At 38.3% G+C, this 43897-nt stretch carries 38 protein-coding genes and 1 pseudogene; 32 read left to right on the top strand and 7 right to left on the bottom strand.

Going from position 1 to position 43897, the window contains the following annotated elements; translation table 11 throughout:
* Positions 1-309 precede the first annotated feature (309 nt).
* From WYK_RS19430 to WYK_RS19445, 4 genes are all read left to right on the top strand, one after another.
* Positions 310-774, top strand: coding sequence for a GNAT family N-acetyltransferase (locus WYK_RS19430; RefSeq protein WP_040376110.1), 465 nt, complete (start codon positions 310-312; stop codon positions 772-774).
* Positions 775-1412: 638 nt separating this feature from the next.
* Entirely contained in the window at positions 1413-1832 is a 420-nt protein-coding gene (locus WYK_RS19435) for a hypothetical protein (protein ID WP_040376111.1), read from the top strand.
* 327 nt (positions 1833-2159) lie between these two features.
* Complete coding sequence (gene trhA / locus WYK_RS19440; protein ID WP_040376112.1) at positions 2160-2807, top strand: PAQR family membrane homeostasis protein TrhA; 648 nt, start codon at positions 2160-2162, stop codon at positions 2805-2807.
* Between the two features lie 112 nt (positions 2808-2919).
* Positions 2920-3432: a YusW family protein gene (locus WYK_RS19445; RefSeq protein WP_040376113.1), complete on the top strand. Its 513-nt coding sequence runs from the start codon at positions 2920-2922 to the stop codon at positions 3430-3432.
* 20 nt (positions 3433-3452) lie between these two features.
* Here WYK_RS19445 and WYK_RS19450 read toward each other — a convergent pair whose 3' ends face one another.
* Positions 3453-3998 (bottom strand): biotin transporter BioY, encoded by a 546-nt coding sequence (locus WYK_RS19450; RefSeq protein WP_040376141.1) that lies wholly within the window; start codon positions 3996-3998, stop codon positions 3453-3455.
* 239 nt (positions 3999-4237) lie between these two features.
* Here WYK_RS19450 and WYK_RS19455 point away from each other — a divergent pair, with 239 nt between their 5' ends.
* The 7 genes from WYK_RS19455 (at position 4238) to WYK_RS19485 (ending at position 10464) form a co-directional block, all read left to right on the top strand.
* Positions 4238-5089, top strand: a complete 852-nt coding sequence (locus tag WYK_RS19455) for a GRP family sugar transporter (RefSeq protein WP_040376114.1) — start codon at positions 4238-4240, stop codon at positions 5087-5089.
* A 21-nt stretch (positions 5090-5110) separates the two neighbouring features.
* Positions 5111-5896, top strand: coding sequence for a glucose-1-dehydrogenase (locus tag WYK_RS19460; protein ID WP_040376115.1), 786 nt, complete (start codon positions 5111-5113; stop codon positions 5894-5896).
* A 544-nt stretch (positions 5897-6440) separates the two neighbouring features.
* Positions 6441-6974: an NfeD family protein gene (locus WYK_RS19465; protein WP_040376116.1), complete on the top strand. Its 534-nt coding sequence runs from the start codon at positions 6441-6443 to the stop codon at positions 6972-6974.
* An 11-nt stretch (positions 6975-6985) separates the two neighbouring features.
* Entirely contained in the window at positions 6986-8515 is a 1530-nt protein-coding gene (locus WYK_RS19470; RefSeq protein ID WP_040376117.1) for a flotillin family protein, read from the top strand.
* A 173-nt stretch (positions 8516-8688) separates the two neighbouring features.
* Positions 8689-8916: a hypothetical protein gene (locus WYK_RS19475; RefSeq protein WP_051387738.1), complete on the top strand. Its 228-nt coding sequence runs from the start codon at positions 8689-8691 to the stop codon at positions 8914-8916.
* A gap of 217 nt (positions 8917-9133) precedes the next feature.
* Positions 9134-9406, top strand: coding sequence for a hypothetical protein (locus WYK_RS19480; protein ID WP_235782567.1), 273 nt, complete (start codon positions 9134-9136; stop codon positions 9404-9406).
* 128 nt (positions 9407-9534) lie between these two features.
* The gene (locus WYK_RS19485) at positions 9535-10464 is read left to right on the top strand and encodes an alpha/beta hydrolase (protein ID WP_152526515.1); all 930 of its coding nucleotides are present in this window, start codon (positions 9535-9537) and stop codon (positions 10462-10464) included.
* A gap of 379 nt (positions 10465-10843) precedes the next feature.
* On the opposite strand, the gene WYK_RS19490 is transcribed toward WYK_RS19485, so the two are convergent.
* The 3 genes from WYK_RS19490 to WYK_RS19500 all read right to left on the bottom strand — a co-directional run bounded on the left by WYK_RS19490 (position 10844) and on the right by WYK_RS19500 (position 14210).
* On the bottom strand, positions 10844-11104 hold the full coding sequence (locus WYK_RS19490) for a hypothetical protein (protein WP_040376119.1): 261 nt from the start codon (positions 11102-11104) through the stop codon (positions 10844-10846).
* Between the two features lie 105 nt (positions 11105-11209).
* A complete protein-coding gene (locus WYK_RS19495) occupies positions 11210-12829 on the bottom strand; it encodes an ABC-F family ATP-binding cassette domain-containing protein (RefSeq protein ID WP_040376120.1) in 1620 nt (539 codons plus the stop codon).
* Positions 12830-12917: 88 nt separating this feature from the next.
* Positions 12918-14210 carry an HD domain-containing phosphohydrolase gene (locus WYK_RS19500; RefSeq protein ID WP_161629160.1) on the bottom strand — a complete coding sequence of 431 codons (1293 nt, stop codon included), beginning with the start codon at positions 14208-14210 and terminating at the stop codon, positions 12918-12920.
* A gap of 393 nt (positions 14211-14603) precedes the next feature.
* Here WYK_RS19500 and WYK_RS19505 point away from each other — a divergent pair, with 393 nt between their 5' ends.
* Entirely contained in the window at positions 14604-15125 is a 522-nt protein-coding gene (locus WYK_RS19505; RefSeq protein WP_040376122.1) for a hypothetical protein, read from the top strand.
* Positions 15126-15265: 140 nt separating this feature from the next.
* Positions 15266-17515, top strand: coding sequence for a HelD family protein (locus WYK_RS19510; RefSeq protein ID WP_040376123.1), 2250 nt, complete (start codon positions 15266-15268; stop codon positions 17513-17515).
* A 40-nt stretch (positions 17516-17555) separates the two neighbouring features.
* Here the strand turns inward: WYK_RS19510 and WYK_RS19515 are convergent, their stop codons facing one another.
* Entirely contained in the window at positions 17556-18086 is a 531-nt protein-coding gene (locus WYK_RS19515) for a GNAT family N-acetyltransferase (RefSeq protein WP_040376124.1), read from the bottom strand.
* Positions 18087-18313: 227 nt separating this feature from the next.
* On the opposite strand from WYK_RS19515, the gene WYK_RS19520 reads away from it, so the two are divergent.
* Positions 18314-18511, top strand: a complete 198-nt coding sequence (locus tag WYK_RS19520; RefSeq protein ID WP_040376125.1) for a hypothetical protein — start codon at positions 18314-18316, stop codon at positions 18509-18511.
* A gap of 132 nt (positions 18512-18643) precedes the next feature.
* Positions 18644-18931 carry a DUF5658 family protein gene (locus WYK_RS19525; protein WP_040376144.1) on the top strand — a complete coding sequence of 96 codons (288 nt, stop codon included), beginning with the start codon at positions 18644-18646 and terminating at the stop codon, positions 18929-18931.
* A gap of 36 nt (positions 18932-18967) precedes the next feature.
* Here the strand turns inward: WYK_RS19525 and WYK_RS19530 are convergent, their stop codons facing one another.
* On the bottom strand, positions 18968-20134 hold the full coding sequence (locus tag WYK_RS19530; RefSeq protein WP_040376126.1) for an alanyl-tRNA editing protein: 1167 nt from the start codon (positions 20132-20134) through the stop codon (positions 18968-18970).
* Positions 20135-20397: 263 nt separating this feature from the next.
* Between WYK_RS19530 and WYK_RS19535 the strand changes: the two genes are divergently transcribed.
* The 8 genes from WYK_RS19535 (at position 20398) to WYK_RS19570 (ending at position 31703) form a co-directional block, all read left to right on the top strand.
* The gene (locus WYK_RS19535) at positions 20398-22017 is read left to right on the top strand and encodes a GGDEF domain-containing response regulator (protein WP_235782568.1); all 1620 of its coding nucleotides are present in this window, start codon (positions 20398-20400) and stop codon (positions 22015-22017) included.
* 115 nt (positions 22018-22132) lie between these two features.
* Positions 22133-22501: a response regulator transcription factor gene (locus tag WYK_RS19540; RefSeq protein WP_040376127.1), complete on the top strand. Its 369-nt coding sequence runs from the start codon at positions 22133-22135 to the stop codon at positions 22499-22501.
* Complete coding sequence (locus tag WYK_RS19545) at positions 22491-25352, top strand: ATP-binding protein (RefSeq protein WP_040376128.1); 2862 nt, start codon at positions 22491-22493, stop codon at positions 25350-25352. The genes WYK_RS19540 and WYK_RS19545 overlap by 11 nt, the downstream gene beginning before the upstream one ends.
* Positions 25353-25576: 224 nt before the next feature.
* Positions 25577-26452 (top strand): CvfB family protein, encoded by an 876-nt coding sequence (locus tag WYK_RS19550; protein ID WP_040376129.1) that lies wholly within the window; start codon positions 25577-25579, stop codon positions 26450-26452.
* Positions 26453-26747: 295 nt separating this feature from the next.
* Entirely contained in the window at positions 26748-27563 is an 816-nt protein-coding gene (locus tag WYK_RS19555) for a 3D domain-containing protein (RefSeq protein WP_040376130.1), read from the top strand.
* A gap of 785 nt (positions 27564-28348) precedes the next feature.
* Complete coding sequence (recQ, locus tag WYK_RS19560; RefSeq protein WP_040376131.1) at positions 28349-30472, top strand: DNA helicase RecQ; 2124 nt, start codon at positions 28349-28351, stop codon at positions 30470-30472.
* Between the two features lie 52 nt (positions 30473-30524).
* A complete protein-coding gene (locus WYK_RS19565; RefSeq protein ID WP_040376132.1) occupies positions 30525-30731 on the top strand; it encodes a cold-inducible protein YdjO-related protein in 207 nt (68 codons plus the stop codon).
* Positions 30732-31508: 777 nt separating this feature from the next.
* Positions 31509-31703, top strand: coding sequence for a cold-shock protein (locus WYK_RS19570; protein WP_040376133.1), 195 nt, complete (start codon positions 31509-31511; stop codon positions 31701-31703).
* A gap of 108 nt (positions 31704-31811) precedes the next feature.
* Here the strand turns inward: WYK_RS19570 and WYK_RS19575 are convergent, their stop codons facing one another.
* Complete coding sequence (locus WYK_RS19575) at positions 31812-32720, bottom strand: YitT family protein (RefSeq protein WP_040376134.1); 909 nt, start codon at positions 32718-32720, stop codon at positions 31812-31814.
* Between the two features lie 175 nt (positions 32721-32895).
* Here WYK_RS19575 and WYK_RS19580 point away from each other — a divergent pair, with 175 nt between their 5' ends.
* The 9 genes and pseudogenes from WYK_RS19580 (at position 32896) to WYK_RS19620 (ending at position 43478) form a co-directional block, all read left to right on the top strand.
* A complete protein-coding gene (locus WYK_RS19580) occupies positions 32896-35163 on the top strand; it encodes an ATP-dependent DNA helicase (protein ID WP_040376135.1) in 2268 nt (755 codons plus the stop codon).
* A 131-nt stretch (positions 35164-35294) separates the two neighbouring features.
* Entirely contained in the window at positions 35295-37106 is a 1812-nt protein-coding gene (locus WYK_RS19585) for an ATP-binding protein (protein WP_081704974.1), read from the top strand.
* Positions 37099-38274 carry an MFS transporter gene (locus tag WYK_RS19590; RefSeq protein ID WP_040376136.1) on the top strand — a complete coding sequence of 392 codons (1176 nt, stop codon included), beginning with the start codon at positions 37099-37101 and terminating at the stop codon, positions 38272-38274. The genes WYK_RS19585 and WYK_RS19590 overlap by 8 nt, the downstream gene beginning before the upstream one ends.
* 133 nt (positions 38275-38407) lie before the next feature.
* The gene (locus tag WYK_RS19595) at positions 38408-39376 is read left to right on the top strand and encodes a bile acid:sodium symporter family protein (RefSeq protein ID WP_040376137.1); all 969 of its coding nucleotides are present in this window, start codon (positions 38408-38410) and stop codon (positions 39374-39376) included.
* A gap of 294 nt (positions 39377-39670) precedes the next feature.
* The gene (locus WYK_RS19600) at positions 39671-40468 is read left to right on the top strand and encodes an SGNH/GDSL hydrolase family protein (protein ID WP_235782569.1); all 798 of its coding nucleotides are present in this window, start codon (positions 39671-39673) and stop codon (positions 40466-40468) included.
* Positions 40465-41381: pseudogene (locus WYK_RS19605) on the top strand (ABC transporter ATP-binding protein). The gene WYK_RS19600 and the pseudogene WYK_RS19605 overlap by 4 nt, the downstream one beginning before the upstream one ends.
* Positions 41374-42354, top strand: a complete 981-nt coding sequence (locus WYK_RS19610; RefSeq protein ID WP_040376138.1) for an ABC transporter permease — start codon at positions 41374-41376, stop codon at positions 42352-42354. The pseudogene WYK_RS19605 and the gene WYK_RS19610 overlap by 8 nt, the downstream one beginning before the upstream one ends.
* Before the next feature lie 96 nt (positions 42355-42450).
* Entirely contained in the window at positions 42451-43302 is an 852-nt protein-coding gene (locus tag WYK_RS19615; RefSeq protein WP_040376139.1) for an MBL fold metallo-hydrolase, read from the top strand.
* Positions 43299-43478: a DUF4025 domain-containing protein gene (locus WYK_RS19620; RefSeq protein ID WP_040376140.1), complete on the top strand. Its 180-nt coding sequence runs from the start codon at positions 43299-43301 to the stop codon at positions 43476-43478. Before WYK_RS19615 ends, WYK_RS19620 begins: the two co-directional genes overlap by 4 nt.
* Positions 43479-43897 lie beyond the last annotated feature (419 nt).

Raw genomic sequence — 43897 nt, forward strand, 5'->3', positions numbered from 1 at the left:
CTATTCTTAAGGAACTATCATGAAGATGAGTTTCTTTAAGAATGGAAAAACAAAAATACTAAGAAGACTCTACTCAATTGTAAAAAAAGAGGAAAGCATTTATTAATAAGTCTATTGATTGACTAGATTTCATTCTCTATGGTGTAGCACTGGTTTTGTTTTGCATGTACGATTCTTAGTATAATCATACATGCAATTTCAAATAAAAAAATCCCCTTGTTTAGCTATCAAAGCAGAATAGTTGCAGAAGGAATACATAATTTTGTAGAGAAATTATGCTTATAAACTTAAATTAAGGGGGGAGAATTATTGAAATTCATACCAATTGATATAAGTAAGCATAAAGAATATATAATTCCTTTTCGTAGGGATTCTTTCTTTGTAAGTTTTGGTACAGATAAAGATTTTGGATATGAAAAAAAATATCTCGATTGGTTACAACAGCAGTCAGCCAAAAACCCTAAAGGCTTTATTTTAGTAGTTGAAAACGAGGAACCAATCGGTCAACTTGAATTAACTTTTAAGGAATATGAGGGAAGAGAAATTGGTTATATCAATCTTTATTATCTTATTCCGGAAAAACGAGGAATGGGGTTAGGTTCACTTTTACACGATTATGCAATTAATTTCTTTAAAGACAATTACGTTAGTGAATACCATCTTCGTGTTTCCCCATCCAATGAACACGCAATAGTATTTTATAGGAAAAATGGAATGAAACAGATTAAATCTGAAATGGATGGGAAAGTGCTTAGAATGTCTGGAATCATTTAAAGACTGAATTGTTAGCTCCATAAGAAAGCCGCCACAAGGTCAGCTTCCTCAATCAGATCTTAGTTAACTTAACGAAAGAAATCCGAACCGCATCAATTAGTTGATCCCTACACCATTTATTTAACGTTTGTTCGGATTCAGGGATTTCTGCCTCTATTAATAATCCAAAGCTTGTTCTTTAATTTAATTATAAATTTCTTGTTCTTCTTTGGTTAAATACTCAACCTTTTTTGACCTTTTATTAAAGGAATTAAAAAGTTGACAAGGAGGACCTCTAGTTATCCAATTCTTATCTTGAAATATTCAATAAATAAACACATAATAAAGCCAAATAAAAAGATCTATTAGTATTTATTGGTTTGTATGTTGTGAAGATGTTACTGCCAGCTTTATCATCTGTAAGATAATCTACTTTGTTAGAGTTTCTAGAGGACAGAGTCCCATAGCGGGGAGCGTCTCTTTTTACTATTTACTAGACTTCTTATGATTTCTGCAAAGACTTTATCTTGGAGATGGTTTTATAGATTTACTGGATGTATTGACCCCTTATTGTGAGGCGTTATCTAAGGTGATCGAAACTGAAAACTGGCATTTATAACTGATGGCTGCTGTTACGTTACCCGATATTTGTACGTCATTTGAAGGAAAAAATTGTACAAGGTGAACCAGGAAAACATTATAATGAATGGTTTAATACTTACGTTACAGACTATCAGAAGACGGTACATCGTCGTAAGGGAGTGGGCGAGACTCATACCGTTCAAGAATATCTAGAGTTAATTAATAGGCCCTATACTGTTGAAGACATAGAAGAACATCATCTGGTGTTTTTTAAGGGTGTTCTTTCGTATGCTTTACGTTGTGTGATTGTACATAATGGTGATGGAGAAGTGGCCAAACAATGGGTTACGAAGAAGCCATTTCACCTAGATTCTATATTGGAAATTCAGAAGATTATGTTTGATACAGAAACTCCAGATTTAATTTTTCAGCAACTTGGCAATATAGGTATTTTGAATCCTAAGGTTTATTGTGAAAAATATTTTAAATGGCGTTAAAAAATGGATTAATGTTAATCAGAAAAATCCAGTGGTGTTAACACGTGCGGCCGATATGTTAGTGTATGAATGGTGGCTTCTGATGTTAAATATCCAATCAATTTTTCCGATACTCTCATGTCCCCCGACGTATCCATCATGTATCCTAGAGGGTTACGGTATGGATACGAATATTACGTGGCTTAATTGGGGCATTTTTAGGGTCATCTTTCTAATCTAGTTTAACAGAGGACCTCTTTAATACTGTGGTGAAAAAGAGTATACTTTAAGTTCAATAATAACTAATCCGGAACGTGCTTCGTTCAGTGGGAACAGGGGTTGAGATATGTGGCAAATACACATGTTTATTCAAATAAAGAAGAATTAGTCAATGCAATTACACATGGGATTGGTGTGCTGTTAAGTCTAGTTGCGTTAGTATTCCTAGTTCTGCACTCCTCAGAATTTGGGACAGCCGGGGATATAGCAGCAGCTGTGATTTATGGGATATCCATGTTGGGTTTATATACATGCTCTACTCTCGTTCATAGTTTTCCTCAAGGGAAGGCAAAGGATATTTTAGAGATATTTGATCATTCAGCGATTTATTTCTTTATTGCAGGTACATATACACCTATCATGTACAGTTTAAACGGTAAGCTTGGCTGGACACTGCTAGGGATTGTTTGGATTGTCGCATTAGCAGGTACATTGTTCAAAACATTTTTTGTTAAACGATTTCTCTATCTTTCAACGGTTCTATATATTGCGATGGGATGGATGATCGTGATTGCTTGGAAGCCATTAACAGAAGTTATACCAGCAGCAGGGATGCAGCTTCTTATTGCAGGAGGACTATTATATACGGTTGGAGCCATTTTTTATGTATGGAGAGGGTTTCCCTTTCATCATGCGATCTGGCATGTATTCGTTCTCTCAGGATCGATTTTACATTTCTTTACAATTTTCTTTTATATCATCCCTTTCAACCTATAAAACACACCGGCAGACAAATTCTGTCGGTTTTTTGAGCTATTTTTGATAAATTGGTTTATTCGGCAGAGTTTGGGAAAGAATAATAGTATAAAAAAAATTGGAGGCATCATAGATGAAAAAATCATTAAAAGTTTTAGCCGTACCAGCAGCTGCTATGTTTCTGTTAACTGGTTGTAACGATAAGGACGAAGTGAAAGAGCCTAATGTGACCGACAATACGGATCAAACTAAAAATAACACAAACCAAACCGAAAACAATACAGGAAATAAGGAATCAGCAGAAACCTCTACCATTTCCTATCAAGATTTTGATCTTGATGTAGAATATCTTGTCGATGAGAAAAATAAAAAATATAAAGAATATAATGCGGAGTATGAAACAGATAATAATAAAACAGAAGCTTCTATTACAGATGAACTCAAGGATACCCACTTGCATGGCGATGAAGCAATGGATGAATTAATGCCAAAACTAGAAAAACTTACATTCAATAAAGATACTTCTGAAGAAGAGGTGTTTAGTGAAGTCACGAAGGTATTTAACCTAGATGAGGACTATGATAAGCTTGAAATTGATGTGAAATTTACGGATGGAACAGAAAGAGAATATATGAAGAAAAAATAAGGAAAAACCGGCCTCTACGTTTAGTAGGAGCCGGATTTTTTTGTGTTCACAGGGAGAAGCCTAGCAGACTTAAGACGTTGATAAACGGTAATACCAAGATATCCCGCTAAAAAGGCTTTTATCAGACCTACCAGGATAAACGGAGCTGAACCTGAGTAAAATGCAGCAGTCCATGTGAGTGAAAGAGTTACTTTTAACCAGAGGGTACCCAATACTAGTGTAAGGATCATCCCTAAAATGTTTGCTAGTATGGCATTGAATATAGTGAATTTGGTTTTTTCTAAAAGAAAACCGGTTAAGAAGGCGACGGGCAGATAACTTAGCAGGTATCCGCCTGTTGGACCAACAATTATCCCAACGCCTCCGCTCATTCCAGCAAATACGGGCAGACCGACAGCACCTAAGATTAAATATAACCCAACGGCTAAGGTCCCTTTTCTTGAACCTAAGATGGTTGCAGCTAGACCAATGGCTAAGGTTTGACCTGTAATAGGAACAATAGGCAGAGGGATGGTAACTTGAGCTAAGATACAAATAATAGCAGTAAAAATAGAAATAATCATCATCGTCTTTAATTTCTCATGAGTAGATTGTTGTTTCACTTTCTCATCTCCATTCTATATGTAAACTTAAAATAAAAATAGGTTTACATATAGATTAAGACGTAATTCTATTTTTGTCAATTAGGTAGTTGAATTTTTATTATTTTAGAAAACCTATATTGCGTTTTCTTTTTCTCATAACGGGGAATATAAGAAAGACGTTATAAATGAAAAAAGAAATCAGTGAGAGAAGGTATATAGGAATGGATGGAATTTTTTATGCACTGCTGCCAGCAATAACGTGGGGGAGCCTTGTATTAGTCAGTGAAAAGTTAGGCGGAAATGCTCACGCTCAGACTCTGGGAATTACAGTCGGTGCATTCTTATTTTCAGTTGTTATGTTTTTTGTAAAACAGCCGGAAATGGATGGATTAATCTGGGTTATTGGAATTATATCAGGGATGGGTTGGGCATTAGGCCAACTAAATCAATTTAATAGTGTGAAACATTTAGGGGTATCTAAGACAGTCCCCATTTCGACGGGATTACAGCTCTTAGGAACAACCTTCTTTGGAGTAGTTATTTTTAAGGAATGGAGTACGCAAACAACGATTATTTTAGGAATCGTTGCCCTCCTTTTAATTATTTCAGGTGTCGTCTTAACCGGTATGGGCGGTAAAAGTGAGGAGAAGAAAGGGAATATGAAAAAGGGTATTACCTTTCTTGCAATATCGACCGCAGGTTATGTTTTGTACGTAGTGATAATCAGATGGTTTGATATAAATGGCTGGGCAGCGATCTTGCCGCAGGCAATTGGTATGGTGGCAGCATCACTCATTCTTTCTATGAAACACAAACCATTTAATAAATACACAGTCCGTAATATCCTTGCCGGAATTATGTGGGCAGTCGGAAATATCGGATTATTGCTGGCTAACCCTAAGGTTGGGGTAGCCGTCGGTTTTTCATTATCACAGATGGGTATAGTCATTTCAACACTTGGAGGTATTTTTCTCTTAGGCGAAAAAAAATCTAAGAAGCAACTGGTCTTTGTTATCAGCGGATGTGTGCTGATTATCGCCGGGGGAGTCGTTCTTGGGATTACAAAAAAATAATGAGTATAGGAGAGATGAAGGATGTATGAAGATTTAAAAGGAAAAGTGGTTGTTATTACAGGTGCTGGTACTGGTTTAGGAAAAGCAATGGCAGAAAGGTTCGGAAAAGAAAAAGCAAAAGTAGTCCTCAATTATCATTCAGAGAAAAATGATTATAAAGAAACAATTCAAACGATTGAAGCAGCTGGCGGTAAAGCTGCCGCGCTAAAAGGAGATGTCACAAAAGAAGAAGATATTAAGAAGCTGCTGGATTTTGCCGTAGAAAAATTCGGAAGTATTGATATTATGATTAATAACGCTGGAATGGAAAACGAAGTTCCATCTGAAAAGCTGACGCTTGAAGATTGGAATAAAGTTATAGATGTAAATTTAACAGGCGTTTTCCTTGGCAGCCGAGATGCCATTGATTATATGCTTGAGCATGATATTAAAGGAAGTATTATTAATATGTCTTCGGTGCATGACAGAATTCCATGGCCTCATTTCGCCCACTATGCAGCAAGTAAGGGCGGTGTGAAGATGCTGACTGAAACGCTAGCACTCGAATATGCACCAAAAGGAATCCGTGTAAATAATATCTCACCTGGTGCAATTGATACACCAATCAATGCAGAGAAATTTAATGATCCTAAAGCTAAGCAAGAAGTCATCGACCTCATTCCAATGGGTTATATCGGAAGACCAGAGGAAATTGCGGCATGTGCGGTATGGTTAGCTTCAACAGAGTCAAGTTATGTAACGGGAATGACTTTATATGCAGATGGCGGGATGACCAAATATCCTGGTTTCCAAGCTGGTAAAGGTTGATCATGCAAAGTGGCTGTCGAGAAACTCTCGGCGGCTTTTTTTTTATCATAACTATATTACGCTTACATCCACAATCTAAAGCACCCCTCACATTTTCAATCCACTCATAACAAACTGAACCATCTTGAAAAGACAGCGACCCATTTTCAAAAAAGTCAAAATTATACCCGCTAGGGTATTTCTGGCTCCGAAATAGAACCCAGACGGGAATAAGCATCTCGAGACGGGAATACCTAGTATTCAGACGGGAATAAGCTTCGTCTAGACGGTAATACAGCGTTGCCAGACGGGATTAACAACAAACGAAGCAAGAAAATAGAGGAAATACCCCCCATGAGTGAGAGTGTCGTTAAAAAAACCAAAAGAAAGTTGATGTGTTAGATTATTTTGAAAATTAATTGGCAAACTTTGAAACCTATTGATTTTTCATACGTAAATACTAGTATCCAGAAATGAAAGGGGAGGCTGTAATGAGAAAGAAGAAAGGGATGTGCTGTCATCAGCTGTTTATTCAACAAATTAGCAGTGTAAAGGGTGATCATCTATGGAATTGTTTGGCTTACCACTAGAAACAGTTTATTTGTATACCTTATTAATCTCTGGGGGTTTAACTCTATTTCTTATTTTATTTAATGATGTTTTTGCTGGAATAGATGGTCCTGATTTTTTAAATCCTGTACTGATCGTAGCTTTTTTGGCTGTTTTTAGTGCTTCGGGATTTATATTTGAAAAAGTATCTAGTCTGAACGAGCTTTTGGCAGCGGGATTATCAGCACTTATTGGTTTATTAATAGTTAGTTTTTTGAATATTTTTGTATTGATTCCGTTAGCTTCAGCAGAAGAATCGCTTTCCTTTCATGAGTCGGCACTGAAAGGAAGGGTTGGCAGGGTACTTACTTCTGTTCCTGAAAATGGATTTGGTGAAGTTCTTATTGAGGGAAACAGCGGTTCCATTGCTAAACCTGCCGCTAGTTTCGAAAATGAGGGGATCCCTGCTTTAACAAGGGTACTCATTGTGGATGTTAAAAATGGCATCTTATATGTCACACCTTATTTGCAAATAGAAGATATTAACTAGGGGGTTTTTATATGTTTGATTTAATCTATGTGGTCGTTGGAGTCGTTGTCATTTTACTTGCTTTAATCGGAGTGTTTGTGACGAAGTATCGTACGGCAGGTCCTGATGAAGCCTTAATTATTTCTGGAAGTTATCTTGGCAGTAAAAGTGTTCATGTTGATGAGTCAGGGAACAAAGTTAAAATAGTTCGTGGCGGCGGGGCGTTCGTGTTGCCTGTATTCCAACAGGCGGCACCACTTAGTTTATTATCTAGTAAACTCGAAGTCTCCACACCAGAAGTTTACACGGAGCAAGGTGTTCCGGTTATGGCAGATGGTGTAGCAATTATTAAAGTTGGCAGTACGATCAGTGAAATCGCTACTGCAGCCGAGCAGTTCCTTGGAAAGCTGAAGGAAGAACGGGAATTGGAAGCACGTGAAGTACTTGAAGGACATTTACGGTCTATTCTTGGTTCAATGACAGTAGAAGAAATATATAAAAATCGCGAGAAATTTTCACAGGAAGTACAGCGTGTAGCCTCACAAGATCTCGCGAAAATGGGACTTATTATTGTATCATTTACGATTAAAGATCTTCGTGATAAGAATGGCTATCTCGATTCACTTGGTAAACCTAGAATTGCTCAAGTAAAACGAGATGCTGATATTGCCACTGCTGAAGCAGATAAAGAAACGAGAATTAAACGTGCAGAAGCATCCAAGGATGCACAACGTGCCGAGCTTGAACGCGGTACTGAAATTGCAGAAGCTGAGAAAATTAATAAATTGAAAATTGCAGAATATCGTCGTGAACAGGACATCGCTAAGGCTCGTGCTGACCAAGCATACGACCTTGAAACAGCCCGCTCAAAACAAGAAGTAACAGAGCAGGAAATGCAAATTAAAATTATTGAGCGGCAAAAGCAAATTGAGCTTGAAGAAAAAGAAATTCTCCGTCGGGAAAAGCAATATGATTCAGAGGTAAAGAAAAAAGCAGATGCCGATCGCTATGCAGTTGAGCAGGCGGCTTCAGCTGAAAAGATGAAACAAATAACAGAGGCGGATGCTAATAAATATCGGATTGAGGCATTGGCAAAAGCTGAATCAGAGAGAGTCCGTTTGGATGGTCAAGCTAAAGCAGATGCAGAAAAAGCCCAAGGTACGACTGAGGCGGAAATTATTCAATTGAAGGGTATCGCAGAAGCTGAAGCGAAACAGAAAATCGCAGAAGCGTTTGAGCAATTCGGTCAAGCAGCTGTTATGGATATGATACTGAAGATGCTTCCTGAATACGCCAAACAGGTGGCCGCTCCACTTGGGAATATCGATAAGATTTCGATTGTTGATACAGGGAATGGAAGCGGAGCGAATAAGCTGACTGGTTATGCAACAAACTTAATGTCAACACTGCAAGAGTCGTTAAAAGAGTCTTCAGGGATTGATGTGAAAGAAATGCTTGAAAGCTTTGCAGGGAAACGAACCATGTACACGCAGCTTTCAAAAGAAGAACAACAACAGATTATTGAAAAAGTGCCGACAGCATCAGCACTTGAGAAAGAATAAGCAGTCATCACAAAACGGGGAAAAGTCTGAGTCGAGACTTTTTCCCGTTTTGAGCTTTTATAGGTTATTTACTCAAGAAAATTTGAAAATTTGGTAGTAATGCCTATGCATTTCAGCCCATAAAAACATAGGTTGTAAGGAGGTATAGAGAGAACCTTTTGAGGAGGCGTATTATGTATCAAGGATATAGACAAATATGTGTGAATCCAAGCGATATGCGGAGACCATGGGGGTACGGGAGACCGTACGGTTATGGTCGACCACCCTATGGGTATGGGGGATATGGCGGAGGATTTGGATTCGGCCCAGGATTTGGTCCGGGGTTAGTCGGTGGACTTGCCGCAGGAACATTGCTTGCTCCAGCATTGTATGGCGGATTTGGCTATCCATTTTTCTTTTAACTAAAAAACAGCCTGCATCTCAAATAACGGGTTTATTTTAGAGGTGCAAGCAGGTAAAACACATTAGAATTCACAGATGAATTCTAATGTGTTTTTTGTTATTATATCAATGTTTGTGTGCATCTTTTTCTAAATTTCACACCCTAATTCGCATAAAAAATCTTGTGATTTATACTGTGAATGGAAGTGTGAATAGAAAACGGAGGTTAAAATCCCTATGGGAATGAAGTTTATTGAGCTTAAAAACAAGCGAGCCGAAAAGGTTGGATGCAAAATCTCTGAACGCAATCGTTCGATCGTGAAATATTATACGGAATACACAGAGTTTACGGAAGAGGAAGTTGTTGATGAGTTTCTGCTCAATCTCTTGGATAATAAGAAGTTTCTAAAATGCGTGGAAGGCAAACGTTATAATAAGCGTATTTTAGCTCAACTCTTCGATACGGAGGATGATGCTAATTTAGCATTATTGACAAACAATTTACCTTGAATGATATATCGTATTTCAAGAAAACCCGATGATTTGGGTTTTCTTTTTTTTGGCAAATCCCTAATATTTAGGTCATATTTTGAATTACGATGGTATGATTTAAAAAAAGAATGAGGAGCGTGAATATCGTGTCGGAAACAAAGTTTGTTGAACTTCAAAAAGAACTTTTTGGCTTAAATGAACTAGGTAAATACGATGAAGTTCATTCACTGATTGAAAAAGCACAGGATGAATTTCCCGAAAGACTAGATAAAACAATTTTTTGGAGGGCTTGTGTTTATTCTGTTCAAGGAAACCAAGAAAACGCCATCGCAGCTCTTAAAGAGGGTTTGCAAAAAGGAATATGGTGGAATCCTTTGACATTAACTCGTGACCAAGATTTAAATAACCTCCAAAACATCGAAGAATTTAAAATAATAGTAAATGAGTGCCAGGAAATTTTGGGAAATCACAAACATATATCTAAACCCCAACTGTTTACTTACGGAAATGATAAATCAAATACAGGATTATTTTCTTTGCATTGGCGGGGTTCTAATGTGAAAAATTTCGCTCCTTATTGGTTTGACAACGGTTTGTTAGACGATTTTCTTTTTGCATTTCCGCAATCATCTCAGGTCTTCGGATACAACGCTTATTGCTGGGACAATCAAAATATTGCAGTTGAAGAAATTACGGTATCATTCAGGGATTTCAAAAAAAAATTTAATACAAAACAGGATATTATTGCTGGTGCATCGCAAGGTGGGAAATTAGCGATTGAACTAAGTTTAAATGGAAATATTCTTGGAACAAAAGGATTTATTGCAGTTATTCCTGCAATTCAGGATGTGACTTCTTTAAAAAGTTTATTAGTGGGAAATGGAAATAAAATTAAGGGTTGCATTATCACGGGAGATAAAGACCCTTTTTACAATAAAACCGTTGAATTAGTAAAACTTTTAGAAGAAAACGAATTTCAATGCAAATTGATGGTCAAAGAGGGATTGGGTCACTTTTTCCCTACTGATTTTACTGATTTATTAAAAGAAGCCGTTGAATTCATTCATAAGACTTAAAAGTAAATATTGGATAACTAAAAAGAGCTTGAAATAACTCAAGCTCTTTTCTTGTGAATTTGAATGTGAATTACTCTGTGAAAATTTAGCGATTATTGTTGCTTTTTGAACTATGAATTGATGTTTTGCACCCAAAGGTAAACTCGTTAATCTCAAAGCAGGCTGTTTATCAATCAAAAAACCTTACTAATCCCCGCAAAATTAATTTGAAGGGAAGCAATAGAATTTCGAACAAAACGTCAACAAAAAATTCACCTATCGTTTCAAAAAGGGTATTCTTATCAAGTTGTTTACGTTTTTTTCTTATTTTCACACCGATTTCTCCCACCCATTAGCATAATTAATTATGTCAAATGGTGGTTAATAAGTAAATGAAAAGTTAATGCCAATAAAAATCAGGATCATGTTTTAAGTTGTTTTTATGGTACAAATTTTCGAATATCCGAAAATGGAAAGCAAATTCATCGAATATTAATGACTGTTCAGGTTCGAATCCATAGCATTCTAAGAACTTTTCTAATAGTGCTGGATTATCAATTTGTTCGAATAGTCCTGATACATAGACTTGATAGTGAAAATTACGGTACAGAAAGTCATAACCAGCTGCTTCAAATACATATTCAACTTCTCTAGATTCCACTTTATCACCCCTTACTCTTTCATTATTCCAGATATAAGGAGATTTAAAACGTGCATTATTGCAAACAGAAGAGGAGCCTCAAAAATGAGACTCCTCTGTCTGTTTTTATTTATACATTTCTGCTACTTGTTTTTGTACTTCTGCATCTTCTAGGTATTCGTCATAAGACACTTGCTTATCTACGATACCTTTTGGCGTAATTTCAATAATTCGATTTGCAATGGTTTGCATGAACTGGTGATCGTGAGAAGTGAAGAGCATAGAGCCCTTAAAGGCGATCAAGCCATTATTCAATGCTGTAATGGATTCTAAATCTAAATGGTTGGTAGGTTCGTCAAGCATAAGAACATTAGCGCCGCCCAGCATAGCCTTAGACAGCATACAACGAACTTTTTCTCCACCCGACAGGACGCTAGCTTTCTTTTGGACCTCTTCACCAGAGAATAACATCCGGCCAAGGAATCCACGTAAGAAGTTTTCACTTTCGTCGTTAGGCGAGTATTGACGCAGCCAATCAACCAGTGTTAAATCGCAGCCTTCAAAAAACTCTGCGTTATCTTTTGGTAAATACGCTTGAGTCGTAGTAATTCCCCATTTAAACGTTCCGCTGTCAGGTTCCATTTCACCAGCTAAAATTTTAAATAGAGTAGTTTGTGCATTCTCGTCTTGACCAATAAGGGCAATTTTGTCCCCTTTATTCATAATGAAAGTGATATTATCAAGCACTTTTTCACCATTAATGGTTTTTGTAAGTCCACTTACCTGCAGCAAATCATTTCCAACTTCACGGTCAGGAGTAAAGTTAACAAAAGGATAGCGGCGGGAAGAAGCTTGGATATCATCTAATGATATTTTGTCTAATAATTTTTTTCTTGATGTTGCTTGTTTGGACTTCGAAGCATTCGCACTGAAACGTGCAACAAATGCCTGTAGTTCTTTAATTTTTTCTTCTTTTTTCTTATTAGAATCTTGAGATAAGCGTTGAGCAAGCTGGCTTGATTCATACCAGAAATCATAGTTACCCACATAGACTTTAATTTTTGAAAAATCAAGGTCAGCAATATGTGTACATACTTTATTGAGGAAGTGACGGTCATGGGAAACAACAATAACAGTGTTTTCAAAACCGATTAAGAATTCCTCAAGCCATTGGATTGCTTGTAAATCAAGATGGTTGGTAGGCTCATCGAGTAAAAGAACATCCGGTTTACCAAAAAGTGCTTGTGCAAGTAAGACTTTAACTTTGTCTCCGCCTGCTAGTTCAGACATTTTTTTATCATGAAGTTCATCCGTAATACCAAGACCTTTTAAAAGAATCGCTGCTTCAGGCTCAGCTTCCCAGCCATTAAGTTCAGCAAATTCGCCTTCTAATTCAGCTGCCTTCATACCATCTTCATCAGTAAAATCAGTTTTCATATAGATGGCATCTTTCTCTTGCATGACTTGATACAAACGTTCATGCCCCATCATAACCACTTTCATAACTTCATGTTCTTCATATTCAAAGTGATTTTGTTTTAAAACGGCAAGTCGTTCGCCTGGACCCATATGAACGTCGCCGCTCTGAGCTTCAATTTCACCTGATAATATTTTTAAGAAAGTTGATTTACCTGCTCCATTGGCACCAATTAAACCATAGCAATTGCCAGGTGTGAACTTTATATTTACATCTTCAAATAGCTTGCGATCACCATATCGCAGGCCAACATTATTTACTGTAATCATTTATATACATTCCTCCAAACGACAATATCTATAAAAGTATAACATGGAAGGGGCATAGATAAAAATATTTTCCGGATTTGAGTGAGCATTACCAGGCAATTTGGCTGTTTTGGTTAAGACGTTCAAGTTCCTTTTCTTGTAAGTCAATAAACAACTGAGCAAATTCAGGGTCCCATTGTGTGCCTTTTCCATCTCTTAAAATGGAAATTGCTTCTTGAGGACTCATGCTATTCCGGTAAGTACGATCAGAAGTCATGGCATCATATGCATCAGCCACTGCGATAATCCGTCCGAACAATGGGATGTTTTCTCCAGCAAGGCCTTCCGGGTATCCTTTGCCATCAAAGCGTTCATGGTGATACTTAATGCCAGGTACGAGTGAAAGAAGTTCATTTGTCATATTATACTGTTCAAAGATTCCAGCACCAATAACAGGGTGTTGCTTTATTTGGTTAAACTCATGGTCAGTCAGCTTACCTGTTTTTAAGAGAATGGCATCTTTAATGCCAATTTTTCCGATATCGTGAACAAGTGCGGATTTTCGCAATTGATCGAGCTGTGCAGGAGCAAGTCCCGCTTTTGCTCCGATTAGGCCTGCGTATTTTGCCACTCTGATTGAATGTCCTGCAGTATAAGGGTCACGGGCATCTAAGGTTGCAGCAAGCATGGTGAATATATTATTAAGCAGGTCCTCATTTTTTTGATCATGTTCCTTAATGGCATCAACCATATGATTAAATCCTGAAAAAAGATGGGAAAACTCATCTGAATAAGGATTTTCAATGGTTGCTAGTTTACCATTCTTTACTGCAAGCATCCCGGTCTTTAATTCTTCAATCGGTTCTTGAAGGTTGCTAGTTAACAGCAGGGCACCGCCAAGTGCGATAAGAAGTAAAATAATAACAAAGAAAACGGCGGTCCAGATGAAATCCTTTAGAAAGGAAAAATTAGTTTCATAAGATTTAGCTAATAAAACGATTCCAGAGAGCATGACAGGAAAAATGGTTAAGAATATAAAACTAATAAGAATTTTGGTGCGCATTCTTAAAAAAATTCCAGTTTTTAGCGTATTTGTATGTGAATTTAATCGATTTGATGTAACTGTTATATGGTTAATGACTGGTTTTATGGCGTTTAATGAAAGAAAATATTCTATTAATGCATGCATGGATGTGATGAGAAGAGCTCCAAGTAAGGCTAAAAGTAAATAAGAATAGGGTATCGTAAGTAAGTTCAGGTAGATAAATAGGGCAGTAAGACTAATTCCAGGTACAGATATTCCCAGAAAATGAGCACTTAACAAACGATAGACGGCTTTGATTGGATAGACTTGAGCCGTTGAATAAGCTCTGTTTACCAATTCAATCGAAGGAATATCCATGCTGAAGTACTCCCTAATCGGAGCCACTTGAATTTGATAAAGATAAAATTCACAGATAACCATAATGACGGACGAGACACACATAATCCCAATTAGAATAAGGACTTCTCTAGAGACAAGGTCTATGGTTTTAAATATAAGCAGGCTTCCTAAAATAAATACAGCGCAAAAGGAGCCGATAAAATAGTTTCTCAAAATTTGTTTTTGGAAAGAATGATACAGATCCAGATGAATCGCCTCCTAATCCCCCATATTATAGCAAAAAAACATAGTAAAAAGTACCCATAAAAAAGTAATTATCTATAAATGGGAAAAAATAGTTAAAAAGTGAAACTTTCTTATTGTTGAAACGTTTATAGAGTATAAGAAAAAAAGGAATGGAGGGAGAGATTGTTGGGTAAAAAATTTAGCTTTAGCTGTTTCATTTTTTCTGTACTTTTCCTTTGCTCTTGCAGTATAACAACGAGTACTGAAAATGAGAGACAAGATGAAGAAGTGAAAATACTAGATGAGAATCTGGATTTAAAAGCAAAAGTTACAGATTTAGAGGAAGAAATTGAACGTCTTAAACGGAATTATAAAATAACGGAACATGCCAAAGAGGATGTGTATCTCTTCTTACAGGCAATGAGAGAAAGAAATTTGGAAGAATTGAAACGTAGAGTAGCAGGAAATGCCCAGTTAGACGCATCTGGTATTGTCTTTAATAATGGTCAATCCTTACCATTTGAGGAGGACAATCATGAGCAGGAGTTAGTTTTTGTCAGATTGAGTGAAGAAGAAGGAGACGTGGAGGCAGGGAAGCTGGTTTATGATGTGCTTCCGGAAAGTGACACCACAGAGCAACTAAAATTGGAACTTATTCGACAACATGATATATGGAAGATTTCAAACTTTACCAAACAACATTTATAGATAAAAAAACTCGAATGAGTTTTTTTTTGTAAATTGCTAGAATTCATTGTGTAACGGTCTTATTTTTGATAATATATATATCCATTTCACCGCTGCGAAGTTTTATTCTCCAGTATTTATACATATGAAAGGAGATCACGATGACGGAGCAGCATACAGCATTCAAAGAAGAAGAGCAGCGTTTAGATTTTACGAAACGGTATATGGAGGTAATTATTAAGACCTCTGAGAGCAGTAAGGATCAGTTTAGAAAAAATATGCAAGAAGCTTTTGGAGATGCCGACTGGACGGAAGGCGGGCTTTATTCAGAACTTCTAACAACGGCAAGTTTTTTTGAAATGTCACAAACAGAGCTTGAAAGCTTGAAGAAAGCTCAACGTAAACCTTATTTTGCCCGTGTAGATTTTAATCGTGACGGTGGTACGAATCTGGAATCTCTCTATTTTGGCAAAACCTCTCTTTATCAGCGTGAGAGTCAGGAACAATTAATTGTTGACTGGCGTTCACCCATTGCAAACCTTTATTATGAAGGACGCTTAGGAAACGTGGTCTATCAGGCGGAAGGGGAGAGCTTTGCAGGAGAGATTACACTTAAGAGGCAGCTGATGATTGAAAATGGCAAGCTTGAAGAGGTTCGAGATATTGATTTAACCACTACTGATGAATTGCTGCAGGAATCGCTGTCTAAAAGCTCAAGCAATCGTTTAACAGAAATTGTTTCTACCATCCAAGAAGAGCAAAATAGAATTATTCGTGCGGACCTGAATAAACCGATTATTGTCCAAGGTGCTGCAGGCAGTGGAAAAACGACCATCGCTTTACATCGAATTTCCTATTTTATTTATACCTATAAAGAAATGTTTGACGCACGAGATCTTATGATTTTGGCACCAAGTAATCTCTTTCTAGATTATATTTCGGAAGCGCTTCCCGAATTGGGTGTTGAACGGGCTAAACAATATACCTTTACTGACTATGTTCAGTATGCGATAGGAAAGAAAGTGAAGGTAAATGAGGATAATAAGCTGATCAATATTCTAGAAAAGGATGATCCGATTACCCAAGAAGCATTATGGATTTCCGGTTTGAAGGGATCGAATACGTTTTTGGTCATTTTAGATTCATTTGTGAAGGACATTTTCAGCCGATTTCACCCGACTGAAGACTTCTACTGTGATAAGTATCGGTTATTCTCTGCCAAGAAATTTATAAAATTACTCGAAAATGATTATTGGTATTTACCACTAAATGCTCGTGTAGATAAATTAAAGAATCTCCTGCAGAAACAAGTGAGTTCTAAAAAACGATACATGACAGATAGAGTGACAGATTTCTATGATCATAAAATTGAGAAGGCATTAAATAAGAGGCTTGATCCTGATACCCGGAAAGAGTATGTAACCAAGTTCCTTGATCGGAAAACAGAGCGGCAGGAAGAGGTAAAGAAAGCAATTCGTCAAGCTGTACCGAGATATTTTAAGCCATTCAAACTTAAAAATCTTTTAGAGTACTATGATGAACTTTTTCAAGATCCTGAAAAGCTGGCAGCATATAGCGGAGAAAGGCTCACGCTCGCCCAAGCTGAACGTATTTGTTTTTATCAAAGTAAACTAAAAAGCAATAAAAGCTATGAAGTAGAGGATATGGGACCGATTTTGTATCTATATTCTAAGCTTTTTGGGGTAATGAAGGAAAAACGGGCTAAAAATATTATTATTGATGAAGCCCAGGACTATAGCTTCCTGTCCTTGTATGCGTTAAAAACGGCGCTCGAAACAGATATGTTTACACTTGTCGGTGATCTAGCTCAGGGGATTCATTCGTATCGGGGGTTAGAAACCTGGGATGAAGTGAGACAAGGGATTTTTCCAAGAGCAACGTATGCCGAATTGAAAAAAAGTTATCGGACCACAGTCGAAATTATGAATGAAGCAAATAAGTTATTGAAAAAATTACCATACAAGTTTCCGCAGGTCGAGCCGGTCGTCCGACATGGGGAGAAACCCAGTTTTTATTCCACAGCGAGTATTGCTTGGCCGGAGGAGTTAATACAGCAAGTCAATCAGCAGTATCAAAAAGGCTTCCGTACCTTTGCGGTTATTACAAAGACGATGGCTGATTGTGAAAAAGCATACGCACTTCTTGGACCGCTTGATAAGCGGATTTGTCTGCTTGGTGAGCATGCCTCAATTCCAAGGGACAGCATTGTGATCCTGCCTTCTTATTTAGCAAAGGGGCTTGAATTTGATGTTGTGTATGCGTTATCCATTGATGAGATATATGAGCCGCAAAATGAATTAGACATTAAACTATTATATGTCGTTATGACACGTCCACTGCATCAATTATTTTTCTATGGTTCCAGTAAAGAAGATTTCTTACTTCACTAGTTAAGTGATGTCCGTATGATGACGAATCATACGGCTTTTTTTATAACTGTGAACGTAATTCCTTAATAGAATCCCAGCCATACCCGATTTCTATATACCTTTTTCGATCCATTTTTATGGATGTCTTTTCGATTACGCTGCCGCCAATTTGTTCGTAAAACAATCGATAAGAATTATCCTCGAGCGCCCAAATAAGTAACTGTTCTAAACCTAGATCATCCAAGTGGTCTAGAATGGCTTTAATTAATTGTTTACCAATTCCTTTTCGTTGAAAGGATTCCAGCAGGTAAATGGCATACACTTCACCTGTTCGATAATATTTGGGATGGTGTGTTTGTTCAGGGCCGCCGCTTGCAAAACCCACGATTTCCCCACTTTCATCTACAGCTACAAACACGCAAGAGTTGATTGTATGAAAAATTTTTTGCCAATTTTTCTTTCTAGTTTCTATATTTAACCCTTTTAGGTAGTCATCTGATACAACGCCTTTATAGGTTGACCGCCAACTATTTACATGAACAAAGGCAATTCCTTCAGCATCTTCATATACTGCTTGTCTAATCTGAACCATTTTGTCCTCCTTCTTTTTTTGATTTCTTCGTATAGTTTACGAAAGTTTGGTACGTTTGGCGAGAAGAATTCTAAAAGGTTACTGGTTTACGGGGAGATGGATAATTGGTCGTATATTTGCTGATTATATGAATTGGATGTTTAAAAGGGTCCACCGCAGGTTATTTAATAAAAGAGCCAAGAAAAAAATAATGAAATACTTGAAAAAATGAAGGGAATGTCGTAATCATGACGAAACACATCGTTGGTTTTTATTTTGCAGGAGGAAAAGAATTAACACATGAAGTGGAAGGGAACGAGGATACCACTCAACTGATTAGCAATATTCAAAAGCATCGCTTTTATAATATGGTGAAAGATGATACCCATTATGTTGTAGATACAGAAAAAGCAGCATATTTCTCTGTTGCAGAAGTAAACGAATAACTAATGGTTGATAAAAAACCGTACCGAGAGCTACTGGTACGGTTTTTATATTTCACGTCTGTTCTTGATTGAGAAATACTCGTGCTTTATAATGATTTAAAAGGAGTTTTAAAGGGAGTGGGGGTAGATGAAATGAATACAGCCACGATGATCTTTCTGTTATGTGCGGTTGATGCAATCTTAACTACCGCAGGACTTTCTCTCCATTTGATTGAGGAAGGAAATCCGCTTATGAATTACTTAATTGAGTGGAATGTCGGCCTCTTTTTTCTGGTAAAGCTCGGCCTGCCGATGCTCCTGCTGCTTCTCATCCCCTTAGTGAATAAAAACTGGATTTACCACTTAATGAACGTGACTGTTGTTCTATATGTATTCATTAATATCTATCATTTGGCATGGATTTTGCCTTATTTTCTATAACAAACGCTGCATGAAAAATCACGCAGCGTTTGTGAATTAATGAAGCTGTTGCTTAGCGAATTCAAAGAATTTAAGTAACTGCTCGTTTGTAAAACCAGCTTGTGCCGCTTTAGGACTCCCGCCGCCTCTACCATTAAAAAGCGGCAGCTGCTCTTTAAAAAATTTGCCGCAATCAAGAGGATTTGATCCATTATGGGTAAGAAAGACTTTATTTTCAACTGTGGTTGCAAATAAAACAAGGACTGGCTCTTCTGCTAGAATCGAATGGGCTAGTACTTGTAATTCTTTCATGCTTTTATTATCAAAAACTTTGGACAAAAGGCCATTTTCAGTTGATGAAAGCAATGTCGCTGCTTCATAATTCGCCGCTTCTCGTTTTAATTGTTCAATTTCCTTTGCTTGGTTTTTCGCGTCATTGTCTAATTTTTCAACTCGATTAACCAGCTCTGACCGATGAGTATTGAAGTGTGCAGTAAGGTGATTGAGGATTTTGCTGCTTTCTGTATAATCGGTTAACGTACGTAATCCGCAAAGAAAATAAATCCGTGTTTGAGATTTTTGTTTTTCTGTTTTTATGATTTTCAGCAGACCTATCTCTCCTGTCCGTTCAACGTGAGTTCCCCCGCATGGATTAAATTCAATACCTTCCATTTCCACAATTCGAATATTCTCCGAGACCTTTGGCGGTTTGACAACTGGCAGCTCTTGCAGTTGTTTAGTGGTTACAAAATAAGTTATTAATTTACGGTTTTCATAGATGTATTGATTTGCTTTACTTTCTATTGCTAAGACCTGGCTGTCAGTCAAATCAGTAAGCGCAATATCGATTGTGACATAGTCCTGTCCAAGATGGAAACTAAGTGTCTGTGCGTCAAATAATTCCCGGCAAACGGCAGACAGAAGATGCTGGCCGCTATGCTGCTGCATATGATCGAAACGTCGAGACCAGTTGATTGTACACGATACTACTTCGGAAGGGGGGGCTGAGCTCAGTTTATGAACTACTTCATCATTCACAAGACTCACTTCAAGAACATCCAGCCCATTTATCGTCCCATGATCAGAAGGTTGACCTCCTCCTTCAGGGTAAAAAGCCGTTTCCGCCAGTGTTATATAAAAGTGTCCTTCTGTTTCTTTTACACTCGTTATGGTAGTTTCCCATTCGTGAGTATGAGGGGTAGAATAGTATAATTTTTTAGTCATCTCGATCGTCCTTTCTGATATTTTGAATTAGGTAAGTATAGCATGACTTTACTTTTGTTAGAAAAGTAAACAGGTTGAAAGCGACATTTTGGTGAAAAGTATGGCAATCGTTTTATTATTTGGTAAAAAACTATATATCCAAACTATAATTTCCGTTAAGATATTCCTTGAACGGAAAAAATGCGTTTCTGTTCGATATAGATGATTAATTTGATTTGGTTAACTGTAACTGGCATTGAACCGGTTAGTTAGGAGCGATACACGTGAAATTGGAAAAATACCAAAGCCATTTGTTTAAGAATATCAAAGAACAACTTAGTCAATGGTTTGAAGAAGATAAAATAGATGAAATTAATAATGAAGAAGTTTATCGTTTTCTTCATTCTATAAAAGGAACGGCTGGGACATTGCAGCTAGGAGGGCTCATGCAGCTTTCAGATTATTTACTCCTCGCGAATAATGAGATGGAAATTGTCAACTGGAGGAAAAATGAACTTCGTAATTTCTTGTTTGATTTAATAGAACTTACCTATGCATATGAACATTTTAATGATGTTGAACTAAAAACCGAAGTCGACCGTGAGACCGCAGCAGGACTTATTCAAATTATTGATGATGATGTTTCGATGCTGATCTTTCTAAAAGATATTCTTGAGGAAAACGGTTGGATGGTGATTACCAACACTGATCCAGAGAAAGCTACTCAACAATATTTTGACATGCAGCCGGATTGTCTGATTTTAGACGTTCAGCTTCCCTCTAAAACTGGGTTTCAAATACTAGATGACATCCAACAGCATAACGAAAAGTACTTTATTCCGAAGATAATGATTAGCATTCAAAATGATAAAGAATCAAGATTGAAGGCCTATAAAATGGGAGCAGATGATTTTATAGGAAAACCAATTGATGTCGAAGAGTTTTTAGCCAAGATGGATCGGCATCTCCAGAGAAAAAGACTGTTCGATCAGTCTGTTTTAATAGATGAACTTACACAGGTTTACAACCGGAGGTTCTTTGAGGATAGCATTACCCGCTTCTTCCAAGACTTCAAGAGGACCAAACAGGGATTCACTATTGCTGTCCTCGATTTAGACCGATTTAAGTGTATTAATGATACTCATGGGCATCTAATGGGAGATCAGGTTCTGATGGAATTTGCCAAATTCTTAAAACAGAGTATACGCAGTTCGGATATTGTTTTCCGTTATGGGGGAGAAGAGTTTGTTGTTATCTTTCCTCGTGCAAGTAACGAGGATGTTGAACGGCTGTTAAATCAAATGATTCAAAACTTTTCAACTGTACTCTTTACTAGTAAGGATCAGACGTTTTCTGTAACGTTTTCGGCAGGGGTCTATACGGTTGAAGAAGAAGCTGTAACCCCGGAATCAGCATTTAAGAAGGCTGACGGCTCACTTTACCTAGCAAAACGTTCAGGGAGAGCAAGAGCGATGGGAGCGAAATCATCAAATATGTTGTTTAAAAAGAAAGTGCTGAATATTTCAATTGTGGACGATGATGTCATCATCCGTACGATGTTAACAAATATTCTGGAATCAATGGAGTTAGATCACCTGGATATGAAGGTAGCTGCTTATGAGAATGGAGGTCTATTTCTAGCATCAAATCAAGCGAAGGAGAATCATCCTCATTTTTTAATTCTTGATGGGATAATGCCTGATATGGATGGGTTAGAAGTTCTTAAGACCGTAAAACAAGCGAAAAATGCCGCATGTTTTACCGTTCTTATGCTGACGGGTAGAAAAAGTGAAGAGGACATTGCACGAGCCCTCCAGCTTGGTGCAGACGATTATGTCACAAAGCCCTTCAGCGTTCAAGAACTTCAGCGTCGTATTGAACGGCTGGTAAAACAAGTTAAATAAGAGATTTCTTCTTTTTTGCAAAGAATGATAGTCGTTTGCCGATATAAGATATAAGCACAGTTAAATGAGGCTTATATCTTTTTTAACATGGAAAAAAGTGAGTGAGGGAAAACAGATGAGTAGAATTCTTTTAGCAGAAGATGAAGAAGTACTTAGGATGTTAATAATGGATACGCTTGAGGACGAAGAGTATGACGTAGATGAAGCAGCTGATGGTAAAGAGGCACTCGACTATTTACAGAACCATGAATATGATCTTGTGATTTTAGACTACATGATGCCTGTATTTACTGGATTAGAGATTATTGAAAAACTTCGTGGAGGAAATCAAACATTTCAGGGGAAAATTATGATGCTTTCTGCGAAAAGCCAAACATACGAACAAGAGAAAATTATCCAAGCGGGAGCCGATTATTTTATGGCTAAACCATTCAGTCCTATGAAATTAGTAGAAAAAATTGAGGAAATATTAAATGAAGTTTAAAAATTACTTTAAAAAAAGCCTGGCGAGACAGGTTCTGTTGATCATGGGCAGCTCAATTATCATTTTTATCGTTTGTGTGGGTGCATTATTTTATATACTGCAGCAGTTAAATCAGGATTTTATTCAAACGAGGAATGAAATAAAGGAAAAACAAAATCTTATTAGTGACATATATGAAGCGTATGATACAACCTTTCTGAACATTCGCGGGTATATTGCATTTGATAACCTAGAGCTGAAGGAAAGTGCCATTGAGCAGGAAGAAATCATTCGTAAAAAAGCCAAAGAATTAAAGCAAATTACGAATACAGCAAAGGATCAGGTTATTTATCAAGATATCATTGATTTTGCTGATTTCTATTATATTAATACCTTGCCCGGCAGAATTGCTGATTTTGAAAAAGGCGGCAAGCAGGCAATTGCTGAGAAGGTAACTGCCTCAGATACACCTAGGGTGAATAGTTTTCGTGAGAATAATGTACTTGTTATGAAAGAGATGGACGATGAACTTGAAGATAATCTTTCAAAGCTGACTAAGCGTCAATCAAATGTACAAATCGCAGCTGTGGTTTTATTTTTCATCTTTTTCATTTTCATGCAATACAGCATAAGAGTATTTTTAAGAAATATTGGCAGACCGTTAGCCGATTTATCCATTGCAGCGAATGAGATTATTGCCGGCCGAGATGCGGTGATTACTCTCGATTCAAACCGGATGGACGAGCTGGGCACACTCTCAAATGCCTTTACAAAAATGGTCGCAAGTGTTCAGGAGAAGGAACAGGATTTATTAGCACACAATGAAGAATTAGTGGCCCAACAAGATGAACTGCATTCTCAGCAGGACCAGTTGCAGGAAACACTTGAAATCCTAACAGATAATGAGCAGATGCTAAAACGCCGAAATGAGTTCATTAATGGAATTTCTACCTCCCTTGACCAAGCAGAAGTATTACAGAGCATTGTCGAAAATATGTGTAACATTATCTCAGCAGAGCGTGGAATCATTTTTCTTATTAAAGAAGAGGCTTTTGCCGTTTTTGGCATTTCTGATTATGGCGTCAAACAGTTTCAAATGAATTTAAACAGCGGCCTTAACCAACGATTGAAAACAACTAAACGTCCGTTTACCTTTAAGCGTGAACAAGATAACGTTGAAAAAGGCTACCATGAAGGCACCAATTACAGCTACGATTTGTATTTACCTGTTTTAAATGCTTATCAAGAAATAGAAGCAATCATGGTATTCAGCCGGTATGGAGACCAGTTCACTGAGAAAAATATAGATGAATGTGTAACACTTGCCAAACAAATTGGTATCTCCTTGGAGAAAATAAGGCTCTATGAGCAATCTGAAGCGAACAGCCGATTAAATCAAGACATCTTGAATACAGTCCAAGAGGGCATTCAGCTCGTTGATAACAATGGTGAAATCGTCCATGTAAATCGTAAATTTGCTGAGATTCTTGGGAAAGAAAATATCAATGAACTAGTGGGAATGTCTTGGGAGAGGTGGACTGCGCTTGTAACTGAACAAGTTGTAGAAGACAATGTGGTCGATAATTTGAGAGAATCTATTCACTCGCCTGAAGAGCAGGAGGATCAATCATTTATCTATCAAAAGAAAGACAGCAAACAGGTTATTAAGGTGTATTGCAAGAAGTTAAAACTAGGGGATGAAGCCTACGGAACGGTTATTGTCCACCGGGATATTACAAAGGAATATGAAGTAGACCAAATGAAGAGTGAATTCGTCAGTACCGTGAGCCATGAACTTCGCACGCCGCTGGCAAGTGTTCTTGGTTTTACAGAATTAATGTTGAATCGTGAATTGAAGCCAGAACGTAAAACGAAATACCTGCAAACTATTTATAATGAAGCAAAACGATTAACAGCACTTATAAATGACTTCTTAGATGTCCAGCGGATGGAATCGGGCAAACAGACATATGAAAAGAAATACATTGATTTACTTCCTGTCCTGAAAAAAACCATTGAGCATCAGGAAATACATGCTGCCCATACAATAACCTTTACTGCCGATATGGAAGAGGCTGTTATCATGGGTGATCGAGTGAAAGTCGAACAAGTATTTACAAATCTCCTCAATAATTCAATAAAATACTCTCCGAATGGCGGGGAAATCCATGTGAAGGTCTCAAGTACTGAGGGACGCATAAAGGTTGCGGTTATTGATCATGGACTTGGAATTCCTAAGGACGCGCTGCCAAATCTGTTTCAAAAGTTTTATCGAGTCGATAATTCAGATCGCAGACGGATCGGAGGAACAGGTTTAGGATTATCAATTGTTGAAGAAATTGTAAAGGCTCATGGGGGAAGTATTACTGTGGAATCAGTATATGGTGAGGGAAGCACGTTTACCATTGAATTTCCCAAGGTTGTAGTTAGTCCTACTGGAAAGCCGGCTGCACGTGATGATCATACCCTTAGTTATAGCATAATGGTAATAGAAGATGATCTTAGTCTTGCGGAGCTGCTTAACCACGAACTTCAAGATAGTGGTTTTCAAGTTACCCATGTAAAAAGCGGAACAACCGCATGGGAGATGATTCAGCAAGTACCTCCAGATGCTATTGTCCTTGATATTATGCTTGAAGAAGGAGACATGGATGGTTGGGCTCTTATGCAAAAGCTGAAAGAAAATCCTCAATTGAAAGATCTTCCCATCTTTATCTCGACTGCCTTAGATGAGAAAGAAAGAGGCTTTTCTTTGGGCGCAAAGGATTATTTAGTTAAACCGTACCAGCCCAGCCAGTTATCAAAAATGATTCTCCATACGCTTTTAAGTAATGGCAAGCGGGGCCAAATCATGGTTCCACAGAGAGACTAACTATTGATAAAGGATGTACATGTTAACGGAGCAAATTTGCTCCGTTTTTTATTAGAAATCATCCAAAAAGAATGGAAATGCAGTTTTTTTTCCTGATTTGGGGCATGAGAATCACTGATGCTATATACAGTTGTTCGTAAAAATGGTAGATTCGTATAGGTTGGAAATTTAAAAATGGGTACACTAATGGTATACAATGGTTGTTTACAGGAGGTTTTTTTATTATGTCAATTATAGAGGCCGGCAGGGTCGTTGAATTAGAAGTGGATCGTGAAGTCGAGTTTGGTTTTTTCTTAATAGATGAGACAGAAGAAAGTGTCTTGCTTCATCATAATGCGATTAAAGAAGGTATGGAAGTAGCGATAGGTGATTATGTCACGGTCTTTATATATGTAGATAAGCAGGGTCGGTTTACGGCTACAACATTGATTCCAGAAATCGGTTTTGATCAGTATGCTTGGGCTGAGGTTGTCGATGTAGAAAGAAGACTTGGTGTGTTTGTTAATATTGGTCTTCCTAAAGACTTGTTGGTGTCAGTCGATGATTTACCAAACATTGATCACTTATGGCCGACTGTTGGAGACAAACTATACATATGTTTAAAAACAGATCGGGAAGGCCGGCTCTACGGAAAGCTGGCAACTGAAGATGTTATGCAGGAAGTAGTCGTAGAAGCACCGCAAAAGGGAATGTTTAATACACCTGTTTCTGGGAACGTCTACCGCCTGCTTCTGGTTGGTTCGTTTTTCGTTTCTCAAGAAGGGTATCGCTGCTTTATTCACGAAAGTGAACGAGATCAAGAGCCAAGACTTGGACAGTTTGTTGAAGGCCGAGTAATTGATATCAAAGAAGACGGCAGCCTGAACGTCTCATTACATCCATTTAAACAAGATAAAATGGAAGGGGACGCTGGCGTTATTTATGGTTATTTAATGAACCGTGGGGGAGCCATGCCTTATTGTGATAAAACCTCTCCTGATGATGTTGAATTCCATTTTGGAATCTCGAAGGGTGCGTTTAAGCGTGCACTAGGAAAACTAATGAAGGAAGGGAAAGTCTATCAAGAAGATGGCTGGACTTACTCCTCTGATCGGAAATAGGAATCAAAAAAAATGCCGGTGCTGCATGCACCGGTGTTTTTTTTAGATTAAATCCATAGTCCGAATTAAGTGATAAATTACGGATTAACTCATTTAGAAGTAGAATTGTCTTTTTCAGGGGTGAATTAATTCCTTATATGACAGTTTACGGAGAAATTGTCTGTTTGTAATACACTGACATCTTGCTGTCACCTTCGTCATCTGTTCTTTATCTGTTTGTCCTTTGAATGAAACGTGCCTATGTTATTATAAATCCTGTTAGCTTAATGAGCGTAACCAAGGAGGTACTATATTTATGAAAAAAATAATTCTATCTTTAGCCACTGCAGCAATAATATCCGGTGCTGCTGGAACCAACACCCACGCAGAGAACGTTAAAGTCCAAGACGGAGACACATTATGGGGGCTTTCAGCAAAGTATGAAGTTTCGATCAACGATATAAAATCCTGGAATAACTTAACTTCAGATATGATTCACCCTAATGATCTTTTAAAGGTTTCCCGGGATGAAACCTACACAATTAAAAACGGGGATACCTTATCACATATAGCTGCAACGTTCGGTGTGACTGTACAGGATATCAAAGAATGGAACAAATTATCATCTGATTTAATTCAACCAAACGATAAATTATCCATTTTAACTAATCAATCAGCCAATACATCCGACTCTCAACCAGCAGCCGAACCTGCGAAACAAGCAGCTGTACAAGAGGATGCTGAAAACCAGGAAGCTCAACCAGAGCAGCCTGCAAAAGAGGAAGCACCTGTACAAGCTGAACCAGTACAAGAAGAAAATGCTTCTGAGCCTGATACAGCAGCAAACGAACTATCTGTTCGATCAACTGGATATACCGCAAGTTGTGAAGGATGCAGCGGAATCACAGCAACAGGTGTAGACTTGAAGGCTAATCCTGATGCAATGGTCATTGCCGTGGATCCAACTGTCATTCCACTTGGATCTAAAGTCTATGTAGAAGGCTATGGCTATGCAACTGCTGCCGATACTGGCGGAGCCATCAAAGGAAACAAAATTGACATATTCTTCGCAAATGAAGAAGATGCAGTTAATTGGGGCGTCAAACAAGTAAACGTAAAAGTACTTAACTAACATAAGAATATACTGACCAATGACCCGTCTGATTCAGACGGGTCATTGGTTTTTTTATTTGGTATTTTACTATGAAAGTGAGCTTTTCAATTGGATGGGCAGCCAAAACTGCCTTCTAGAAACAAAAAGCGTGATCGATCCAGTTGAAAAGCTGTTTGGAGATGTGTTTTTCATCCAAATAAGAAGTCGAAAAGCGCCCATTCGGCCCTACAGCTCAAACATTCTCCCCAAACTCGATTTTATTCTTCCCGATGAGTGATATATTCTGCCCCAACTAGAGAGTATTCTTCCTTAGCACTTTACTCATCAGATGGGCTGCCAAAACAGTGTATCTGTCTCTTAAAATACTCATTTTACTAACCCCATCCACAAAAAACGTGATCAATCCAGTTAAAAAGTGTTTGGAGGTGGGGTCTTCATCCAAATATGAAGTCGAAAAGCGCTCATTCGTCCCTACAGCTCAAACATTCTCCCCAAACTCAATTTTATTCTTCCCGATGAGTGATATATTCTGCCCCAACTAGAGAGTATTCTTCCTTAGCACTTTACGCCTCAGATGGGCTGCCAAAACAGGGTATTTATCTCTTAAGAACAGAAAAGGTACTCATTTTACTAACCCCATCAACAAGAAACGTGATCAATCCATTTGAAAAGCTGTTTGGCCTAAATACGCAGCCGAAAACGAATCTAGTCCAAAAAGGAGGCATTCTCTTTTCTTCGCCTTTGATGTGTGATGGGTTTCAATGTAGAATGAAGGGAGAAGTTTGTACGGGAAGAGGGAATAAATGATGATGGAACAGGCAAGACAGTATTTGAAAAAATATTTTGGTTACGATCAATTTCGAAGCGGGCAGGATGCGATTATTGAACAGGTTCTTAATGGGAGAAATACCGCTGGTGTTATGCCTACTGGCGGTGGTAAATCCATTTGCTATCAAATTCCTGCGTTAATGCTGCCTGGTGTGACATTAGTTATTTCGCCGTTAATTTCTTTGATGAAGGATCAGGTCGATACCTTATTACAGAATGGAATTGAGGCTACGTTATTAAATAGCTCAATTAGTGCCTCGGAAGCAGATCAGCGGCTGCGTGATATCAAAGAGGGTGTTTATAAACTGGTATATGTCGCCCCGGAACGGTTGGAGAACCCGTATTTTATGAGGGAACTTCAAGAGCTTAATATCTCTTTGGTTGCGATTGATGAAGCGCACTGTATTTCTCAATGGGGCCATGATTTTCGTCCAAGCTATCTACGAATCAACCCATTAATAGAACAAATTCCTTCTCGTCCAGTTGTTTTGGCTTTAACTGCTACAGCAACGCCTATCGTGCAGAAAGATATCTGCAGGTCACTTGGAATTGATGAGGATGATGCGATATCTACTGGGTTTGCTAGAAAAAACCTAATTTTTTCTACCCTAAAAGATGAAAACCGAGATCAATATCTCAGCCGCTATCTTACTGAGAACAAAGAGGAATCGGGTATTATCTATGCGGCAACGCGGAAGGAAGTAGACAGATTATATACCCGTCTTATCAAAAGCGGGGTTAATGCTGGTCGATACCATGCCGGTATGAGCGAGCATGAACGTTCAGAGCAGCAGGAATTATTTCTACAGGATAATATATCGGTTATGGTTGCTACGAGTGCGTTTGGGATGGGTATTGATAAATCGAATGTTCGCTTCGTTATCCATTATCAAATTCCAAAAAATATGGAAAGTTACTATCAAGAAGCAGGTCGTGCCGGGCGTGATGGACTGGATAGTGAATGTGTCCTTCTTTATTCGCCTCAAGATATTCGAGTACAACGATTTCTTCTTGACCAATCTAATCCTTCAGAAGATCGTTTGAATCAGGAACTTACTAAACTGAACTTGATGAAGGATTATTGTTTTACAGAAGGGTGTCTACAAGCATTTATCCTCCGTTATTTTGGTGAAGAAAATCCGGATGATTGCGGTCGCTGTGAAAATTGTCGAGACAGCCGATCGTCTGTGGACGTTACGACAGAAGCACAAATGGTTTTGTCTTGTATCATTAGGATGGGTGAAAGATTTGGAAAGACCCTCGTTGCTCAAGTCTTATCTGGTTCGAAGAATAAAAAAATCGAAGAGTTCGGATTTAAAACACTTTCTACTTATGGAATAATGGGGAAAAAGTCGGCGAAGGACATTACGGACTTTATTGATTTCCTGACAGCACGCCAGTTTATTGCTCTTTCTGGCGGTCAGTTCCCTATTTTGAAATTAACCAACGAAGGTAAGCAAGTATTACTCGGCAAGCAGCAAGTCTTACGTAAGGAAATCGTTAAAGTCGCAGCTTTATCAGTAGATGATGAGTTGTTCCAAGAACTGCGTCAGCTGCGTAAGGAAATTGCACAAACAGAGAATGTACCGCCCTTCGTTATTTTCTCTGATGCAACGTTGAAAGATATGGCATCTAGATATCCTAAAACAGATGAACAGTTCTTGGAGGTTAAAGGTGTTGGTAAACAAAAACAAGAAAAGTATGGTGCACCGTTCCTTTCGGCAATTGCTGATTTTTTGAACGATCATCCAGAATTAGCGCCGATAGAGGGGCCGAACCATCCAACGCCAAAAGAAAAAGGGGAACCGACTCATCTTGAATCGCTGCACTATTTTCAACAAAATAAGTCTGTAAATGAAATCGCAGAAATTCGCGGTCTGTCACCCGTTTCTGTTGAAAATCATTTGATTAAATGTGCGTTAGAAGGGCTGGAACTTGATTGGGGTCGGATTCTTTCTGATGAACAACAGCAATTGATTCTTAAGGCAGCTGGAGAAGTAGGGGCAGATAAGTTAAAACCGCTCAAAGAGGCTTTGCCTGAAGACATTACCTATTTCATGATTAAAGCGGCATTAGTAAGAAAGACAATGCTTGTCTAATATAAATAATTTTACCTCCTTTTGCATATAGTATAGAAAAAGGAGGTCGCTCATGTATTTTGGTAAAAAGAATTCAGAGGAACCAGCACCAATAATAGAGGATACAGTCGTCTATGCGTGTGAATCAGAATCCTGCAACGGATGGATGAGAAAAGACTTTGCAGTAGAAAACCAACCCTGTCCAATGTGCGGTGGGAATCTTGTTGAGGAAGTTAGGGAATTGCCGCAAATACTAACAGAATATAATGCATATCGTTGAATAAAAACCAAAGCGTTAAGCCAAAAGGAAAGGCAGATGGATAAAAGACATCAGCCTTTTCTTTTTTATGGTTGACAGGTACTATTTCAAATGCTATACTAAGATTTCAGTGTCTTAATAGGCACGAAAGAGTGATTAACATAATAGCATATTTATTAAAGCCAAATGGAACATCCATTTGTTTTTTCATTAAAGCAGCCGTGACGGCTTATAGAAACAAGTTAGAAATTCAATGAATGACGAAAATACGTCAATAACACAGTCCTCACTTGATTTTTACTTCTAAATTTTTAACTTACTTCTACTAAAATGTTGCCAGTCAAAAAATACCCCAAGACGGGCATATATTCAGTCTCCTTTAATAAATTTGTATTTTAAAACTGAAACCTGATTCTCACTGGCGCGGTCTTGGAACCGTAAGATGATAAGAGAGGCAGGGCTTTCATTGTATTAGGTTAAGGTTATAATTGCTCTTAAGCTTTCCAATATTCTTTCGAAGAGCCAAGACTCTTTTGGCAGTAATAATTGGAAACCAAAACATATTCAGCATTCAGGCTGAAAAAAGCTGTCCTTATGAGAAAGGGCAGCTTTATTTATATCAGGACCAACACCCTTCCAGAGATAAAATTACATTTTAGACAGTGATTTGTGGTATAATAGAGTTGAAATCCACAAAATAGACCATATTAGGGTACTTGTCTTTCATCTTATTCCAGTTAAATAAGCTTGATTTTGGGGATCCGTAAGAAACCAATTCAAATCCAAGGAGTGGGATGTATGTATAAACGTAATAATACTGAAGAAGTAATACCTGAAGAAACAAAAGTGTGGGATTGTACATCAGAAGACTGTAAAGGTTGGATCCGTGATAACTTTACGAGCAGTGAAGTTCCTAGCTGTCCACTATGCGGAAGTGAAATGGTTCTTGGTACTAAAATGCTGCAGGCCATCAACAATCCTCGTCATAAATAATATACTTATAAAAAAAGCACACTCTATGAGTTGTGCTTTTTTTATGAAGCTTCTCAAGGAAAGAACCACCTTTGCTCCTAAGATCATTCTTTCCTTGAGGAGCTGAACTTAATGAATATCTCGTTTCTTAAAGCGTCCGCCTCTTACCTCAGCAATATCTCCAATAGCAAGAAACGCGGAAGTATCGTAATCTTTAACGATATCTTTAAGCTTTGCTTCTTCGAGCCGGTTGATGACACAAAAGATCACCTTTTTATCATCTCCAGAATAAGCACCCTCACCAGTAAGGTAGGTAACGCCTCGTCCTAAACGATGTAGAATTGCGTCTCCAATATCCTGAAATTCATCGCTGATAATCCAGACGAATTTTGATTCATCTAACCCTGCAATAACAACATCCATGGATTTGTATGCCACAAAATAAGCGAGAATCGAATACATTGCACGATCCCAAGTGAAAACAAAACCAGCGCTTCCAAGGATAAATAGGTTAAAGAACATGACAATTTCTCCTACTGAAAATGGCAGTTTTTTGCTGGCAAGGATGGCAAGTATTTCAGTTCCATCTAACGAACCACCATATCTAATAACGATTCCGACTCCAATCCCAAGAATCATTCCCCCGAAAATAGCGGCGAGAGTCATATCTGAGGTAAAAGCGGATACATGGTGCAGGAAAGACGTGGTAATGGATAGAATGGTAATCCCATACAGTGTAGATAGGGCAAATGTTTTTCCGATTTGCTTGTAGCCAATAAAAAAGAATGGAAGGTTTAAAATAAAAATGAATAACCCTAGTTTCCATCCAGTAATATACGATAGCATAATCGATATTCCTGTAATACCCCCATCAATAATCTGATTTGGGACTAGGAAGACTTCAAGTGCAACACTCATTAAAACAGCACCAATGGTGATTAGGATTCCACGCTGGACTATTTGTCGTAGTGTCAGCTTTCGATGGTGAGTTTTTTTGCGGATGAGCTCACTTGCAGTCAGTTCAACAACTTCTGACATTCTCCTGCCCCTTTCTCTATTCTTATGGTAACTATTTAATTATAAACAATAAGCAGGTAAAAGATAAGAATTTTGTCCTATTCGGTTGTGAAAAATTGATTACATCCATAATGCTCTAGATTATTTTGCCTCATTTCGGTATGTTTTAGCTAATCAAATTTAAAAAGGTGATTATATGAGCGAGCAGTTTCAGCTATCAGTCCGTTCGTTAGTAGAATATGTATACCGTCAGGGGAGTATCCAGTCAGGATTTAAGTCCAATATAAGTCTTTCAGAAGGTACTGCAGCTCATCAAAAGCTGCAAAGTCTTTATCATGAAGAAGATCGTAAGGAAGTATATTTACAAACCGACCTTACTTATCGTGATTTGAGTTTTAAAATTGATGGAAGATGTGATGGACTGCTTAAAGAGAATGAACGAATTACAATTGATGAAATTAAATCAACATTGGATTGGGAGAGTGTAACAGAAAATACCTATCCCGTTCACTGGGCACAGGCTAAATGTTACGCGTTTATGTATATAGAAGATACTGATTTAAAGGAAATTCAGGTACAGCTTACATACGTGCATCCAAAAAATGAAACAATAAAGGTATTTCAACAAACATTTCTGAAACCAGAGTTAGCTGCATTTATGATGAACTTGTTAAAGGGCATCTATCCATTCGCAAAATGGAAAAGTGTTCATAGAAATGAACGGAGAAATAGTATTGAAGAATTGAAATTCCCATTTCAGGAATATCGTCAAGGCCAGCGAAAACTCGCCGGTGCCGTATATAAAACGATTGGAGAAAGTAAAACCTTATTCGCCTATGCACCAACTGGAATTGGAAAAACTATTTCGACCATTTTTCCAGCGTTAAAGGCAATGGGTGAAAATCAGCTGACCAAAGTTATATATGTTACAGCTAAAACGATAGCGAGAGAGTGTGCTGAAGATACATATGCGGTATTAGTTAAGCAAGGTCTAAAAGCGAAGGTAGTAACGATTACAGCGAAAGACAAAATTTGTTTTCATGAGAAGGAGACTTGTAACCCTAACGAGTGTCCGTTTGCACAAGGGTACTATAATCGCTTGAATGAGGCTCTGCTGGATGTACTCGAACACGAGCAGCTTATTAATCGTCCTATTATAGAAATGTATGCAAGAAAGCATACTTTATGTCCTTTTGAATTCTCGTTAGATTTAGCTTATCAAGCTGATGCGATTGTTTGCGATTATAATTATTTTTTTAATCCAAGAGTTTCGTTAAAACGGTTCGATGAGAAGAAGCGGTCCGTTTTACTGGTAGATGAGGCCCATAATCTCGTCGATCGAGGAAGAGAGATGTTCTCTGCTGAATTGATTAAATCAACCTTTCTGTCTATAAAGCGCAGCTTTATAAGTAATAAAGCTTTGTCGAAAGCCGCAAAGCAGATCAATGCGTGGTTTATTACGATACGTAAACAGGCTGAACAACAAAGTTGGGCAGAAGATACATTACCTGATGGCTTACTGGAGTTGCTCAACCATTTTGTCGAAGAAGCTGAACGGCTGTTAATCTCGCAGATTTCGTTAGATGATTCGGAGCTTCTTGAGACATATTTTGATGTTCAATCGTTTTTACGGATTGCGAAATTATTCGATACACACTATCAAACCTTTTATAGAGTCAGTAAAAATGAAGTAGAAGTTAAATTATTTTGTTTGGATCCGTCTCACGCTTTAGACCAAATGGCCAGCAGCTTTAAGGCGAGGGTTTACTTTTCTGCCACCTTACATCCGCTTCCTTTCTTTACAGAGATGCTTGGAGGCAAGGAGGGAGATTATTCAATCACAGTGTCTTCCCCTTTTCGCAAAGAACAAAACGATGTATTTATCAAACCCTTATCCACACGTTTCTATGATCGGGAAAAGTCATATAGGCAAATTATAAGATTGATTGAAGAAATGTTAGAAGGCAAAACGGGTAATTACTTGATTTACTTTCCTTCTTATCAATATATGAATGCAGTATTCACTGATTTTAAGGCTGTTTTTTCTGATGACTGTATGATGCAAACAAGTGGTATGTCTGAAGAAGAAAGGGGAGTGTTTCTGAATGCCTTTCAAGAACGAGATAAAGGATTATTTGTAGGGTTTGCAGTTTTGGGAGGTGTGTTCGCAGAAGGGATTAACCTGATTGGAGACCGTCTCAACGGTGTTTTTATAATTGGTGTTGGAATGCCCCAGTTAGGCGAGGAGCGAGAACTAATGAATAAACACTTTCAAAAGCGTGGCAAGAATGGATTTGATTATGCCTATACCTATCCAGGGATGAATAAGGTTCTTCAAGCAGGGGGCCGGTTAATTCGTTCCGAACAGGATTATGGAATGATCATCTTAGTTGATGATCGATATTTGACAGCTAAATATCAAGGATTGATGCCGGAAATGTGGAGGAATTTTACTGTTCTGTGAGAGGATCATGTGCTGCAAAGATAATGAGTATTGCAAATTATCTAAGTTCTATCGACAAAACCAGGTAACTTGGCTTAAACTTATAGGAAAAGAAAACCAATTTAAAGACATCTATAGAGAGCTGGTGCCAAGTGGGGCAAGTATTTAATTCATCCAATCCAATCCTTTTGTTAATTGCATGTATTCTCACCTTTATTGCATCTTACACAGCACTGGATTTATTAACTATGCTGCGTACATCTAAACGTAATCAAAAATTCTTATTTCTAGGAAGCAGCTTTTCAATGGGGACGGCTGTCTGGACCATGAACTTTTTTGGAATCCTATCCCTTGATCATACAGGTTCCACTTCTTATAATATATCGTTGACGATTTTATCATTCGTACTAGGTGTAGCTTTGGCAGCTATGGGTTTTTTAGCTGTTTCGGCTGATTCGATTTCTCTGCGAAAAGTGATAGAATGCAGCATGCTGCTTACGATGTCCGTATTATCCAATTACATTATTGGTATGTATTCCTTAAATCATAATCTGACGTTTCATAGCGGGTATCTATTTATATCTGTATTATTTATCTTTTCCTTGTTTTTGTTTGCATTTATGCTTCTTTACTATTCAAAGCACCAGAAGACAGGTGTTAACTACTGGCATAAGCCATTAAGCGCTTTTATCATGACAGGGTCCATTGCAGAAGGTCATTTTTTGTTAACAAGATCACTTCCTGCAAAAGAGCCGATCGAAACGATTAATCAACTGATGAACGATACGTCATTTGTGGTGTATTTAGTGTTCTTCGTGGCAATCTGTATTGTTGCAGGGTTAATTGCCACAAGTACCATCATTAGTAAACGATTAGCAAAAAGTGATAAATACGTTTTCGATATTACTTATGCACTGGATCAATCTTCTATTGTCGCGATAACGGATGAAAAGGGGATTATTACGAAGGTGAATAAAGGGTTCTGTGATATATCGAAGTATAGCGAAGAAGAACTGATTGGAAAAAATCATCGAATTATTAATTCTCACTATCACTCAAAAGATTTTTTTGCTGATTTATGGTCAACTATTCAGAACGGAGAAGTATGGAAGGGCGAAATCCGTAACAAAGCTAAGGATGGAAGCGTTTATTGGGTCAATACTACAATTGTGCCCTTTCGTAACGGAGATGGAGAGGTTTATCAATATTTATCCATCCGAAATGACATCACCGAACAGAAAGAAGTTGAGAATAAACTACATCAACAGGATAAGCTGGCAGCTGTCGGCCAATTGGCAGCCGGAGTCGCCCATGAAATTCGGAATCCATTAACATCCATGAAAGGGTATGCTGAATTTCTACAACTCGATGAAGAAAGTGAAGACAGGCTGGAGTACCTGGATATCATTTTAGATGAAATTGAACGAGTCAATTTAATTGTTGAGGAATTTATGGTTTTATCTAAACCGCAAATCTTGAACCTTGAGAATAAAAATATCGTTCCGATTCTCGAAAGTGTTTTATCCTTGGTCAAATTTGATTCAGAAAAGCGAAACATCAAAATATTACTAAAAATAGATAATGAAGTGAGCCTAGTTGCTTGTGATGAAAACCGTTTAAAGCAGGTCATTTTAAATTTTGTGAAGAATGCAATGGAAGCCATGCCTGGTGGAGGGGTGCTAACTGTAATTCTTAGCCATGCAAATGACCAGGTACGCTTGGCGATTCAAGATACAGGAATAGGCATTCCTGAGGACAAGCTGAAGAAATTAGGAGAACCATTTTTCACGACAAAGAAAACGGGGAATGGACTGGGATTAATGGTCAGCTTTAAAATTATCGAGGGTCATAATGGCAATGTACTTGTGGATAGTGTAGTAAATAAAGGAACGACGTTTACCATTGTCCTTCCGCTTATATCATCCAGTGAATTAATCAGTGTGGGGGAGACGAAACTTGGATAAACAAATAACTAGAAATCTCCTGCAATTTAAGGGATTTTATCTTTTTTCTTTTTTTGCGGTCGGCAGTTTAACACCGCTCTTAAGTGTGTATTTAAGCGAAGTAGAAAAGATGAATGGTTATCAAATTGGGACGATCATGTCGGCAGGCCCAATCGCAATGATGATTATGCAACCAATCTGGGGAATGGTTTGTGACTGGTCTGGAAAACCAGCAAAGATTTTATCTTTGACGACATTACTTGCCGGGGTGCTTGCGCTCGGATATTTGTTTATTCATGATTATCAGTGGCTGGTCATCATTGCTATTATCCTAGCAGTCTTTCAGAGCGCTATTATTCCTGTTTCAGATGGAATATCCCTGCAGTACGCTACTCGGGTTAAAGCGAATTATGGAAATCTACGGCTCTATGGTTCACTTGGCTTTGCACTAGCCGTGTTTATAATGGGCCGGCTGGCAGAAACAACAATTGGGTTGTCGATTATTTTTTATAGTTTCTTTATTACGCTCGTGATTAGTGCCTATTTGGCTTTACGACTGCCTGAAGAACCACAGAGTATGGCAAAACCCAATCTAATCTTTGGTGTTAAAGAACTGTTATCGATTAAACGATTTCTCGTTTTCTTAGCCATTACGTTTCTGATTTTTGGTCCGAATCTTGCCAATAATGTTTACTATGGACTGTTTATAGAAGATCGCGGCGGTACATATACAGGGATTGGAATTGCCTTCTTACTCGCTGTCCTGTCAGAAATTCCTTTTATGCGAGCAGCAGGCTCGTGGGTCAAGAAAATAGGTCTGCTGCCCATTGTTCTAATCGCCGCGTTTTCTTCGCTGCTTCGGTGGGCACTCTATTATTTTGAGCCGAGCTTAAATCTTGTTTATTTTACCTCGGTTATGCAAGGACTATCTATTGGTCTATTCGTACCAGCTGGCCTACAGTACCTTCGTAAAATTGTACCGGTTCATATAATGGTAACAGCTATCACGTTTTATTCCGCGATCGGCAACGGATTAGGCAACTGGTTTAGTACCTTCACCGCAGGAATCATTATGGAAAAAGCAGACATCTATACTGTTTATTTATTTTTTGCTGTACTGTCCTTATTCGGAGTGATCCTGACTCTCTGGCTAATCTGGTTGGAAAGAAAAATAAATAGCAATCATTGAAAAAACCTTGTCATGCTTTTTTAAGCAGGCAAGGTTTTCTTCTATTGTTTTTAAAAATTATGAAGTAAATAGTCAGAATTTATAGTATAATTTGATTTATTAAATTTTTCTTATTAGAAAAGGAGACACCACGATGAATCTATTAATGAGAGTAAGTAAAGCAGCAGGAAATACCTTCGCCATATGGGTATTAGTATTTGCAGGGTTAGCGATGTTATTGCCCAATGGATTTAGCTGGATTGCTCCATACATATCTATTTTACTAGGAATCATTATGTTTGGAATGGGATTGACGCTCTCATTTGATGATTTTAAAGCAGTCGTAAAGCAGCCTAAAAGTGTCTTTGTTGGAGTGGCTGCACAGTTTATTATTATGCCAGGATTGGCCTATTTATTGGCTACAGGCTTTAATCTTTCTCCCGAAGTGGCAGTTGGTGTAATTTTAGTAGGCTGTTGTCCAGGCGGTACAGCTTCCAATGTAATGACCTTTTTAGCAAAAGGAAACACAGCACTGTCAGTAGCGGTAACATCCGTTTCAACTTTGCTTGCCCCGTTCTTGACACCTGCTTTAACGTACCTATTAGCGAGCAAATGGCTGCCGGTATCAGGGAGCGATATGTTACTTTCAATTGTACAGATTGTTTTAATCCCAATCGTGCTGGGTCTTGTTGTAAAGATAATCTTTAAAACACAGGCGACTGAGGTAACAAAAGCTTTGCCGCTTGTTTCAGTAGTAACGATCGTGGCAGTGGTGGCTGCAGTGGTTAGTGTAAATAAAGAAAAAATCCTTGAATCGGGATTTCTTATTTTAGGCATTGTTATCCTGCATAATGTACTTGGCCTTGCTATCGGTTTTCTGGCAGCAAGAGTCCTTAAGATGCCGTTTGCGGATCAAAAAGCAATTTCGATTGAAGTGGGAATGCAGAATTCTGGACTTGGAGCGGCACTTGCTACCGCACATTTTTCTCCGTTAGCAGCTGTCCCAAGTGCAATCTTTAGCGTATGGCACAATATTTCCGGACCTATCTTGGCAACGTATTGGGCAAAACAGGCTGATAAAAAGAAAGTAGAACCAATGGAGACAATTGATCGAATTGGGTGAGGAGGACGTCACTCATGTACCATTGTTGTGCGACATGTAAATCTTTTACTGTTGAGAAGGCAGCGGGAAAAACCATATATAGGTGCTCAAGATTAGGTTTTGAAACCAAGACGACCTTTCAATTTACCTGTTGGGACCCGACAGAAAAAGTAATAGCGCTTATGAAAAAAAGAAAAGATATGTAGGTAACAGCCTCCGTGTGATTTTAACGGAGGTTTTTATGTGCTTGTAAGAGTTCTATTTTTTCTAAAAAAGGGAATCATGTGTTTTAATGGAAAGATATAGAGCGAGAGGGTGATTCATCTGCATACGAAAAGGGTTAGGTACATAACGATTTTTGCTTCGATTGTCTGTTTGTTTTGGCTTTTTTGTTTAGGATGGGCGGTTCAAGACTATTATTCAGCAGCTAGTCCTATTGAGATTAAACAAAAGGAGCCGGAGAAGGCTGTTGACACGGGGAAGTTTTCTTTAGTAGCTCTTGGTGATTCCTTAACGAGAGGGACGGGTGATGAGTCTGGAAAAGGGTATGTAGGGCTCGTTACCGATGATTTAAAAGAACGATTTGGGAAAAAAATTAGTGTTCATAATTTAGGCGTTAGTGGAGCAGTCTCATCTGAATTAAAGAATCAGATGAAGCAAAAGGAGATTAAGCGCCAGCTTGGAGAAGCCGATGCAATTATGCTTACAATTGGCGGGAATGATTTATTTCAGGGTGGACAAACATTAATTGACATTGAAACAGCAGGAATCGAGGACATTCAGGAAAAGTACTTACAAAATTTAAAAGATGTATTTACCACGATTCGATCTGTAAATAATCAGGCAACTGTTTACATGATTGGGCTTTATAATCCCTTTATTGAATTAGAGGATAACGAAACAACGAGTAGTATCGTCAGAGAGTGGAATTTCCAGACTGAGGATTTGGCTTCTTCGTTTTCAGATATTGTATTTGTCCCAACGTACGATATTTTTCAACTATCAGTCAATGATTATCTGTATACAGACAAATTTCACCCTAATAAAGAAGGATATAAACTGATTGCAAAGCGAATTTCACCATTGATTAAATGGGAGGAGGAGAAAAAATGACCAAGACAACTCTTTCCGTACAAAATTTAACAAAAAAATTGGTAAACGGCAAATTATTAAAGGGATTAGTTTTGAATTACAAGCTGGTGAAGTATTTGGCTTCTTGGGACCAAACGGAGCAGGTAAAACGACGACCATTCGGATGCTTGTCGGACTTATTAAACCGACATCAGGAAGTATGGTTGTATGCGGTTACAATGTTCGAACGCACTTTACCAAAGCAATGGAGAAGATTGGCTGTATCGTGGAAAATCCTGAGTTGTACCCATATTTAACAGGGAAAGAAAATCTTCTTCATTTTGCCAGAATGCTGCCAAATATACCGGAAACAAGAATTACTGAGGTAGTGGCCATGGTCGGATTAGAGGCCAGAATTGATGAAAAAGTAAAAACATATTCCCTTGGTATGCGCCAAAGACTGGGGATTGCACAGGCAATGCTTAATCATCCGAAAGTCTTGATTTTGGACGAGCCAACGAATGGGTTAGACCCAGCAGGAATTAGAGAAATGCGTCAATTTATTAGGGAGCTGGCTGAACAGGAGGGACTCAGTGTGTTAGTTTCCAGTCACCTTTTAGGCGAAATTCAGTTGTTATGTGACCGGGTAGCGATCATAAAAAACGGAGAAATTATTCAGGTAGATTCCGTAAAGAACTTACTTAGCAGCCAAGAAAAAATGCTCTGGAAAGTAGATCCGATGGAACGGGGAAAAGCTGTATTAACACAATTGACGGATGTCAGTGAATCCACGGATGGATATTTGGTTACAGCATTTGAGGAAAAAGAAATCCCGAAATGGAATGTAAAGCTCATTAATGAAGGGATATCAGTTCTTGAAATGAACAGAAAACTTCCAGCCCTTGAGGATCTATTCCTTGAAGTGACTGGCGTGGGAGGTAGTTCAATTGAATAAGCTGATACAAAACGAAATGCTGAAACTCCTAGCAAGAAAACGTCTGTTAATTATCACGGCTATTGTAGCAATATTGGTTGCGATGTTTACGTATGCTCAATATAAGGAAACCCAATCACAACGTGAACGTCTGGGCACAATGGAATGGCAGTCGCTATTGCAGCAGCAAATTATCGATTCACAAAACCGACTGGGGTCAAGCCGAATTTCTGATGAATGGCGTCAGCAGCTCCAAGTTAGTATCAAACAATCACAATATTATCTTGATAATAATATTAATCCTTCAGAACCAGGTGCACCTACTTTTGTCCGAATGTTTATTGAGAACTCAAGTGATTTATTTATCCCGCTCTTAATTATGATTATTGCCAGTGATTTGGTTTCTTCAGAGCATAGTTTAGGATCGATAAAGCTGCTTCTAACAAGACCGGTCCAGCGATGGAAAATACTTCTCAGTAAATATGTTGTGCTGCTGCTCTCAACTTCATTGATTGTCCTCGTCACGGCAGCATTAGCTTATGTCATTTCAGGTGCAGTTTTTGGCTATCATGGCTGGACAGCTCCTGTGATTACTGGATTTACTGTTGAAGGAAGCAATCTCAATACAAGTGGAGTCAAATTGATGGATCAGTGGGAATTCTTACTTATGGAAATGGGGTTAGTTTGGTTCGTAGCGGTTGTTGTCGGAACGCTGTCCTTTATGCTTTCAGTATTAATCCGCAGTACTGCAGCAGGAATGGGTGTCATGCTGGCCGCATTAATTTCAGGAATGATTCTAAGTAATATGGTTTCATCTTGGGCGTCTGCTAAGTATTTCTTTATGGTTAACCTTAAATTAACCAGTTATTTAAGTGGTGCCGCACCGCCTATCGAGGGAATGACTTTGTTCTCATCCGTATCGGTCTTATTTGTATGGCTGGTTGCAGCGCTTGTTGTGTCTTTTACTGTTTTTTCCCGTCAAGATGTTTATTAATTCGGAAACAGCCCATGCTATGTGTAAGGGCTGTTTCTTTTGACTAGAAAATCATTTTCGGGGTATCAATAAAGAAAAACAAAGGAGGGGGAAAATATGGATGATAATGGTGTTGGAAAAAAGATACTGCCAGTAACGTCAGTAACAAATGGCGATGGTAAATTTGCGAGAGATGATTTATTTTGTCTGCCTATTCAGATTGTAAATGTTTGTTTTATTGGAAAAAAAGGAGCAAATGAATGGGTCTTGGTAGACGCAGGCATGCCTAAATCGGCAGAAATGATTATCAAGGAAGCTGAATCTTTATATGGGAAAGGTGTTGCGCCGAAAGCCATTATTTTAACACATGGTCATTTTGATCATATTGGGGCAATAGTAGAGTTAGTAGAACACTGGAAATCACCAGTATATGCGCATTCTCTTGAAATGCCTTATCTGACAGGGATCATAGACTACCCAAAACCGGACTCTACGGTGGAAGGCGGGATGGTTGCTAAAATGTCGGGAATGTTTCCGAATAAAGGCATTAATTTAGAAAATCATATTCATCAACTTCCGGCTGATGGCTCAATACAAGATTTGCCAGATTGGGAATGGGTGCATACACCTGGACACACACCCGGACACATTTCATTGTTTCGGAAGTCAGATGGAGCATTGCTTGCAGGTGATGCCTTCGTTACCGTGAAACAAGAAAATCTTTATAAAGTGATAACCCAAGAAAAAGAATTCAGTGGACCACCACGATACTTAACCACAGACTGGGCTGCAGCTAAAAAATCTGTACAGACCCTTGAACAACTGCATCCTACAGTTGCGATAACCGGACACGGTGTTTTCGTTGAAGGAAATGAACTAGCAGAGGGGCTTAGGAATCTATCCGAGAATTTTGATTCAATTGCAAAACCAGATTACGGAAAATATGTTGACGGAAAGGACACACAATGAAAAATTCTAAAAATGAAGAACTAAATACAGAAAAAAAAGGATATTTCTATAATGAAGAAACTGAGGACAAAAACGATTCAATAACATCAGGAGTGGATGAAACCCATGATCAGGTGATGGATGGATATTATTCTGGTACGATTGATCAAGTAGATAAAAAAAGTGATGAACACTAAGTCAAGTGGAACGCTGCTTAATTGGCAGCGTTCTTTTTTGGGGGGAGAAGGTTAGCTAAAGGCAAGATACACTTTTTTATAAGAAAAACGACCTTTGAACCTGCGCTGCTGGATTGATTGGAGCGCCTCAGCAGCTGTTATGTGCGGAACAGCAAGATTAATGTGCGCTTGGAACTGATTAGTGTGCGGAAACGGCATATAGTGTGCGCTTGAGGGCCATTCTTGTGCGGAAGGCTTTTTTAAGAGAGGAAGCTTCTAGTTGGCAGGGGTTGTTAAAAAGAGTCGCTAAGTCTGAACAAGAGTGGATAATCAAGGTCAGCTAAAGGCAAGATACACTTTTTTATAAGAAAAACGGCCTTTGAACCTGCGCTGCTGGATTGATTGGAGCACCTCAGCAGCTGTTATGTGCGGAACAGCTA

It is taken from the genome of Peribacillus psychrosaccharolyticus ATCC 23296, assembly GCF_000305495.1.
Taxonomy (GTDB): domain Bacteria; phylum Bacillota; class Bacilli; order Bacillales; family DSM-1321; genus Peribacillus; species Peribacillus psychrosaccharolyticus.

Excerpts from the sequence above, each read along its gene's own strand:
- WYK_RS19445 (WP_040376113.1), top strand. The coding sequence starts at position 2,920 with ATGAAAAAATCATTAAAAGTTTTAGCCGTACCAGCAGCTGCTATGTTT.
- WYK_RS19450 (WP_040376141.1), bottom strand. The coding sequence starts at position 3,998 with ATGATGATTATTTCTATTTTTACTGCTATTATTTGTATCTTAGCTCAA.
- WYK_RS19455 (WP_040376114.1), top strand. The coding sequence starts at position 4,238 with ATGGATGGAATTTTTTATGCACTGCTGCCAGCAATAACGTGGGGGAGC.
- WYK_RS19460 (WP_040376115.1), top strand. The coding sequence starts at position 5,111 with ATGTATGAAGATTTAAAAGGAAAAGTGGTTGTTATTACAGGTGCTGGT.
- WYK_RS19465 (WP_040376116.1), top strand. The coding sequence starts at position 6,441 with ATGGAATTGTTTGGCTTACCACTAGAAACAGTTTATTTGTATACCTTA.
- WYK_RS19470 (WP_040376117.1), top strand. The coding sequence starts at position 6,986 with ATGTTTGATTTAATCTATGTGGTCGTTGGAGTCGTTGTCATTTTACTT.
- WYK_RS19475 (WP_051387738.1), top strand. The coding sequence starts at position 8,689 with ATGTATCAAGGATATAGACAAATATGTGTGAATCCAAGCGATATGCGG.
- WYK_RS19480 (WP_235782567.1), top strand. The coding sequence starts at position 9,134 with ATGGGAATGAAGTTTATTGAGCTTAAAAACAAGCGAGCCGAAAAGGTT.
- WYK_RS19495 (WP_040376120.1), bottom strand. The coding sequence starts at position 12,829 with ATGATTACAGTAAATAATGTTGGCCTGCGATATGGTGATCGCAAGCTA.
- WYK_RS19500 (WP_161629160.1), bottom strand. The coding sequence starts at position 14,210 with ATGGATATTCCTTCGATTGAATTGGTAAACAGAGCTTATTCAACGGCT.
- WYK_RS19510 (WP_040376123.1), top strand. The coding sequence starts at position 15,266 with ATGACGGAGCAGCATACAGCATTCAAAGAAGAAGAGCAGCGTTTAGAT.
- WYK_RS19515 (WP_040376124.1), bottom strand. The coding sequence starts at position 18,086 with ATGGTTCAGATTAGACAAGCAGTATATGAAGATGCTGAAGGAATTGCC.
- WYK_RS19520 (WP_040376125.1), top strand. The coding sequence starts at position 18,314 with ATGACGAAACACATCGTTGGTTTTTATTTTGCAGGAGGAAAAGAATTA.
- WYK_RS19525 (WP_040376144.1), top strand. The coding sequence starts at position 18,644 with ATGAATACAGCCACGATGATCTTTCTGTTATGTGCGGTTGATGCAATC.
- WYK_RS19530 (WP_040376126.1), bottom strand. The coding sequence starts at position 20,134 with ATGACTAAAAAATTATACTATTCTACCCCTCATACTCACGAATGGGAA.
- WYK_RS19540 (WP_040376127.1), top strand. The coding sequence starts at position 22,133 with ATGAGTAGAATTCTTTTAGCAGAAGATGAAGAAGTACTTAGGATGTTA.
- WYK_RS19545 (WP_040376128.1), top strand. The coding sequence starts at position 22,491 with ATGAAGTTTAAAAATTACTTTAAAAAAAGCCTGGCGAGACAGGTTCTG.
- WYK_RS19550 (WP_040376129.1), top strand. The coding sequence starts at position 25,577 with ATGTCAATTATAGAGGCCGGCAGGGTCGTTGAATTAGAAGTGGATCGT.
- WYK_RS19555 (WP_040376130.1), top strand. The coding sequence starts at position 26,748 with ATGAAAAAAATAATTCTATCTTTAGCCACTGCAGCAATAATATCCGGT.
- recQ (WP_040376131.1), top strand. The coding sequence starts at position 28,349 with ATGATGATGGAACAGGCAAGACAGTATTTGAAAAAATATTTTGGTTAC.
- WYK_RS19565 (WP_040376132.1), top strand. The coding sequence starts at position 30,525 with ATGTATTTTGGTAAAAAGAATTCAGAGGAACCAGCACCAATAATAGAG.
- WYK_RS19570 (WP_040376133.1), top strand. The coding sequence starts at position 31,509 with ATGTATAAACGTAATAATACTGAAGAAGTAATACCTGAAGAAACAAAA.
- WYK_RS19575 (WP_040376134.1), bottom strand. The coding sequence starts at position 32,720 with ATGTCAGAAGTTGTTGAACTGACTGCAAGTGAGCTCATCCGCAAAAAA.
- WYK_RS19580 (WP_040376135.1), top strand. The coding sequence starts at position 32,896 with ATGAGCGAGCAGTTTCAGCTATCAGTCCGTTCGTTAGTAGAATATGTA.
- WYK_RS19595 (WP_040376137.1), top strand. The coding sequence starts at position 38,408 with ATGAATCTATTAATGAGAGTAAGTAAAGCAGCAGGAAATACCTTCGCC.
- WYK_RS19615 (WP_040376139.1), top strand. The coding sequence starts at position 42,451 with ATGGATGATAATGGTGTTGGAAAAAAGATACTGCCAGTAACGTCAGTA.
- WYK_RS19620 (WP_040376140.1), top strand. The coding sequence starts at position 43,299 with ATGAAAAATTCTAAAAATGAAGAACTAAATACAGAAAAAAAAGGATAT.